Annotated in this window: 53 protein-coding genes, 4 pseudogenes and 2 other annotated features (1 of these 59 running past the window's edge); of the genes and pseudogenes, 7 read left to right on the top strand and 50 right to left on the bottom strand. The window is 39.4% G+C overall.

Annotated features, from left to right (window positions below; genetic code table 11):
- The 3 genes in view from secDF to ACVIJU_RS14435 are tightly spaced (at most 45 nt apart) and all read right to left on the bottom strand, a layout consistent with a single transcriptional unit that may run on beyond the window.
- A protein-coding gene (gene secDF / locus ACVIJU_RS14425; protein WP_117016753.1) for a protein translocase subunit SecDF crosses the window boundary here: on the bottom strand, positions 1-1,936 show its 5' portion. Its footprint begins 287 nt before the window's first position; only the first 1,936 of its 2,223 coding nucleotides appear in the window; its start codon is at positions 1,934-1,936; the stop codon falls past the left edge of the window.
- A 45-nt stretch (positions 1,937-1,981) separates the two neighbouring features.
- Positions 1,982-2,092 (bottom strand): hypothetical protein, encoded by a 111-nt coding sequence (locus tag ACVIJU_RS14430; RefSeq protein ID WP_456687707.1) that lies wholly within the window; start codon positions 2,090-2,092, stop codon positions 1,982-1,984.
- A gap of 34 nt (positions 2,093-2,126) precedes the next feature.
- On the bottom strand, positions 2,127-2,276 hold the full coding sequence (locus tag ACVIJU_RS14435; RefSeq protein ID WP_456687708.1) for a post-transcriptional regulator: 150 nt from the start codon (positions 2,274-2,276) through the stop codon (positions 2,127-2,129).
- Positions 2,277-2,375: 99 nt separating this feature from the next.
- On the opposite strand from ACVIJU_RS14435, the gene spoVB reads away from it, so the two are divergent.
- Complete coding sequence (gene spoVB, locus ACVIJU_RS14440; protein WP_456687709.1) at positions 2,376-3,956, top strand: stage V sporulation protein B; 1,581 nt, start codon at positions 2,376-2,378, stop codon at positions 3,954-3,956.
- A 123-nt stretch (positions 3,957-4,079) separates the two neighbouring features.
- Complete coding sequence (locus tag ACVIJU_RS14445; RefSeq protein WP_066249537.1) at positions 4,080-4,469, top strand: TIGR04086 family membrane protein; 390 nt, start codon at positions 4,080-4,082, stop codon at positions 4,467-4,469.
- A gap of 44 nt (positions 4,470-4,513) precedes the next feature.
- Here ACVIJU_RS14445 and yajC read toward each other — a convergent pair whose 3' ends face one another.
- The 14 genes and pseudogenes from yajC to nadB form a co-directional block, all read right to left on the bottom strand.
- A complete protein-coding gene (yajC, locus tag ACVIJU_RS14450; RefSeq protein WP_063387973.1) occupies positions 4,514-4,783 on the bottom strand; it encodes a preprotein translocase subunit YajC in 270 nt (89 codons plus the stop codon).
- Between the two features lie 21 nt (positions 4,784-4,804).
- Positions 4,805-5,950 (bottom strand): tRNA guanosine(34) transglycosylase Tgt, encoded by a 1,146-nt coding sequence (tgt, locus tag ACVIJU_RS14455; RefSeq protein ID WP_117016755.1) that lies wholly within the window; start codon positions 5,948-5,950, stop codon positions 4,805-4,807.
- 39 nt (positions 5,951-5,989) lie between these two features.
- Entirely contained in the window at positions 5,990-7,018 is a 1,029-nt protein-coding gene (gene queA / locus ACVIJU_RS14460; protein ID WP_063387971.1) for a tRNA preQ1(34) S-adenosylmethionine ribosyltransferase-isomerase QueA, read from the bottom strand.
- Positions 7,019-7,041: 23 nt separating this feature from the next.
- Positions 7,042-7,242 carry a DUF2905 domain-containing protein gene (locus tag ACVIJU_RS14465; RefSeq protein WP_063387970.1) on the bottom strand — a complete coding sequence of 67 codons (201 nt, stop codon included), beginning with the start codon at positions 7,240-7,242 and terminating at the stop codon, positions 7,042-7,044.
- Positions 7,239-8,240: a Holliday junction branch migration DNA helicase RuvB gene (gene ruvB, locus ACVIJU_RS14470; protein WP_117016756.1), complete on the bottom strand. Its 1,002-nt coding sequence runs from the start codon at positions 8,238-8,240 to the stop codon at positions 7,239-7,241. Before ruvB ends, ACVIJU_RS14465 begins: the two co-directional genes overlap by 4 nt.
- 10 nt (positions 8,241-8,250) lie before the next feature.
- Complete coding sequence (gene ruvA / locus ACVIJU_RS14475; RefSeq protein WP_063387968.1) at positions 8,251-8,859, bottom strand: Holliday junction branch migration protein RuvA; 609 nt, start codon at positions 8,857-8,859, stop codon at positions 8,251-8,253.
- A 100-nt stretch (positions 8,860-8,959) separates the two neighbouring features.
- Entirely contained in the window at positions 8,960-9,469 is a 510-nt protein-coding gene (locus tag ACVIJU_RS14480) for a BofC C-terminal domain-containing protein (RefSeq protein WP_240326725.1), read from the bottom strand.
- A gap of 237 nt (positions 9,470-9,706) precedes the next feature.
- Entirely contained in the window at positions 9,707-10,432 is a 726-nt protein-coding gene (locus ACVIJU_RS14485) for a YebC/PmpR family DNA-binding transcriptional regulator (protein WP_117016757.1), read from the bottom strand.
- 110 nt (positions 10,433-10,542) lie between these two features.
- Complete coding sequence (locus ACVIJU_RS14490) at positions 10,543-11,211, bottom strand: YhcN/YlaJ family sporulation lipoprotein (RefSeq protein WP_066249549.1); 669 nt, start codon at positions 11,209-11,211, stop codon at positions 10,543-10,545.
- 95 nt (positions 11,212-11,306) lie between these two features.
- Positions 11,307-12,047 carry an NAD(+) synthase gene (gene nadE, locus ACVIJU_RS14495; RefSeq protein ID WP_094246278.1) on the bottom strand — a complete coding sequence of 247 codons (741 nt, stop codon included), beginning with the start codon at positions 12,045-12,047 and terminating at the stop codon, positions 11,307-11,309.
- Between the two features lie 1,161 nt (positions 12,048-13,208).
- Positions 13,209-13,356, bottom strand: a pseudogene (gene safA, locus ACVIJU_RS14500) (SafA/ExsA family spore coat assembly protein); the annotation flags it as partial.
- Positions 13,357-13,654: 298 nt separating this feature from the next.
- Positions 13,655-14,768, bottom strand: a pseudogene (gene nadA, locus ACVIJU_RS14505) (quinolinate synthase NadA).
- Positions 14,765-15,610, bottom strand: a complete 846-nt coding sequence (nadC, locus tag ACVIJU_RS14510; RefSeq protein ID WP_117016761.1) for a carboxylating nicotinate-nucleotide diphosphorylase — start codon at positions 15,608-15,610, stop codon at positions 14,765-14,767. The pseudogene nadA and the gene nadC overlap by 4 nt, the downstream one beginning before the upstream one ends.
- 3 nt (positions 15,611-15,613) lie before the next feature.
- Positions 15,614-17,140, bottom strand: a complete 1,527-nt coding sequence (nadB, locus tag ACVIJU_RS14515; RefSeq protein ID WP_456687710.1) for an L-aspartate oxidase — start codon at positions 17,138-17,140, stop codon at positions 15,614-15,616.
- 154 nt (positions 17,141-17,294) lie between these two features.
- Between nadB and ACVIJU_RS14520 the strand changes: the two genes are divergently transcribed.
- Both ACVIJU_RS14520 and ACVIJU_RS14525 read left to right on the top strand, forming a co-directional pair.
- Positions 17,295-18,383 (top strand): IscS subfamily cysteine desulfurase, encoded by a 1,089-nt coding sequence (locus ACVIJU_RS14520; protein WP_240326727.1) that lies wholly within the window; start codon positions 17,295-17,297, stop codon positions 18,381-18,383.
- A 22-nt stretch (positions 18,384-18,405) separates the two neighbouring features.
- Positions 18,406-18,945, top strand: coding sequence for a transcription repressor NadR (locus tag ACVIJU_RS14525; protein ID WP_162876994.1), 540 nt, complete (start codon positions 18,406-18,408; stop codon positions 18,943-18,945).
- 41 nt (positions 18,946-18,986) lie between these two features.
- Here the strand turns inward: ACVIJU_RS14525 and pheA are convergent, their stop codons facing one another.
- The 11 genes from pheA to ACVIJU_RS14580 form a co-directional block, all read right to left on the bottom strand.
- On the bottom strand, positions 18,987-19,841 hold the full coding sequence (gene pheA, locus ACVIJU_RS14530) for a prephenate dehydratase (RefSeq protein ID WP_063387959.1): 855 nt from the start codon (positions 19,839-19,841) through the stop codon (positions 18,987-18,989).
- 22 nt (positions 19,842-19,863) lie between these two features.
- A complete protein-coding gene (locus tag ACVIJU_RS14535) occupies positions 19,864-20,307 on the bottom strand; it encodes an ACT domain-containing protein (protein ID WP_063387958.1) in 444 nt (147 codons plus the stop codon).
- Between the two features lie 67 nt (positions 20,308-20,374).
- Positions 20,375-21,670 carry a GTPase ObgE gene (gene obgE / locus ACVIJU_RS14540; protein ID WP_063387957.1) on the bottom strand — a complete coding sequence of 432 codons (1,296 nt, stop codon included), beginning with the start codon at positions 21,668-21,670 and terminating at the stop codon, positions 20,375-20,377.
- Between the two features lie 28 nt (positions 21,671-21,698).
- Entirely contained in the window at positions 21,699-22,247 is a 549-nt protein-coding gene (locus ACVIJU_RS14545; protein ID WP_066249564.1) for a Spo0B C-terminal domain-containing protein, read from the bottom strand.
- 120 nt (positions 22,248-22,367) lie between these two features.
- Complete coding sequence (gene rpmA, locus ACVIJU_RS14550) at positions 22,368-22,658, bottom strand: 50S ribosomal protein L27 (RefSeq protein WP_063387955.1); 291 nt, start codon at positions 22,656-22,658, stop codon at positions 22,368-22,370.
- Between the two features lie 12 nt (positions 22,659-22,670).
- Positions 22,671-23,009, bottom strand: a complete 339-nt coding sequence (locus tag ACVIJU_RS14555) for a ribosomal-processing cysteine protease Prp (protein WP_063387954.1) — start codon at positions 23,007-23,009, stop codon at positions 22,671-22,673.
- A gap of 15 nt (positions 23,010-23,024) precedes the next feature.
- The gene (rplU, locus tag ACVIJU_RS14560; protein ID WP_063387953.1) at positions 23,025-23,333 is read right to left on the bottom strand and encodes a 50S ribosomal protein L21; all 309 of its coding nucleotides are present in this window, start codon (positions 23,331-23,333) and stop codon (positions 23,025-23,027) included.
- Between the two features lie 13 nt (positions 23,334-23,346).
- Positions 23,347-23,422 (bottom strand) — a sequence feature (ribosomal protein L21 leader region).
- 51 nt (positions 23,423-23,473) lie between these two features.
- A complete protein-coding gene (locus ACVIJU_RS14565) occupies positions 23,474-24,940 on the bottom strand; it encodes an Rne/Rng family ribonuclease (RefSeq protein WP_117016765.1) in 1,467 nt (488 codons plus the stop codon).
- A gap of 59 nt (positions 24,941-24,999) precedes the next feature.
- Positions 25,000-25,866, bottom strand: a complete 867-nt coding sequence (locus ACVIJU_RS14570) for a M50 family metallopeptidase (protein WP_117016766.1) — start codon at positions 25,864-25,866, stop codon at positions 25,000-25,002.
- The gene (locus tag ACVIJU_RS14575) at positions 25,859-26,653 is read right to left on the bottom strand and encodes a M23 family metallopeptidase (RefSeq protein ID WP_117016767.1); all 795 of its coding nucleotides are present in this window, start codon (positions 26,651-26,653) and stop codon (positions 25,859-25,861) included. The genes ACVIJU_RS14570 and ACVIJU_RS14575 overlap by 8 nt, the downstream gene beginning before the upstream one ends.
- Positions 26,654-26,985: 332 nt before the next feature.
- Positions 26,986-28,221: an Nramp family divalent metal transporter gene (locus ACVIJU_RS14580; RefSeq protein ID WP_063387949.1), complete on the bottom strand. Its 1,236-nt coding sequence runs from the start codon at positions 28,219-28,221 to the stop codon at positions 26,986-26,988.
- A 413-nt stretch (positions 28,222-28,634) separates the two neighbouring features.
- Between ACVIJU_RS14580 and ACVIJU_RS14585 the strand changes: the two genes are divergently transcribed.
- On the top strand, positions 28,635-29,186 hold the full coding sequence (locus ACVIJU_RS14585) for a nitroreductase family protein (RefSeq protein WP_063387948.1): 552 nt from the start codon (positions 28,635-28,637) through the stop codon (positions 29,184-29,186).
- A gap of 184 nt (positions 29,187-29,370) precedes the next feature.
- On the opposite strand, the gene minD is transcribed toward ACVIJU_RS14585, so the two are convergent.
- The 10 genes from minD to ACVIJU_RS14635 all read right to left on the bottom strand — a co-directional run bounded on the left by minD (position 29,371) and on the right by ACVIJU_RS14635 (position 41,441).
- A complete protein-coding gene (gene minD, locus ACVIJU_RS14590) occupies positions 29,371-30,174 on the bottom strand; it encodes a septum site-determining protein MinD (protein ID WP_063387946.1) in 804 nt (267 codons plus the stop codon).
- Entirely contained in the window at positions 30,167-30,871 is a 705-nt protein-coding gene (gene minC / locus ACVIJU_RS14595) for a septum site-determining protein MinC (RefSeq protein ID WP_082829524.1), read from the bottom strand. The genes minD and minC overlap by 8 nt, the downstream gene beginning before the upstream one ends.
- Before the next feature lie 58 nt (positions 30,872-30,929).
- Positions 30,930-31,448 carry a rod shape-determining protein MreD gene (mreD, locus tag ACVIJU_RS14600; protein ID WP_063387944.1) on the bottom strand — a complete coding sequence of 173 codons (519 nt, stop codon included), beginning with the start codon at positions 31,446-31,448 and terminating at the stop codon, positions 30,930-30,932.
- On the bottom strand, positions 31,445-32,329 hold the full coding sequence (gene mreC / locus ACVIJU_RS14605) for a rod shape-determining protein MreC (RefSeq protein WP_063387943.1): 885 nt from the start codon (positions 32,327-32,329) through the stop codon (positions 31,445-31,447). Before mreC ends, mreD begins: the two co-directional genes overlap by 4 nt.
- Positions 32,330-32,345: 16 nt before the next feature.
- The gene (locus tag ACVIJU_RS14610; RefSeq protein ID WP_063387942.1) at positions 32,346-33,368 is read right to left on the bottom strand and encodes a rod shape-determining protein; all 1,023 of its coding nucleotides are present in this window, start codon (positions 33,366-33,368) and stop codon (positions 32,346-32,348) included.
- 1,517 nt (positions 33,369-34,885) lie between these two features.
- Positions 34,886-35,563 (bottom strand): RadC family protein, encoded by a 678-nt coding sequence (gene radC / locus ACVIJU_RS14615; protein WP_130156096.1) that lies wholly within the window; start codon positions 35,561-35,563, stop codon positions 34,886-34,888.
- Between the two features lie 18 nt (positions 35,564-35,581).
- Positions 35,582-36,148, bottom strand: a complete 567-nt coding sequence (locus tag ACVIJU_RS14620) for a Maf family protein (protein WP_094246292.1) — start codon at positions 36,146-36,148, stop codon at positions 35,582-35,584.
- Between the two features lie 199 nt (positions 36,149-36,347).
- Complete coding sequence (locus tag ACVIJU_RS14625; protein ID WP_161939813.1) at positions 36,348-37,283, bottom strand: SPOR domain-containing protein; 936 nt, start codon at positions 37,281-37,283, stop codon at positions 36,348-36,350.
- 125 nt (positions 37,284-37,408) lie between these two features.
- On the bottom strand, positions 37,409-38,692 hold the full coding sequence (locus ACVIJU_RS14630) for a bifunctional folylpolyglutamate synthase/dihydrofolate synthase (RefSeq protein ID WP_063387845.1): 1,284 nt from the start codon (positions 38,690-38,692) through the stop codon (positions 37,409-37,411).
- Between the two features lie 106 nt (positions 38,693-38,798).
- Positions 38,799-41,441 (bottom strand): valine--tRNA ligase, encoded by a 2,643-nt coding sequence (locus tag ACVIJU_RS14635; RefSeq protein ID WP_066249741.1) that lies wholly within the window; start codon positions 41,439-41,441, stop codon positions 38,799-38,801.
- A 53-nt stretch (positions 41,442-41,494) separates the two neighbouring features.
- Positions 41,495-41,718 (bottom strand) — a binding site (T-box leader).
- 146 nt (positions 41,719-41,864) lie between these two features.
- Here ACVIJU_RS14635 and ACVIJU_RS14640 point away from each other — a divergent pair.
- Positions 41,865-42,056, top strand: coding sequence for a hypothetical protein (locus tag ACVIJU_RS14640; protein WP_063387843.1), 192 nt, complete (start codon positions 41,865-41,867; stop codon positions 42,054-42,056).
- 18 nt (positions 42,057-42,074) lie between these two features.
- On the opposite strand, the gene ysxE is transcribed toward ACVIJU_RS14640, so the two are convergent.
- The 8 genes from ysxE to hemA all read right to left on the bottom strand — a co-directional run bounded on the left by ysxE (position 42,075) and on the right by hemA (position 50,663).
- Complete coding sequence (gene ysxE / locus ACVIJU_RS14645; RefSeq protein WP_456687711.1) at positions 42,075-43,088, bottom strand: spore coat protein YsxE; 1,014 nt, start codon at positions 43,086-43,088, stop codon at positions 42,075-42,077.
- A gap of 73 nt (positions 43,089-43,161) precedes the next feature.
- The gene (gene spoVID / locus ACVIJU_RS14650) at positions 43,162-44,304 is read right to left on the bottom strand and encodes a stage VI sporulation protein D (RefSeq protein WP_327847813.1); all 1,143 of its coding nucleotides are present in this window, start codon (positions 44,302-44,304) and stop codon (positions 43,162-43,164) included.
- Between the two features lie 133 nt (positions 44,305-44,437).
- Complete coding sequence (gene hemL / locus ACVIJU_RS14655) at positions 44,438-45,721, bottom strand: glutamate-1-semialdehyde 2,1-aminomutase (protein ID WP_063387472.1); 1,284 nt, start codon at positions 45,719-45,721, stop codon at positions 44,438-44,440.
- Between the two features lie 16 nt (positions 45,722-45,737).
- Positions 45,738-46,721: a porphobilinogen synthase gene (hemB, locus tag ACVIJU_RS14660; RefSeq protein ID WP_456687712.1), complete on the bottom strand. Its 984-nt coding sequence runs from the start codon at positions 46,719-46,721 to the stop codon at positions 45,738-45,740.
- Between the two features lie 3 nt (positions 46,722-46,724).
- Complete coding sequence (locus tag ACVIJU_RS14665; protein ID WP_456687713.1) at positions 46,725-47,522, bottom strand: uroporphyrinogen-III synthase; 798 nt, start codon at positions 47,520-47,522, stop codon at positions 46,725-46,727.
- On the bottom strand, positions 47,519-48,460 hold the full coding sequence (gene hemC, locus ACVIJU_RS14670; protein ID WP_063387469.1) for a hydroxymethylbilane synthase: 942 nt from the start codon (positions 48,458-48,460) through the stop codon (positions 47,519-47,521). Before hemC ends, ACVIJU_RS14665 begins: the two co-directional genes overlap by 4 nt.
- A 23-nt stretch (positions 48,461-48,483) precedes the next feature.
- Positions 48,484-49,305, bottom strand: coding sequence for a cytochrome c biogenesis protein (locus ACVIJU_RS14675; protein WP_063387468.1), 822 nt, complete (start codon positions 49,303-49,305; stop codon positions 48,484-48,486).
- Between the two features lie 20 nt (positions 49,306-49,325).
- Positions 49,326-50,663 carry a glutamyl-tRNA reductase gene (hemA, locus tag ACVIJU_RS14680; protein WP_066249765.1) on the bottom strand — a complete coding sequence of 446 codons (1,338 nt, stop codon included), beginning with the start codon at positions 50,661-50,663 and terminating at the stop codon, positions 49,326-49,328.
- A 195-nt stretch (positions 50,664-50,858) separates the two neighbouring features.
- On the opposite strand from hemA, the gene ACVIJU_RS14685 reads away from it, so the two are divergent.
- Positions 50,859-51,332 carry a hypothetical protein gene (locus tag ACVIJU_RS14685; protein ID WP_063387466.1) on the top strand — a complete coding sequence of 158 codons (474 nt, stop codon included), beginning with the start codon at positions 50,859-50,861 and terminating at the stop codon, positions 51,330-51,332.
- A 70-nt stretch (positions 51,333-51,402) separates the two neighbouring features.
- Here the strand turns inward: ACVIJU_RS14685 and yihA are convergent.
- The 4 genes and pseudogenes from yihA to clpX all read right to left on the bottom strand — a co-directional run bounded on the left by yihA (position 51,403) and on the right by clpX (position 57,623).
- Positions 51,403-51,988, bottom strand: a pseudogene (gene yihA, locus ACVIJU_RS14690) (ribosome biogenesis GTP-binding protein YihA/YsxC).
- On the bottom strand, positions 51,985-54,309 hold the full coding sequence (gene lon / locus ACVIJU_RS14695; RefSeq protein ID WP_063387464.1) for an endopeptidase La: 2,325 nt from the start codon (positions 54,307-54,309) through the stop codon (positions 51,985-51,987). Before lon ends, yihA begins: the two are co-directional and overlap by 4 nt.
- Before the next feature lie 187 nt (positions 54,310-54,496).
- Positions 54,497-56,156: pseudogene (gene lonB / locus ACVIJU_RS14700) on the bottom strand (ATP-dependent protease LonB).
- A 201-nt stretch (positions 56,157-56,357) separates the two neighbouring features.
- Positions 56,358-57,623 (bottom strand): ATP-dependent protease ATP-binding subunit ClpX, encoded by a 1,266-nt coding sequence (gene clpX / locus ACVIJU_RS14705; protein ID WP_063387462.1) that lies wholly within the window; start codon positions 57,621-57,623, stop codon positions 56,358-56,360.
- Positions 57,624-57,671 lie beyond the last annotated feature (48 nt).

Here is a 57,671-nt window from a genome sequence, read left to right on the forward strand (position 1 = left end):
TTATACGGTCAAACGTAACAATCGTATCGTTGATCGAGTAACCAATAATCGTCAACACGGCCGCGATAAATGTAATGTCTACTTCAAGACGGGTGATGCTGAAAAAGGAAATGATAAAAAAGGCATCGTGCAATAGGGCAAGCACAGCTGCAAGCGCCATATAAAATTCAAAGCGGATGGATACATATATGATAATCCCAATGGAAGCAATTGCAACACCGATGAGAGCATTTCGCGCCAGCTCTTTTCCGACTGTTGGCGAAACCGTGCTTATATTTGGCTCTATCCCATACAGCTCTGTGAAATGTTCTTTTACATTTGAAATCGTTTCTTTATCAAATGCGCCTACAAATCGTACAACTGCTGTGCTTTTATCATTACCAGATAATACAATTTCATCCGGCTTAAGCCCGATTGATTTGAATTCTTTTTCGATTGTATCAGCCGATAGCAGCTCATTTGTCGCTAGCTCGACCCGCGTTCCGCTCGTAAAATCGATGCTTAGATTCAATTTAGCAACAAAGAGGATGATGATGCCTGCGACAATTAATACACTTGATAAAACGAAAAACTTTTTCCGATGTTTAACAAAATCAATATGATCAAAGCGAGTTGGGACATCGGTATCTTTATTCGTTTTCGTAATATCCAAAATATCGCTTTTCCTCACGCCAAACCAATGCGGCTTTTTGTCAAATGCCCGGCTCTCCACGAGCAATCCGAGCAGCAATCTGCTTAAATAAATCGCCGTAAGGAAGGATATAATAATGCTGACAATGAGCATTGTCGCAAAGCCTTTTACAGAGCTTGTTCCAAAAATAAACAAAACAACAGCTGCGAGTATTGTCGTAACATTGGCATCAAAAATGGTTAAAAGCGATCTTTTGTTTCCTGCTTTAAAAGCAGATCGGACACTTTTTCCAAGCTTTAATTCATCCTTTATTCGTTCGTCTGTAATAATGTTCGCGTCAACTGCCATCCCAACCCCTAAAATAAGGGCGGCGATCCCCGGCAATGTAAGCACCGCATGCATCCAATTGTACACAACTAAAATGAGGTATATGTATGAAACAAGCGTGATAGATGCGATCAATCCCGGCAAGCGATAGTAAAAGATCATGAACAGCATAATGAGGCCTACGCCGACGTAACCCGCATAAATGGTTGATTGCATCGCTTGTTCCCCATATTTTGCCCCGACAGAAGTTGAATAAATTTCGTGCAGCTTCACTGGCAATGCACCAGCATTCAGCAAACTTGCTAATTGCTGCGCTTCTTCTACCGTAAATTGTCCTTCAATCGTGACCGTAGTCGTATCAAACACTTCATTTACGTACGGATCGGACAAAAATTTCGGATTCGCTTTTGCTGCTTCTTTTTTATACGAGTCGCCTTCTTCCCAATCAAGCCATATGATCAGCTTATTTTCAGGCGCCATTTTTACTATTTTCTCTGTCACTTCTTTAAATTTTTTCGCATCCTTTAGCTCAACGACAACGTTCGGTTTACCGTTTTGGTCAAATGATTGCTTGGCACCGCCTTGCACTAAGTCTGAACCGTTTAGTAATTCTTTGTCATTGACATCACGAAAGGTCAGTTCTGCCTGCGTCGACAAAATTTTCCGAGCTTCAGTCTGATCCGTCACGCCTGCAAGCTGAACGCGAATTCGGTCATTCCCTTCTATTTGGATATTTGGTTCGCTCACTCCAAGTGCATTCGCCCTTTTGTCCAGCGCTTCAACTGCACTTAATAGGGCTTGACGGTCAATTTTATCTCCTTTATTTACCGGCTTCACTTCATATAAAACTTCAAAGCCGCCTTTTAAATCAAGACCAAGCGTAATGCCTTCTACGATTGGTTTTGTCGTTGCGCCAGTCAAACCTAAAAGGGCGAAAACAATGATAAAAAATGATATAATTCGGCCTTTTTTTGCCATGTTGATCCTCCTCAAGCTTATATGCGAAACATCGCCTTATCATCTTTAGGTTAATTCTTTTAATATTTCTTGTCCTTCTTTACTATCTAACCATTTTGCATCTTTCATAAACTCAATGGTCGTATAATTCATGAAATCGGACACTTTCACTGACATAATCCCTTCTACTAACCGATGTACTCTGACACCCTCAATTTTTTTCCATTTTTTTCTTTTCAAAAAAAGCCCACAATTCATCCTCTGTCATTTTATCGTATCCATACAGCCGGAATTCTTCGAGCTTGCTTTTCAAAAACGGCCTTAAATACTTGCGATAGGCATCTACCGAATAGTTCTCCACTTTTATGCTCCTTTCTTAAAAGGTTGTCATGCCTGTACTTCGAGTCTGCATATAGTAATTGTATATGATATCAAGTTTTTTGAGAAGGCAGGGAGAAAAATGCCGAAGCAAACCTTTTTAAAAGGAATGCTCATTTTAATGACGGCAGGCCTCATCACAAGAATTCTCGGTTTTATTAATCGAATTGTCATAGCCAGAATGATTGGAGAAGAAGGGGTTGGCCTCTACATGATGGCGATGCCTACGTTTGGCCTTGTCGCAGCAGCTACACAGCTCGGTTTGCCGGTTGCCATCTCCAAGCTGGTCGCGGAAGCGGATGCAAAAGGAGACAGCAAAAAGGTAAAAAAAATACTGGTTGTATCTTTAACAATTACGTGCAGTTTAAGCATTATCATCGCACCGCTTGTGTTGTTTTCCGCCTCATATATTTCTGAAACATTGCTTACAGACCCAAGAACATTCTTTCCTTTGATTTCCATCACTCCTGTAATTCCTATTATTGCTGTATCCTCTGTTTTGAGAGGATACTTTCAAGGAAAACAAAACATGACGCCTGCGGCATTCTCCCAGGTGCTTGAGCAAGCGGTCAGAATCGCCTTTATCGCCGTTTGTACAAAAGCTATGCTGCCTTACGGAATCGAATATGCAGCCGCTGGCGCCTTTGTTGCGGCAGCAATTGGAGAACTTGCTTCCTTACTTTACTTACTAATAGCGTTCTGTTTCAAAAAGCAAATTCGAGTGAGAAAATCGTTTTTCCGTTCGTTAAAAAAGGGAAAAGAAACATTCAGTCAGCTCATGAAAATTGCCCTGCCGACAACCGGCAGCCGATTTATCGGCAACATTTCATGGTTTCTCGAACCGATCGTTGTTTCACACAGTTTACTGATCGCCGGAGTTCATTCATCTTTAGCTACAAAACAATATGGGGAATTGACGGGGTATGCGCTTCCTTTATTAATGCTTCCCTCTTTCATCACTTTTTCGCTGTCAACATCATTAGTGCCCGCATTAAGCGAAGCGATTGCCCAAAAAAGGATTCGATTAGCAGAATATCGGCTGAGGCAAGCTTTAAGGCTCTCGCTTGTTACAGGCGGACTAGCAGTTGTTATTTTATACGTGTACGCTGAACCGATCATGATCTTTATGTATGGAAATGCTCAATCTGCCATCTATGTGAAAGTTATGGCTCCTTTTTTCATCTTTTATTATTTCCAAGGTCCACTGCAAGCAGCATTGCAAGCATTAAATTTAGCAAAAGCAGCGATGACCAACAGTTTAATTGGTTCCATTTTAAAAACAGCGCTCATTTTTGTTTTCGCAACTAGGCCGCAGCTCGGCATTATCGGCGCAGCTCTTGCCATTATAAGCGGGTTTATGATCGTTACTCTTCTTCATTATGCAACGGTGCTGAAAGTGTTTAAGTTCACAATTTATTTAAAAGACTATGTTCTATCTTTTGCAGCCATATTCTTAACAGGTTGGATCTCCTATCATATTTACGATATCTTATTGGAACAACTGCATTTGCTGCCAAAGTTAATGTATGCATGCATGATCACAACAGTTATTTACAGTCTGTTTCTTATCATCTTTCGACTAGTCGAAAAGGAAGAAGTAAAGCGAATTCCCCTAATCGGTCCGTATATAGCAATCTTTATTCCGATGCAGAAAAATCGTTAAAATCTATCCGTTTCATTCCTTTCACCCTGATCTGGCAATTTTAATTCTAAATCTTTTTTTTATGAATATGCTTGTATAAAAGTGATTACCCTTGTACGGGTGAACATGGGAGGAGATGAATGGATGATTGAAGCAAAGCGGTGGGGGAAAGCTGTATTTTACGGTGTTTTTACCATTTTGATCATTGCTTTGATTTCCAGTTTTCTTTTATCTATTTTATTACGATTTACTAGTTTAACAGAAGATTCGCTCTTTTGGGTCATCACATCTATAAGTTTTTTAGCCGTTTTTATCGGAGGTTTTATAGCTGGCGGAAAAGGTAAAGAAAAAGGGTGGCTTTTAGGCGGTGCGACAGCGGTTGCTTACACGGGAATTGTGTTATTGTTTCAATTTTTAGGTTACGGAAAAACGCTTTCGCTAGAATCGCTATTATATCACGGTGGATTTTTAATCACTTCAATAGTTGGAGGAATGCTGGGAGTCAATATTTCGTCGCCAAAACGGCAGGCTTAAAAAGAAAAAGGCTGACATTTAAGTCAGCCCTGTTTTTTGTAGAACTATGATTGTTCTACGACTTCTCTCACAGCATTTCGGTCAAAAGTTAAGCGGGAGCCGTCTCCCGTACGGATGACGATTTTATCTTCATCCAATGAATCAACCGTCCCATGCAAACCGCCAATCGTTACGATTTTATCACCCTTCTTCAAGTTTGCCTGCATGTCACGGATTTGCTTTTGCCTTTTTTGCTGAGGTCTGATCAACAAAAAGTAAAAAATAGCAATCATCAGCACAAAAGGCAGCACTGTTGCTACAAAATTCTCCGACATTTCTTCACCCCTTTCTAAGCATTAAAAGTTTTTCGCATTTGGTTTATTGAATCCGTACCGTTCAAAAAATTCTTCTCGGAAATCTCCTAAACGGTCTTCACGGATTGATTCCCTAATCTGCTCCATTAATTTTATCAAAAAATAGAGATTATGGTAAGATGTTAATCGAATCCCAAATGTTTCATTGCTTTTAATTAAATGTCTGATATAAGCACGTGAATAATTTCGGCAAACGTAGCAATCACAAGATTCATCCAATGGACCGAAATCGCGCGCATATTTCGCATTTTTTACGACAAGCCGACCTGTTGATGTCATTAAGGTGCCGTTGCGCGCAATTCTAGTAGGAAGCACGCAATCAAACATATCAATGCCCCGAATCGCTCCATCTATCAGTGAATCTGGAGAACCGACCCCCATCAAATAACGAGGTTTGTCGCTTGGCAATAAAGGCACGGTAAATTCTAGCACACGATTCATCACTTCTTTCGGTTCGCCGACAGAAAGACCGCCAACCGCATATCCCGAAAAATCAAGCGAGACAAGATCGCGTGCGCTTTGCTTCCGCAAGTTTTCATATTCGCCGCCTTGTACAATTCCAAACATCCCTTGTTCATTTTCTCTTTTGTGAGCTGCTAGACAGCGTTCAGCCCATCTGGAGGTTCGTTCTACAGATTGTTTCATATAATCAAATGATGCCGGGTAAGGCGGGCATTCGTCAAATGCCATTATAATATCTGATCCGAGAGCATTTTGGATTTCAGTTGCTTTTTCTGGAGATAAAAACAGCTTGTCCCCGTTTAAATGATTGCGAAAATATACTCCCTCTTCTTCAATTCGCCGGAATTCGCTTAAGCTGAACACTTGAAATCCGCCGGAGTCAGTTAAAATCGCTCCATCCCAATTCATAAAAGAATGGAGACCTCCTGCCTCCTTAACGATATCTTCCCCTGGTCTGATCCATAAATGGTATGTATTGCTCAAAATGATTTTTGCGCCAATTTCTTTTAATTCCTCCGGTGACATAGTTTTGACGGTCGCCAATGTTCCCACAGGCATAAACACCGGAGTTTCAAACGAACCGTGAGGTGTATGTACGATTCCAAGGCGGGCGCCTGTTTGTTTGCATGTTTTGATCAATTCATATCGAATAGGTGGCTTATTCAATGAAAGCCCCTCCTTTATTCAGTGTACCTCTATTCTGTTTCAAATAATCAGCATGGCATCTCCAAAGCTGAAAAAACGGTATTTTTCCTTTATAGCCTCCTCATACGCGCGAAGAATTGTTTCTCTTCCAGCCAGCGCACTGACAAGCATGATCAGAGAAGACTTAGGAAGATGAAAATTTGTAACGAGTCCGTCTATTCCTTTAAAATTGTAGCCCGGATAAATAAAAATGTCTGTCCAACCGCTTTCTTCGACAAATTTGCCTCCATGTTTTCCAGCAATTGTTTCCAGCGTTCTTGTTGAAGTCGTACCGACTGCGATAATACGTCCTCCCTTTTCTCTTACTTCATTTAATAAGCGAGCCGTTCCCTCTGTCATTTGATAAAATTCCGCATGCATTTTATGTTCTGTAATGTTTGTGCTGCTGACTGGACGAAATGTCCCAAGCCCGACATGCAGCGTTATAAAAGCGATATGAATCCCTTTATTTTTTATATTTTCGAGTATTTCATCTGTGAAATGCAAACCTGCAGTCGGTGCAGCTGCTGAACCAATTTCTCGGGAATAAACGGTTTGATATCGTTCTTTATTATCAAGCTGCTCTTTAATGTATGGGGGCAATGGCATTTCCCCAAGCTGATCCAAAATTTCCAAAAAAATGCCTTCGTATTGAAATTCAATGATTCTACCGCCGTGTTCAAGAGTTCCTACACATGTTCCTTTTAAAAGGCCGTTTCCGAAATTTAATGTTGTCCCTACTTTGACGCGCTTTGAAGGTTTTACAAGGGTTTCCCAAACATTCCCTTCTTTTTCTTTTAGCAATAAAACTTCCACTTTAGCCCCGGTTTCTTCTTTCACCCCGTACAATCTGGCCGGCATGACCCGCGTATCATTTAAAACAAGGCAATCACCCGGAGATACATACTCAATTAAGCTTTTAAATCTGCTGTGCGTAATATCTCCGCTTTTTTTATCAACAATCATTAATCTTGAAGCGTCCCTCTCCTTCAACGGAGTTTGGGCAATCAGTTCCTCTGGCAATTCGAAGTCAAATAATTCGATATTCATCCTGTTCACCTAGCTTCTGTCCATTATTTAAACCGTCCTAAAAAAGAAAAAATGAACGTTAAAAGCAAACTAATGACAATGCATGTGACAATCGGAAAGAAGAAGGTGAAATTTCCTTTTTTTACTACGATATCTCCTGGCAGTCTTCCGACAACTTGCATAAATAAGCCGATAAAAAGCAAAATACCGCCAAGCACCATCAATAGCTTTGGAAATTCCGTCATCTTTTCGGCACCTCCATTTGAAAATGTTTATACACAAGATCTGTTACTATTCTTCCCCTCGGTGTTCGCCGAATAAAACCGATTTGCAATAAATACGGTTCATAAACATCTTCAATTGTGTGCGCTTCTTCACCGATTGTCGCTGAAATGGTCTCAATTCCAACGGGACCTCCTTGGAATTTTTCAATGATCCCTAAAAGAAGTTTATGATCGATATGATCCAATCCAAGTTTATCCACTTGCAAACGCTCCAAGGCGTCTTCGGCAAGATGGGCGCTGATTTTTTCAAATCCGAGCACTTGCGCAAAATCCCTGACCCTTTTAAGAAGCCTGTTCGCAATTCTTGGCGTTCCCCGCGATCTTCTGGCTATTTCAACGGCTGCCTGCTCTTCAATCTCGATATTTAACAGGTTGGCCGTTCGTTTGACTATCTTTGAGAGCTCGTGCTCTTGATAGTATTCCAAGCGGCTTAACACACCAAATCGATCCCTTAAAGGAGCAGTTAATAAGCCGACTCTAGTTGTTGCACCAACAAGTGTAAACGGTGGCAGATCCAACCTGATCGTGCGGGCGCTTGATCCTTTTCCAATGACGATATCTATACAAAAATCTTCCATCGCTGGGTACAAGACTTCTTCGATAGAACGATTAAGCCGGTGAATTTCATCAATAAATAAAACATCCCCCGGTTCTAAAGAAGTGAGAATAGCCGCTAATTCTCCCGGCCGTTCAATCGCGGGCCCTGAAGTATGGCGGATATTCGTCCCCATCTCATTTGCGATAATCGTTGCAAGTGTTGTTTTCCCGAGCCCTGGAGGTCCATATAAAAGAACATGATCCAACGTTTCTTCTCTAAGCTTTGCCGCTTCAATAAATATTTTTAAGTTTTCCTTAATCTTTGATTGACCGATATATTGATCGAAAGATTGAGGACGAAGGCTGAATTCAAAATCTTTTTCTCCCGCTTCAGCTTCGCCTGCAACAATTCTTTCCTCCATTGCTATCACCTTATTTCAAAAGCAGTTTCAATGCTTTTTTCACATATTGATCAGTTGAGAGCGATTCACCTTCCAATGACGGCTTGATTTTTGCTATCTCTTTCTCACTGTATCCTAAAACTTTCAGTGCATCGATCGCTTCCATAAGCGAATGATTGCTATGTTTTTGGTTTGTTTGTACCTGATTAGCTAACATGTTGGAAGACGGTTCTGAAACGAATTCGACGAGCTTCCCTTTTAAATCTAAGATGATTTGCCTCGCTGTTTTCTTTCCGACACCAGGAAATTTTACTAAAAATGCTTCATCTTCATTTTCAATGGCCTCCACTACTTGCTTTGCATCGCCATAAGCCAGGATCGCCAGAGCACCCTTCGGACCGATTCCTGTTACGTTTAAAAGCTTGGAAAAGAGAGTCTTTTCTTCACGGCTTGAAAATCCGTACAGAGCGAGGAGATCCTCCCTTACATATTGATATGTATAAACCGTCACTTCTTTTTTGATATGTTTTTGATAGCTGAAAGGATTGGGAGTGAAAATTTGAAAGCCGATTCCGTTCCGATCGATCACAATTGAATCTATTGATATATGATCTACAACTCCGCGGATAAACTCAATCACTGCGTTCACCTCTCATCACTTAACCTATTTTAACATAAAGAACTCGCTCCGTCAGGGAAAGAACTGCAAAAATAAACCGATGCCAAAAGCATCGGTCCTTTTATTTGAATTCATCAGCAGAATAAGCTTTAAAGGTATTGATGACATTTAAATAATTCTCTTTATTTTTTACGGGAATTCCTCTTTTTAGTTGCAGGTGGCGATAGCTTTCCAGTTTTTTTATATCGATCTGGAAAAAAGACTGAATGACTTCATTGTCTGCGTGAGGCTTCCCGTTAAAAATCGACAAAGTCCCGTCTTCCATAATACCGAAAAAACCATTTGTTTTTAATAAAGGAGAGAGGTCATCAATTTGCTTTTGAAAGACAATTTCGTCGCCATCCTGACGAACAACCTGCCAATCTTGATATTTCGCAATTACATCTGCGATAGAATGATGATGTTCTGTTTTGACCTCTTCGCTCACTTCGCCATCAAGATAAACTCTTCTCAAGATGACTTCAACTGTCGAGGAATGATGATTCGCATTTGCGAAAGATGCTTCAGGATGGAAATGACAAAAAGCTAAGATCATCAAAGTATAACAAAAGAGGCAAAATACCTTTTTCACATGCCACCACTCCTGAACTTATAACACATTTGTTTTTATTTAGTGTAGCCATCATGAGAATTTTTAACCCTTAGTCCTGATTCTTCATCTTATTACATATTATGGTGACTACCTTGTATATCATGACATGCTTGTATATTAATACGTTTCAATTAGAAAAAGTAAAATGGATAACTTAACAATTTCATTTTTTTCGGCTGTTAGATTTTTTAATCGTTAATATCAATAAATTTTCAATCACTCATCTTCCTGCATATTATGGAAGACTTCTTGGACATCGTCGTCATCTTCAAGGACATCGATTAATTTGTACATTTTTTCAGCTGTTGTTTCATCTAGTTGCGTGTACGTTTGAGGAATCCATGTGATTTCCGCTGTTTCCAGTTTATATCCTTTTTCTTCTAAAGCGGTTTTTACATTATTCAAATTTTCAGGAGCGGTATAAATTTCAAACGCCTCGCCTGACGCTTCTAATTCTTCTGCTCCAGCGTCAATTGCTTCAAGAAACAAGTCATCCTCTTCAATTCCGTTACCTTCAATAACAATATATCCCTTTCGTTCGAACATATAGGATACACAACCAGTTTCTCCTAAGTTTCCTCCGTTTTTATTAAAGGCAGTGCGAACACTTGTTGCTGTACGGTTTTTATTGTCCGTCAGACATTTTACCATTACAGCGACACCACCGGGGCCATATCCTTCATATGTAATTTCTTCATAGTTGGCTCCATCTTGGCTGCCGGTCGCTTTTTTAATTGCTCGTTCTATATTATCGTTCGGCATGTTGGCAGCTTTAGCCTTGTCAATGGCAAGTCTGAGGCTCGGATTCGCGTCAGGATCTCCTCCGCCTTGTTTAGCCGCAACATAAATTTCTTTTGCCAATTTCATAAAAATTTTGCCCCGCTTCGCATCTTGGGCATTTTTTCTTCTTTGAATATTTTTCCATTTAGAATGTCCTGCCATTCTAAAAATCCCCTCTCATAAACAAATCTCGATTTTTAATATAACATATTTTATTTAGCGGGAAAAATTGTTCTTCACAAAAGAAACAGGGAGGAGTTCTCCCTGTCTCGTTAGCGGTTATTTCCGTCAAAAGGCTCTGTTACTGCTTCTCCAATATCATTGAATAGACGTTGGATATCTTCCCCTACATCCGTACCGTTATTCAAGTTATTATTAATGTTTCGCACACGAGTAAAAGTTTCCTCGTCTGTTACAATATGGATGCTTTTATTTCCAGCCAGTCTTGATACAACTCGTTTGGCTCGATTTTTTACGTTCTGTTCGTTTCGATCAGTTGTATTGATCGCTACTACAACCCTGTCATTTGTTACGAGCGTATCAACATCCTGCACGTTTTTCAGCCGGCTTACCTGATCAGAAATTCGTTCGGCTAATTGAGCATTATTCGAGCCCACATCCCGTAAATGATTATGATAATTGACATCGCTTCTTTGGAAGCCGTTGTTTCTTCTATCGTTCACTGTCAGCGAGCGGTCTCTATTGCGGTCATTTGCATCGCGGAGCATGTCATTGTCATCCATTCCGCCGTCAAACATTTCAGTGATCGGTCCATCATTATCAACGTAATCAAAATTACGATCCCGATCAGCTGAATAGTAGCCAATTGGTGCTGCACCATTTCGATCACGGTCATCCAATGCACCATTATTGTTGTTGCACGCCGCAAGACCAATTGTCATAAAAGAAAGGGCTATAGCTGCGGAAACTGATTTTCTCAATGAAAAAACCCCCTGAAAAACAATTTGAGCATAATAGCTCATCAATAGCTTGTTCTATCAGGGGAGGTTTATTGCTGTTAGTTCCCGGCAATTAATTAAAATTTTGGCGGTGCTGCCGCTAAATTTCGTTTATGCTCAGAACGTCTATGCAGCGCTTCAATGATTTCTTTATCTTTCTCAGGAATTTCCTCTCCCTTTAAAAATTTGTCAATCATATCATATGTTGTTCCCATTTCGTTTTCATCCGTTTGTCCTTCCCACAAACCGGCGCTTGGAGCTTTATTAATAATTTCATCCGGAACTCCTAAAATTTTTGCCATTTCCCTTACTTCGCCTTTTGTAAAATGTACAAGAGGAACAAGGTCTACACCGCCGTCTCCGTATTTCGTAAAATAGCCCGTATACCATTCAGCTGCATTATCTGTGCCAACAACCATGTAACGATAATTGTTTGCCACAGCGTATAATGTTGTCATTCTGAGCCGCGCGCGCGTATTCGCGTCGCCTAATCTTGCTGCTTCTTCATTCCAATCGTTTTTAGCTTGAATATTTTTTTGAATGGCGTGAAAAAGCGTTTCATGAGTTTCGGTCAAGTCGATCACCATATAATCAATGTTGCAGCTTTTCACTACTTTTAAAGCATCTTCTTGATCTTTCGGATTGCTTTTACATGGCATGATTAGGCCAAGCGAATGCTCAGGAAACGCTCGCTTAATGAGATGAGCAACTACGGCGGAATCAATTCCCCCGCTTATTCCAACAATTGCACCGTTTAATCCTGCGTTTTTTACTTGATTTTGAAGCCATTCGATTAGTTTTGCAATTTTTTCCTGCATTATGTCATGCACCTTCCTTAGCATCATTTCTTTTTATTATCCATTGTATCATATTGTGTTTTACGAAAAATAAATCATGTCATGAAATTTTCAAAGAAAAAAGAGACGATTTTTATCATCGTCTCCAATAAAATTAATCTTCATCTTCTTCATCTTGCGGTGCAACGAACTGGTTATAATCATAGTAAGGCACAGCATAAGGGTAATGCGGTATTCCATATGGTACAAATGGAGCCGCTCGATATCCATAAGGTACAGGACCTCCGCAGCCGCAGTCATCCTGATGACTCGGAAAAGCTCCAGTATGAGGTATATTCTCTGCAAATTCTTGATTTTCCGCCGCCTCCGGGCTTACCCATTGACCGTGCGGTATTCCATAAGGTGCAGCATAAGGTGTCGGCGCCAATCCTGATCCTGGATATACAGGAGATACCGGATGGCATCCTAAGAATGGAAACGGTGGACAAAGAACAGGATATGGTACATATGGAACTACGGGTTGCGGACTGTATTGTATTGGTGAAACGTTTGGCAGAATGTTAGGTGCAACATTAGGCGGAATATTGGGCGGAATATTAGGTGCAACGTTTTCGTAACCATACGCTTCATCATATTCATCATCATCATCAAAATCTTCGTCATATTGTTGTGGGCTTACAAATTGATTCGGGGCAGGGTTCGGAATATTTGGCCAGACAGGCGCGTAATAAGGCTGCCATTGGGCTCCATAATATGGATTGACATTCGAAAATTGCGAATTCGTCATATCTTTGTTGTCCTCCTCTTTATTTTCTTCTCCTTTACCCAAAACTTCATGAAACACATTTTCAGGCTTTTTCGGAAGCTGCGGTTTGGAATCTTTTGAAGCATAGGGATGCGTTGGAGCCTTTTCCGCTTCTTCATGGATATTCATCATCGGCATATTGAGCATAAAATAATTGCTTACATCAGTTTTTTTCGGATAGTAAGGCTGATAAACTTTTGGAACGGGAGGCACATATGGCTTAGACGGCTTTTCCTTTGCTTCCGGTTCCTCCGTCTCAATAGGAGCAACAGGTTTTTCCTCTGCAAAAGGATGTTCCTTTGCTTCCTTTTTAAAAGCTACTTTTGGCACTTCTTTCTTTAATTCATGTTTCACTTCCTTTTTAATTGGCACATCGCCAGTTGGAATTTTTATTTTCATTCCTGGCATAATAAGATCAGGATTGCTCAATTGGGAATTCAACTTTTTTAACTCTTGGAAATCGACTCCATATTTTTGAGCAATTTTCCATAGTGTATCGCCTTTTTGAACAATGTGGATTTTCACTGTTTCCCCCTCCTGTGAAAACGTACTGCCTATACAACTTTCGAATCAAAACATTCATAAATCTTCTTCATCACAACTTATGCAAATTTTAGTGGGATTATGATTTAAAAATGAAGGCTAAGAAAAACGATCCTCTTTTTTAAAAGCCAATTGATATCGATATCAGTACACAGCTGCTGATTTATGCTGCAAAAATACAAAAATAAAAATACCCGGGGAGGGACCCCAGGCATTCAAATTGTTCTTCGTACTTTTGCTATCCCGTATGCATATGGGCAATTGCAATATTTTTCCTTTTTTATGAGCTATGATCCAGCATGCGATTTAATGCAAGAACTGCATACTCTTTAATTGATTCATCCACAATGATTTGATTAATTATTTTTCCTTTATCGATTGATTCCAGCGCCCAAACTAAGTGGGGCAGATCAATTCGATTCATTGTTAAACACGGACACATATATGGATTTAAAGAAAGAATCTCTTTGTCGGGATTATTTTGTATTAACCGATTCACTAGATTCATTTCTGTTCCGATTGCCCACTTGCTTCCTTTCGGGGAGTTTTGAATCGTATCAATAATATATTTCGTGGATCCCGAATAATCGGCCATCTGAACAACCTCAAATGTACATTCAGGATGAACGATAATTTTCATATCGGGATATTTGCTGCGAATATGTTCAATATTTTTTACTGTAAATTTCTCATGCACTGAGCAATGGCCTTTCCATAAGATGATGGCGACATCTTCCCTTGTTCCATCATAATGCAGCTTTTGTTCAATCGGATCCCAGACAGCCATCTTATTAAGGGGAATACCCAGTTTAAAGGCAGTATTTCTCCCTAAGTGCTGATCAGGTAAAAACAAAATTCTCTTTTTTTGCTTCAGCGCCCAAGCCAGCATCGTTTCAGCATTTGAGGAGGTTACCGTTGCTCCGCCATTTTTACCGACAAAAGCTTTAATCTCTGCTGATGAATTGACATATGTTAATGGCAAAATCGTGTCGTCAAAAAGCTCTTGCAGCTTGCTCCAAGCGGCTTCTGTTTGTTTGATATTTGCCATATCCGCCATCGAACAGCCAGCTCTCATATCCGGAAGAATCACCTTTTGATAAGGCGATGTCAGCATGTCTGCTGTTTCTGCCATAAAATGAACACCACAAAAGACAATATATTCGGCATCTTTTGTTTCTTGCGCTATTTGTGCCAGCTTTAACGAATCTCCTGTTACATCTGCAAATTGGATCACTTCGTCTTTTTGATAATGATGACCTGGGATCATCAGTCTTGTTCCGAATTTTCTTTTTAATTTCTATCACACGGTTTTCCAATTCTTCCACAGATCGATGTTTATAATCTTCAGGCATCATTTCTGTTTTTGAAGCATCCAACAATTCAAAAAGATTCATAGCTCATTCCTCCCCGAAAAAGATAAACTAATGTCTATTGAAGGTGCTGAATGGGTAATAAACCCAAGCGATATAAAATCAACATTTGTATCTTTGTAATCCGCTAAATTTTTTAACGTAATTCCGCCTGAAGCTTCTGTAATAATATCAGGCGGAGTCATATCAACAAATTTTTTCACTTGTTCAGGCGGGCAATTGTCAAACATGATAATATCGGGATGTACTGAAATTGCTTCTTTCAATTGCTCTTCCGTTTCAACCTCCACCTCAATTTTTACCATGTGACCGACCCGATTTCTTACCCTTTCAACTGCTTTTGTAATCGAACCGCAAAAGGCAATATGGTTGTCTTTAATCATCACCCCGTCATATAAACCAAATCTGTGATTATATCCTCCCCCTATGCGGACAGCATACTTTTCAAACATTCTCAGCCCAGGTGTTGTTTTTCTTGTATCACAAATTTTTGTATGCGTTGAATTTAACGTCAGCACCGCTTGTTTTGTCAAAGTTGCGATCCCGCTCATTCGCTGCAGCAGATTTAACACTACGCGCTCTCCTTGTAAGATGGAACGAATAGAACCTTTTATGACGGCAATCTCTTCCCCCGCTGTCAGCTCATGTCCATCTTTTACAAACATGTGAACTTCAAGGTTGGGGTTTAACATCGAAAAAGCGGTTTTCACCACGTTTTCTCCACAAAAAACTCCGCTTTGTTTTGCTTTTATGACGCCCGATCCTCGGTCGTTTTCTGAGAAAATCGCATCGCTGGACAAATCATTGTCTCCTATGTCCTCCATAAAAAATTGCTTCAATGCCTGCTCGAGTTTTATTTGATTCATGTTTCAACCGCCCCTATCCTTTGTTTGTACAATTCGTTTTTCCAGCCATTCAGGTTTTTCCCCTGGATAATCGATCCTGAAATGGCCGCCGCGGCTTTCCTTTCGTAAAAGAGCTCCTTTAGCTATTAAATATCCGGCTGTGATCATGTTAATCCGTTCGATTTCTTCAATTGAATAATTTATAGCATTTAATGGAAAATATTTGACATATCGCTTCAGCCATGAAACAGCCCATGCCAGTTCTCCATGTGTCCGTTCGATTCCAACCCATTTTGTCAATATTTTGCGTATTTCTCCTTTTTCTGGAACCTCTGTTTTTTCATGTTCGTTCCAATGGAAATCCCCAAAACTCTCCTGTGAAGACAGCCGCTGATCCAGTATAAATTTTGCAATCCTTTTTCCGAATACAAGACCTTCTAAAAGAGAATTTGATGCTAGACGATTTGCCCCGTGGACACCGGTACACGCCAATTCGCCTACAGCATAAAGCCGATCGATATTCGTTCTGCCGACTAAATCGGTTTCAATTCCGCCCATTAAAAAATGCATGCCAGGCACTACAGGAATTTTCTTCTCGCTCAAATTTACCCGATTTTGCCGACACATCTCAGCAATCGTCGGAAAACGTTCGGAAAAAAATTGAATTTCTGAAATATCCAAATACACTTGATGTCCATCCCGATATTTACGATAAATTGCGCGGACAACAACATCTCGAGGAGCCAAATCACCTAATGGGTGAATTTCGCTCATAAATCTTTGCCCCGTTTCATCGATCAATACAGCGCCTTCACCCCTGACCGCTTCAGAAATCAATCCTCTGCATGTCCCGTTTATATAAAGCATTGTTGGATGAAACTGTGTAAACTCCATATCGATCAGCCTGCATCCAGCCCGAAAAGCAATGGCAAGTCCGTCTCCCGTTGCGTTCGGATGATTGGATGTCCATTCATAAGCTTGACCGCAGCCGCCGGTTGCCAAAATAATATGGGAGGCTGTATAGACATGTATATTTTCATCTGCTGTTTTGGTAATAATGCCAACTGCCCTTCCGTCCTTTACAACGACATCACAAACAAACTGATATTCATTGATTGTTATCCGGTTTGTTATTTTTTTCAAAAAATGCTCTACCATTTTCCTTCCCGTCGCATCTCCTCCTGCATGGAGAATGCGGCGAAAGGAGTGCGCCCCTTCATTTCCTAAATCCACATTTCCTTGCTCGTCCTTGTCAAATGGAAAGCCCTCATCCATAAGGGATGAAATAATTTCCTTTCCTTCTTGTACGAGCAGCTCAACTGCTTCCTTTTTATTGTGGTAGCGCCCAGCATATAATGTATCTTCATAATGAAGGCAGCTATGATCATTTTCATGTATGGCACATGCAATTCCACCTTGAGCCAAATGAGAATTAGAACTAGTTTTCATCGTTTTTGTAATCATTAATATGTTCATTTTTTCACATAATTCGCTTGCAACCGTTAATGCGGCAATACCGCTTCCGACGATGATGACATCATAATGGGTCATCAACAACCCCCCTTATAAATTTACACATGTCTTGACACATATATTTACACAAAAATACAATATTGACAAGAGGAATTTTTCACAAAATTTTTAAGGCTTGAATAGAGAGGGGCGAAAACAATTGATATACTTTGATTTTGCAGCAACGACCCCCATGAGTGAAAAAGCGATTGCTTCATACACCGAAGCGGCAAAATTTGCTTACGGAAACTCAAGCAGTCTGCATGATATCGGCGGCAAAGCGTATGAACTATTGACAGCGTCAAGGAAAGCATTTGCAGCGTTATTAGGAGGAGATCCAAACGGTGTTTATTTTACTAGCGGCGGTTCTGAAGGCAACATACTGGCCATCCAATCATTATTAAATAGCACGCCAAACAAAAAGCATATTATTGCTTCTTCACTTGAACATGCATCCATTGACCATTATTTGTCTTTATTGCGTGCGAAAGGATATGACATTACATTTTTAAAGCATGATCAAAATGGAAATATTTTAATGGAGCATCTTGAAGAAGAAATCCGTGAAGATACGGCCCTTGTCACCATCCAGCACGGCAATTCCGAAATCGGAACAATTCAAAATATAAAGGAAATTGGCTTGTTTTTAAAAAAGAGGAAAATATACTTTCATACTGATTGTGTGCAAACGTTTGGAAAACTGTTGATTCCCGTCGATGAGATGAATGCTGATGCCTATACATTTTCTTCACATAAAATTTACGGTCCAAAGGGCGTAGGAGCAGTGTATATTCATCCAGCAGCAAGCTGGTCGCCAGTGATTCCCGGAACAACACATGAGGACGGATTTCGTCCAGGCACTGTCAACGTTCCAGGCATTTTTTCCTTTGTCACTGCCGCAAATGAGTTTTATAATCAAAGAGAGAAGCATTTTAACCAATTCATCAAGCTCAAGCAGCATTTGATCAGCCAATTAAAGAAACAGCTGCCCACGATAACGATTGTCAATGAAACGAAAAAAGAGGTTCTCCCAAATATTGTTGGTGTTGTCACAAACAGTTTAGAAGGTCAATTTGTAATGCTCGAATTGAACCGAAAAGGATTTGCGGTCTCAACTGGAAGCGCCTGTCAAGCTGGAAATAGTCATCCTTCTAAAACCCTTCTTTCAATCGGCTTTGACAAAGATTCCGCTCATCAATTTATTCGTATTTCCTTTGGAATTACAAATACAATCTCGGAAGTCGATGAGCTTATCAATGCGATTCTATCCATCGTTCGATAAGAGTTTTGAAAGGTTGGTGTTTATGGAAAAAATATTAGGGGACAAGCGGAGGGAAGTGATTCTCGAATGGTTGAAAAATGAAAATCGGCCGATCACGGGAGGGGAATTGGCCTCACGGACGAATGTCAGCCGTCAAGTCATCGTTCAAGATATTTCTCTTTTAAAAGCACTCGGAGAACCGATTTTAGCCACAAGTCAGGGATATATGTATTTAAAAGAAAGAACGAATGAGACAAAAAAAGCGAAACGTCTTATTGCCTGCAAGCACGCTCCGGAAAAAACAAAGGAGGAATTGAACATTATTGTTGATTACGGAGCGACTGTAAAAGATGTGATCGTTGAACATCCAGTGTACGGGGACTTGACCGCATCGATTATGGTAAGCAATCGAAAAGAAGTAGATGAGTTCATAAAAAAAATCGAAACAACAAACGCCTCTTATTTGTCGGAATTAACGAACGGCATTCATTTGCACACCATTCTTGCCGACAATGAAAAAACTTTAAATGATGTTTGTGCAGCTCTTGATCAAGCAGGATTTTTAATTCGTGACGATCATTGATTAATCAAGCCAGGCATCCTGCAATGGATGCTCGGCTTTTTTTATAGTTTATAAGCCGGAAAGCTTCCGAGAATCTTGACGCCGCAGCCTAAAGCCTCCAGTTCTTGGATTGCCCCGGGTATTAAAACATCATCCATTTTTGATTCTATATCTATAATAAACAAGTAATCTCCTAATCCCGTTTTCATTGGACGAGATTCAATTTTTGATAAATTCAGTTTTCTCCATGCAAATGCAGACAATACTTGATGCAGGGCGCCTACATGGTCTGTCGGCAACGTTACAACTAATGTCGTCTTTTCACCGACTTTATTATGGTGGTTATTTTCTATTTGAAAATCTTGATCCGGATGTAAAATAACAAATCGTGTATGGTTGTAATCATAATCGTGAATATTATATTTGACAATAGCTAAATCATACTCTTTTGCCGCCAACTCATTGGCAATGACAGCCATATTTTCTTCCGGATGTTGATGAATATATTCTGCAGCGGCTCCTGTCGATGTGGCATATTCGATCGAAACATCCGGCATATGCTCATGTAAAAATTTATGGCATTGTGCAATAGCATGTGAATGAGAAAATACTTTTTCGATTTTTTTCCAATCATCCTTCCTGCAAGGATGAACCATTAAATGCTGCTTGATTGGAACAACAATTTCACCGACAATATGCAGTGTATTTTCATGAATTAAATAATCAATTGTAAGATTGACCGACCCCTCAAGCGCGTTTTCAAGCGGAACAACAGCAATGTTTGTTTCTTGCTTGACGACTGCATCCATGACATGTGGAATCGTTCGGTAAGGGACTAGTTTTACATCGTTTTCAAAAAATTTTGAGACGGCCAAATGAGTAAATGTTGCTTTCGGTCCCAAATAGCTGATTTTCATCTGTATATCTTCCTTCCTAATTCTATGCACCTGAACTTAATAGTTCGACCTTTTCTACAAATTCTAGCTTCCGCAATTTTAATAATAAAACGTTCATATCCTCTTTCATTCCGTTCGTATTTAATGATAAAGTCACATTGGCTCTTCCTTGAATCGGAATGGTTTGGTGAATTGTCAGCACATTGCAGCCTGCTTCAGCCACAACTTTAAGCAAATGCGACAGCGTTCCGGAACGATCTTCTAAATGGAAAAACAACGTAATGATTTTTTCTTTGACAACAGTATGAAAAGGAAAAACCGCGTCTCTGTATTTATAAAACGCACTTCGGCTCAAGTCAACGAGCTGCACAGCTTCTTGAACGGACGAGACTTTGCCTCGTTCAAGAAGCTTTTTCACTTCGAGCGTTTTTTTCATTGCTTCCGGCAGCACATCTTCCCTTACCAAATAAAAAATTTCGTCTTTCATCTACCGTCTCCTTTCCCACCCATATGCGATGAAGCATGAAGGACACAGATTTTATGTGCAAAATGTTTTATTCAATGAATTCAAATTCAAATTCCAGCAGCCTGACTGTATCCCCGTCTTTTGCACCGCGCTCTCTTAATGCGTCGTCTACCCCCATTTTGCGAAGCTGTCTTGCAAAACGGCGAACGGATTCGTCTCTTGAAAAATCGGTCATTTTAAACAGCTTTTCAACTTTTTCACCTGATAAAATAAACGCTCCATCGCTGTCACGGCTGATGGTAAAGCTCGGCTTTTCATCCTTTAATGTATACACGACGCGATTCGGAGCAGATGTTTCCGTTTCGTCAAAGTAAAGAGGGAATTCCGGTGTTTTTTCCAGTAAATCGGCAATAGCAAATAACAGCTCGCGAATTCCTTGGCGTGTAACGGCTGATATTGGAAAAATGCTGACATTTTTGTCTTGCAGCTTTCTTTTAAATTGTGAAAGATTTTCAGCAGCATTTGGCATATCCATTTTGTTGGCGACAACAATTTGCGGCCGCTCCGTCAGCCTTAAATTATATTGTTTTAATTCTTCATTGATCGTCAGGTAATCCTCATACGGATCACGGCCTTCCATTGCGGACATATCAATGACATGAACGATGACTCTTGTTCTTTCAATATGACGCAAAAATTGATGTCCAAGACCTACTCCTTGATGAGCGCCTTCAATAAGACCCGGTAAATCTGCCATCACAAAACTGCGTCCGTCTTCGGTCTCAACAACACCTAAATTCGGCACAATCGTTGTAAAATGGTAGGCAGCGATTTTTGGTTTAGCACTTGATACAACTGATAAAAGAGTGGACTTCCCAACGCTCGGAAATCCGACAAGCCCGACATCAGCCAAAAGCTTTAATTCCAATGTTACATATCGTTCTTCGCCCGGCTCCCCTTTTTCGCATATTTCAGGCGCCGGATTCGTTGGCGAGGCAAATCGGGTGTTTCCTCTGCCGCCCCGTCCTCCTTTGGCAATCACGCTTCTTTGCCCGTGCTCGGTTAAATCTGCGATCACTTCTTTTGTATCATCATCTATTACAACAGTACCGGGAGGAACTTTCACAACAAGGGGTTCGGCATTTTTCCCGTGCTGATTTTTAGACATCCCGTTTTCGCCTTTTGGAGCTTTAAAATGTTTTTTATAGCGAAAATCCATTAACGTCCGGAGACCTTCATCCACTTCAAAAATCACATCTCCGCCCTTTCCGCCGTCTCCCCCTGCAGGGCCTCCTTTCGGAACATATTTTTCACGGCGGAAAGCAACCATGCCGTTCCCGCCATCTCCGCCCTTCACATATACCTTCACTTGATCGACAAACATTGAACTTCAGCCTCCTTTCATTGTTTCATCACGACTTACTGACCATCAATGTAAATTCATATGTATCAAAATGTATTTGTTGAATGGTGATTGCATCTGATTGGTACTGCTCTAAAAATGTTAAAAGAGTCTTATCATCCGTTAGTATACCATTAAAATCATAAAAGAACCGGACATTGTTTTCTGTTTTAAAGAGTTCTAATGTTACGGTTATATGATTTTCTTGTTTTTTATCAATATTTTGATTAAGGATTTGAAAAAGATCTGTTGTAAAATGGAACATTTCCTCATCTAGACCAGAACAATCCATCGCTTCCCCTAACACTTCATAATCCAAAATGAGAAGGTGTCCTTTCCAGTTATATGTTAAAAGCAGCTCTGCAAAACTGGGCATGTTTAAATTGCAAAGTTTTGATTCTTGCTTTGCTTCCACGACAATTTCATCAATAATTTCCTTCACCCGATCGTATTTTTTTAATGATAAATGGCCTTTAATTAATTGCAATTTATTCATCCAATCATGTCTGGAGTGGCTTAATGCGTCAACAATACTCCATCTCTCTCTTTGATCAGCCATGGTTCCACTCCCATCAAGCTATCTTTTTAAACATGTACAAAAATTATATCAACTTTCCATTAAAAAAACACCGAAAAAGAAAACTCTAACCAAAAAGGCTAGAGTTTTTCAAGTGTTTGCTTATGCTTCTTTTGCTATCGGATACACGCTGACTTTTTTCTTGTCGCGTCCATATCGTTCAAAACGGACGATGCCGTCTACTTTCGCATAAAGCGTATCATCCCCGCCGCGGCCAACATTCAAACCAGGATAAACTTTTGTACCTCTTTGACGATAAAGAATGGAGCCGCCTGTAACAAATTGACCGTCCGCACGTTTTGCACCTAATCGTTTTGCGATGGAATCACGTCCGTTTTTCGTGGACCCAACTCCTTTTTTCGATGCGAAAAATTGAAGATCCAATTTTAGCATGAGTGCCACCTCCTAATCTTTTTTTGTAACGATTCGAATAAACTTTCCATACCCTCGCTCGATCGTTTGTAATGAAACAAGCATTCCTTCAAGCAATAATTGGATTTTTTCAAATGAATCCGTGTCAACTTGATCAGGAACCTGTACGTGCAAAAATCCGCCTTCTTCCGATTGTTCAACATTCATATCGACATTGGCTAAAGCTTTGATCGCATTTACTGCTCCAAAAGAAACAGCTGAAGCGCCTGCACATACGATGTCCTTCCCGTGCTCTGCGAAGTCCGCATGCCCTTTCATTGTAAACGACCGGATGAATCCTTCTTTCGAACGATGGATGGTCACATGTATCATATGAAACAGCCTTTATTATGCATTAATTTTTTCAATGACAACTTTTGTGTACGGTTGGCGATGACCTTGTTTTCTACGGTAATTTTTTTTCGGTTTATATTTAAAAACGATAATTTTCTTACCTCGGCCATGCTTTTCAACTTTTGCCGTAACCGTAGCTCCTTCTACCAGCGGGTTACCTACCTTTACGTTGTCTCCTCCAACGAAAAGCACCTTGTCAAAAGTAACTGTTTCACCTTCTTGAGCGTCTAATTTTTCCACATAAATGGCTTGACCCTCTTCAACTTTCACTTGTTTCCCGCCAGTTTCAATGATTGCGTACATATTCTGCACCTCCTATTTAACTAAGACTCGCCAGATTAGGGTGTCGGATAACCGAGCTTCAAACCCAAACTGAGCGGTTGTAGCACGGGTGCTACAAAAAACAATAACAAATTGATCTTAACAAAATATGAATGTATATGTCAATACATTTTGGAGATCCGTAAAGCCACTTCCTCTTCTGTTCCCCATTGGCGAATTTCGAATCCTTTTACATGATCGGAAGGACTGAAGAAAATCTTCATGCCTATTAGTTCTTCAAGCTTTTTTAAATGTTTCTCATATTCACATGTAAAAAAATCGCAAACTTCTGGGGCCGCTTCTACAAGGACGGCTTCGTCATCTGATCCAGCATGTTCAAGAAGGGTTCTTTCAAGTTCAAAAGCAATGCTTTCAACCGTCCTTTTTCTTCCTGTTCCGCCGCATGCTGGACATGGTTCGAGCAAAAGCTCGGAAAGAGATTTTCGAGTTTTTTTCCTTGTTAATTGCAATATATTTAATTCGGTAAAACCGATGACTTTTGTGAAAATGCGGTCCTTTTCCAATTCTTTTTGAAACAATCTCAAAATCCGGCTTCTATCTTTTTTCTCCATATCAATAAAATCGATCAAAATGATGCCGCTCAAATTTCTTAATCTTAACTGCCGGGCAATTTCTTTTGCCGCCTCCTCATTGGTTTTTAAAACCGTATCTCGGTACGTATTTTTCCCCGAAAATTTCCCTGTATTAACATCAATGACAATCATTGCTTCCGTTTCTTCAATTACGATAAACGCGCCGTTTTTTAACCAAACAATTTTTTTCAGCGCCTTTTCGATTTCATGTTCGATTGCATAATAAGAAAAAATATTTTCGTTTTCGGAATAAAAATCAATGGAAAATGGGAACAAATCTCCGTAATTTTTTTTCAATTCTTTTACAGTGCTTATGTCATCAATGACAATTTCATCCAATACATGCGGTGAAATTTCAGCGATAATTTGCTCTACAAAACTTTCTGAACCGAATAATAAGCTTGGCACTTTTTTGCTTTTCAGCTGTTGTTCAAAACTGCTCAGCATGTCATCGAACCATTTTTTTATTGTTTGGTCATCCGCTCTTTCCGCAGCAGTTCGGAAAACGATGCCCCCTTTGTTTGAGCATAACGTTTCCCCGAGAAGCTGCAATCTTTTTCTTTCTTCCTGGGAAATAATTTTTTTGGAAATTGCTACCGTGCGGCCAAAGGGCTGATATACAAAAAAAGGGGATCGCAATTCAATATTCATTGTGACTTTAGGGCCTTTAAATTCTCCTGATTCTTTTACAACTTGAACGATTACCTCTTCACCTTGAGAAATAAAATGCCGGACATTTTTATTTTTTAATGCCTCATTCGTTCGGGACGTCTCAAAATATGACATAATGTCATTCCGGTGAAGATAGCCGTTTCTTCCCTGACCTAAATCAACAAAAACAGCCTCCATACCAGGAAGGACTTTTGTTACTTTTCCTTTATAAATGTTGCCGACAATCGTGTTTTTTTCTTTTATCCATACTTCCGCCAGTCGTCCGTTTTCCAATAATGCAATGCGTTCATCATCCGTTTTTTTATTTATAATTAATTGCCGCAACCCAACAACCTCTTTTCATGTATTGTTTCCTATTTCAATATCATGTTTTCCTGCAGGCGTCAATAAACGTACTGTAAATCGCCCATTTTTCTGTCCGTCTTTTTTTCCGAAAAAAAACTGTGCAGCAGCTCATTTTCATCAAGCTGAAAAAGTTTTTTTCCATCGTCCTCCACTATAATAGGGTGCTTGCAACCCCGCTGAAATTTCAGCAGCACGTGGTAAATCAAATCATCGCGATCAACAATGATCGGCTTTAACACCGTGAACGCTTGATGATTTCCATAATACCTTTCCATCAAGAAGCGAATATATACAAATTGTCTTTGTTTATATTCCGTATAAATGGAGTGGACGATAAAGGCTGCGATAATCCACCCGCTTAAAAGAGTAGGGTTAAAAAAAAGCAAAAAAAGGAACAAACATGAAAAAACAACTGCAGATATGCGAAGCATTTCCTTATGAGCAACTGAAAAAGGTTTTTGTTTGCTCAGCAAAATAAAAAGAAGCTTTCCTCCATCAAGGGGCCAAATGGGAACAAGATTAAAAAGGAAAATAGACATATTAAAAAAAATAAACATTTCATATGTAGAGTCGTTTATGAAATTCGCTTCCCAAAAAATCCATGCAGCTATTTGCATCCATAAATGCTGAATCGGTCCAGATATAACAACAAACAGATCTTCTTTCAAGGGACGATTTCCATGCTCCTCCATTTCCACTACACCGCCAAAAGGAAGAAGCTGAATGGACTTGATCCTCCATGAAAAAAAACTGGCGCAAACAGCATGCCCCATTTCATGAATAAAAACTATTGAGAAAAGGATGCAAAGAGCTTTAAATTGCGCTGTCATTGCTCCGATTGCAATCAACACCCAAAAGATAGGATGAATATGTATTTTCGACAATAAGGAAAAATATTTATTCAAATGAGATCACCTGACTCGGGTCAATAAATGTGTCGCCCTTTTTTATGGCAAAATAGTATGTTCCGTGCTGGTTTTGGCTTTGCTTTACTTTGCCTACAGGTTTTCCCGTTTCGACAAAGTCATACAGCGCTACATTTAGCTCTTCCAGGTTCCCATACCAGGTTTCTATTCCATCAGCATGTTGAATCACCACAGTCAGACCAGTATCCTCCTTCTTTCCAGCTTCAATAACAATTCCTTCATTCATGGCCTCTACCGTTTTATTATTTGTTTCGATCATCACGCCTTGCCCGGTATCTTTAAAGCTCTGAAGCACCTTTCCTGATGCCGGAACCGCATATTGACTTTCTTTAGATCCACTTTCTTCTTTCGATTGTTTTTTCAAAAACGCTAATGGATTCCCAAATTGTTCTTCGTACCATTTGGAAACATATGCAAAGTTAAACTCCTTTTCCATCATATGGCTGACGAAATCTCTAGCTTTCAGAAATTCTGCCCGGTCATTTTTAAAAATAATACCGATCATCAGGACGATGCAGGCAGAGATTAGCAATTTTGTTATAAAAACGTCCGAACGGAACAATGGATGAAAATTTTTACTTCCTTCTGCCTCTACATAAAGAGGGGAGTCCGCGTCAACTTGCACGTTTTCTTGTGTGATTTGATTGATAAATGGAACAGATATATCATCACTGCTGCTTGAACTGCTCGAAAGCATGCTGTTCATTCTTTTTCGTTTACGCTTTGCTATTCGTTTTTTTATTTCTTTTGCTCGACGATTCATCATCCATCATCCTTTTGCAATTTTGTACAAGTTTATGCCCTGTCCTTACCGTTTATGACAATAAAGCCATTTTGCATTTCTTAAAGCGATATCTAGGAAAATGTTTATCTTTGACCTTGATAAAGAACTTTTACCTACAAGCCAAAATTCTCCTAGTAAGCAGGTTCTTCACTCTTTTCTGATTCAAAGGAAAAATAAAATATGGCGCTATCCACTGAAAAGCAAAATTTTGAAATCAAAAAGAAGACCACAAAATGCTTTTGTCGTCTTCTTTTTGAAATAGTAGTATATGGTGAATTAACACAAAAGCTAGACTGCCTCTTATTTGAAGCCGCTTAACGAAATAGGTTGACTAGTTCATTGATCGATAAAATGAAAAATAAAACAATATTTAAACTCAAAAGTACGTTGAAAAACCATTTATTTCGATCTTCCTTATGAGGAAGATGCTTTTTACTATTAAGCAAATAGATAAGGGTCAGCGCCAGAAAGGGCATAAATAGCGCACCAAGGGCACCATACAAAATAATGAGGCTCACAGGTTTTCCTATAAAATGCAAGAGCATTGGCGGGAATGTTAACCAAAAAACAAAAAATTTATAAGCTTTTGTCTTACTTAATTGTTCTTTATTCACATCATGTTTTTTAACAGTATAGACAAAATCAGCAAATAAATAAGAGACGCCATTCCAAACACCTAATACTGATGTAAAGGAAGCTGACCAAAAACCGATGAGAAATAAGATGCGTACAGTTGGGGACAGCTCGTTTCCTAAAATGGTAGCAAATGATACGAGACCTTGCTCACCGTTAATGTTTGTATTCGTTCCATATAGTAATGCAGCCCCTAAAATTAATAAAGAAATTGTAAAAACTGCTGTAGTAATATAGGCAATCATGGAGTCAAATCTAACGTAGCGGAGATAGGATCGATCCTTCCAATTGTTTTCCTGCAGCCAATAGCCATAAGACGCCATGGTAATGGATCCGCCAACTCCCCCAATTAATCCGAGTGCGTAAAGCAGTGACCCTTTCGGCAACGCCGGAACAGCAGTGTCCATGATATCAGAAAGTTCCGGCAGAACAATAACAGCTGAGCCGACAACCGAAATAAACATAAGTAGAATTAAAAGATTCATAACTTTTTCAAATAGCTTATATTGCCCCATCCATGTTAATAAAAAACCTAACAAACCGCTTATAACCGCCCATACCCATAAAGGCAAGACAGGAAATAATGCAGACAGAGCCAATGCACAAGATGAAGTCGCAGCCGCTCCATAAACAAATCCCCAAATAACCGAATAAACGCCAAAATAGCTTGTTGCCCATAATCCCATAGAATGCCAGCCTTCTAAAATAGTTTTTCCAGTCAGCAAATGATATCGGCCAACACCCTCATTTAAGGCAAATTTTAAAATAGCCCCGATAATGATTGCCCATAAAAAGACAAGCCCAAAATTTGTACCGGCAACTAAGGCAGCAACTAGATCACCGGCTCCGACGCCCGTTGCTGCGACAATTAACCCCGGACCAACGGCCGGCCATTTTTTTTTTTGTTGATTTGCCATGTTCCATCACTGTCACCTTCCATCTGAGATTTGAACGTAGAAATGAGTCATCTAACATTTCTTATGAATGATCTTTCTCACTAGGGAATATAAATGTGCATGAATCAATTGCTGGATGAACATATTTTCGCATCATGCTGTTATATCTAGTTTTAGCAATTGTTCATCCATGCGAAACTTTCTCATTTATAGTTCTTATGTAAAGAATTCATATTTTATTAATTGAATATTCTGTATTTTTAAGTCGATCGTTTTCATTGCTCTTGTATCAGCTGTTTGAAATGATTTCTCGCACCTGTCTCCTTCCCTTTGTAAACGATTACGACTGTAGAAATAAACATTTACATATCACTTCAATTTTGAAATAATTCTAATTGAAAATCATTATTATTAAGGAGGCATCAGAAATACCAATGGAAACATACAAAGTAGCCAATATAATTAAAGAGCGTCGATCGATTAAAGAATTTAAGAAAGATCCAATCCCTAAAGAAGTAATATGTGAATTATTAAATACGGCTGTTTGGGCTCCTAATCATGGATTAAGAGAGCCATGGCGGTTCGTGCTGTTTATGAATGAAGGAAAAGAAAAATTAGTTGCTGCTATTGCACAAGAAACGAACAATGGAAAAAATATCGATCGATTACGAGAAAAGCTGCTGCCGATTCCAGCACATTTATTGGTAATCATGAAAGAGGATCCGCGTCAAAAGCAGTGGGAGGAGGATTTAAAAGCGACAAGTGCATTAATCCAAAATTTTCAACTAGCTGCATGGGAAAAAGGTATTGGCGTTATATGGAAAACAGGTGCTTATATTTATTCACCATCTTTCCGACAAAAAGTTGGAGTAGAACCAGGAGAAAAAATTGTCGGCCTTCTACATATTGGCTATCCTGCCTCAATCCCAGAACCAAAACAGCGGACAAACGCAGAAGAAAAATTGACGATTATTGAATCATATTGAAAGGGAAAAGATTCAAGAGGAAATATTTTGTACAGCCTTCAAAAAATCTCCCACCTCAAGAGATAGAAGAAAAAAACGATCAGCAGGTGGGAGATATATCAGTGTGATGGCAGTGATTCTAATGTGTGCAAAGAAAAAAGCTAATGCTTTATTCAAGGAAGTGTGATTTTTAAATTGATTAGGATTAAGCACGTACTCCAAAAAATTTTTTGATTTTTGCGATAACACCTTTTTCAGGCTCATCTAATGATTGAAGCGGAACCGCTTCACCTAAAATTCTTCTCGCAATATTGCGGTAGGCAATGGAAGCACGATTGTCAGGGTTCATTACAATCGGTTCACCATTATTAGACGCTTTTATTACCTCATCATCATCAATTACAATCCCCAACAAATCAATAGAAAGATGGCTGACAATTTCATCGACATCCAGCATATCACCGTTTTTCATTAAATGATTTCGGATCCGATTAATAATTAATCGTGGCGGCTCAATATCTTCCTTCTCCAGCAAACCGATAATTCGATCCGCATCTCTCACAGCGGAAACTTCTGGTGTTGTCACGACAATCGCTTGATCCGCACCGGATACGGCATTTTTATATCCTTGTTCAATCCCGGCAGGACAGTCGATAATAATATAATCAAAATCTTGTTTTAGCTGATCAATTAATTTTTTCATCTGCTCAGGTGTTACGGCAGTTTTATCGCTAGTTTGCGCTGCAGGCAGCAAATAAAGAAAATCATTAAAGCGTTTATCTTTTACGAGAGCTTGATGAATTTTGCATCGTTCTTGGACAACATCAACTAAATCATAAATAATCCTGTTTTCCAATCCCATGACAACATCGAGGTTCCGCAAGCCGATATCTGTATCAACTAGACAAACTTTCTTTCCCATAATGGCAAGGGCTGTACCAACATTTGCAGAAGTTGTTGTTTTGCCGACCCCGCCCTTGCCAGAAGTGACCACAATTGCCTCACCCATTCATTATTCCCCCTTCAAGCCTAGTTAAATTGGGTCTCAGATGAGCTAATTGTTGAATCCGTTCAATAATGATTGTCCCATTTTCATCAATATATGCGCATTCCATATCATTTCGAAATGATGGCTCCTTCTGATCGGGTGGCCTACTTAAAATATCGGAGATCCTCAGCTGTGTCGGCTTCATCAAGGAGGCGGCAATCACTGCATTTCGATTCCCTTCAAAACCAGCATGAGCTATGCCTTTTAAAGCCCCCATGACAAAAATATTGCCCGTTGCCATGACTGTCCCGCCAGGATTGACATCTCCTATCAGCAACAAATCCCCTCTAATTTTCAACACTTGCCCAGAACGGACGACTTTAGCAACTGAGATAACATCTGCTTCCTCTTTCCACTTCAACGCCTCTTCCTTTGAGATGACATTTGAATCAATTGCATCGACAATTAAATTTCTTTTTTTTCTTATTACGTCTTTTATTTTCTCCTCTTGTTCCTCCGTCAAAAAACGATTTCCAGCCTTTATCGTCACCCTGATCATCGGTTCATTTTCCTGAACATACTGCCTTTTGGAGAGCATCGAATCCAGTTCATTCACAATATCATGAAACGAACAGGAATCATCTAAATATAATGTCAATCCATCCTTTGTGCCTTTAATCGTTACATAATATGGTCTTTGAGCTTTCACGAAGTTCACCCCAACAAAAATCTATTTCGACAGCAATAACAAAAACTCCTCTATCAAACTTTAAAACTTAATCGTTGTGTTCACCTATTTTCAAGCCCAAAACGAATTTCTTTAAAGGATAGATTAACACACAAGCTAATACAAAATTCAGAGCAAGTGTCGGTAGCAGGCGATCAATTGTAAACAATTGCAGAGGAACAGCTGTCATCCCGATTAGTAAATAAATACCGTATGTGAAAAATTCAAGCAATGCAACGGAAAGCTCAGTTAAAAAAATTAAAACAAAAATATTGGGATTGAGCACCCGCAAAGCTTGCATCACTAAATATGCCAAGGTCGGAAATGCGAAAGCATATATGCCGATAACTTGCGTGTAAACAACATCGAACAATAAACCGAAAACAATTCCATAAATGACGGCAATTTTCCGAGAGCCGTACGCCGCCAAGATGACAATCATCAATAGTAAAAGATGGGGAACTGCCACTTGATGATCTGAAAGAAAAGGGATCGGAACAAGATCAACGATGATGCTTTCCAATACGAAAATAAACATAACCATTACGGGGAGGAAAAACGTTCTCAAGAGTCTTCCTCCTCTTCCAATTGATTGATATCAACTGTTGGAAGAACCCGCTCGATGATCATGACACGATCTATATCATAAAAGTCAGCTGATGGGGTTATATAAGCTATCTTTGTTAATCCGTACGAATCAAGTTCGACTTTTTTTACTTTTCCGATCACCAAACCTTCAGGAAACACTCCGCCAAGGCCAGAAGTCGCTACAATTTGATTTTCTTTGATTTGAGCATTTGATTCAATGATGTTCATTTCAAGAGCATTTTCCTGCTCACTGTAGCCGACAATGAGGCCGAATACCTTTCCGTTATTCGTATGAACCATTGCTGAAATCCGGTTTTTTCTGTCGGAAGCACTTAAAAGCTGAACGGTGGACGTAAATTCAGAAGTATTTTTCACTTTCCCGATCAATCCTTTTGCCGTTATAACCGCCATGTCTTTTTTGATTCCGTGCTGTTCGCCTTTATCAATTTTGATATAATCATGCCAACGATCAGGATTTCTTGCGATGACTGTCCCTTGGATCGACTTATATTTTCTTATATCGTTATCAGCAGATAATTTTAATTCTTCTTTTAATTGTTTGTTTTCCTGTTCTAATTCCTGCAGCTTTTCCTCCAATTGAATATAATTATTCAGTTGTTTGCGAAGCAGCTCGTTTTCTTCGTATGTATTTTTTAAATGATTCAAATTCTCAAAGAAGCCCGCAATATATTGTGCGGGCTGATGAAATACCTTCTGGACTAGTCCAACCGAATCTTGAATAAACTTCTCCTGCCACGAAAGATTGCGGTCTTCCTTTAGGGAAAAACCAATCAATGCCACCAAAATAATGATCCCGACAAGGAGCACAATTAATCGTTTATTTAGAAAAAATTGTGGCATGATTTACACCTCTAACTTATCTGTGGTCTTTTGTACGATTTTTGAATAGGTGGATATGTTCAAGAGCTTTTCCTGTTCCGACCGCTACACAATCAAGAGGATTTTCCGCAATGATTACAGGCATTTTCGTTTCGTCGCTTATAACTTTGTCTAAATTGCGAAGAAGGGCGCCCCCACCCGTTAAAACAATTCCTCGATCCATAATATCCGCCGCAAGTTCAGGCGGAGTTTTTTCCAAAGTAATTTTTACAGCATCTACGATCGCATAGACAGTATCGCGTAATGCCTCTGAAATTTCTGTCGCAGTAATTTCAATCGTTTTCGGAAGGCCTGTTAACAAATCTCTTCCGCGAATTTCCATGTTTTCAACACCTTCCGGAGCGCTTGCAGAACCGATTTCAAGCTTCACCGCTTCCGCTGTCCGATCACCAATCATTAAGTTGTAGGTTTTACGGATATAGTTAATGATGGCTTCATCCATTTCATCACCGGCAACACGGATAGATTGGCTTGTCACAATTCCGCCGAGAGAAATGATGGCAACTTCCGTTGTTCCCCCGCCGATGTCTACAACCATGCTTCCGGTCGGTTCCCAAACTGGAAGGTTGGCTCCAATAGCAGCCGCAAATGGCTCTTCGATCGTATACGCATCTCTAGCGCCTGCTTGTCTCGTTGCATCAATGACCGCACGTTCTTCAACCGCAGTTATTCCCGAAGGAACACAAACCATCACATAAGGTTTTCGCGAAAAAATACCTGCATTTTTTGTTGCCTGTTTTATGTAGTATTTCATCATCGTAGCAGTCGTTTCATAATCAGCAATCACTCCGTCTTTCATTGGTCGAAGTGCTACAACATTTCCAGGCGTACGCCCGATCATATTTTTTGCATCATTACCAACTGCAACAATTTGCTTTGTATCAGTTTGCAAAGCAACAACAGATGGTTCACGCACTACAATACCTTTTCCCTTCACAAACACTAACGTATTGGCTGTCCCTAAATCTATTCCAAGGTCTCTCGTACCAATTCCAAACATAGCTGTTGTATCTCCCTTTCTTCCAAAATAAATACGTTTTTATATTCATGTAAATGTCTAATCATTATTGAAAAAACCCATAAATTATATTATAACGTAATTTTTCAAAAAAAAAAGTGCTATCAATACCCTGCGTAAAATAAAAATTTGCGAGGTATTTTTCATGAAACTTGATGAAAAGCTGATCATTGTGTTGGATATCTCAAAAATTTTTACTAAAAAATTTTCCTAGTGGAGAATAGAGGATGAAAAATAGATGTCACAGCATATACCGCCCGTATGAAAACCTTGATTTAATTTATCCATTGAGAATAATAACTTAAAAATATTACAAGTCCATACAAAAAATATTATTTTATGTTTACAAATCCCCCCTTTGCACTCTTTATTAGCGATGGTTTAGAATGTCATAAAAAATAATGGTTTTTTCAGTTGATTGTGTTTCAATTCAAATGACTCCAATAAAGTATTACATAACAATTCTGCCGAAGTTTCAAGTTCATCTATTATTGAAAATCACTAAAATATGAGCTTTTTCTCCAACTTTGGCTCTTCTTATGTCGCAAACCCTTTGTAAATGCGGACATCATTTGGAGCCCGCGAGGCCGTGCAAATGTTTTTTGAAATTCCTTCTATCATGCACTTACGCGTTGTAATAACGTTAATGCCCAGCTTCAAGCAGCTTTTTATCGTGCTTTGCGCGGCTGGTCAGTATGTTATATACCGTTGATGTCTCCCATCTGTCCCCCTGCAAATTCAGCAAGACGGTGGTTGTTCGCATTACGTGTCTAGAAGCGCAAAAATCTGTCCGAAAAAGCGCTAGCAGTTCAGAATCCAAAGCTATTAACTGTAATACGTGTTAGGATTGATTTTAAATGAAGGCATACTTTTTCACCCATTTATAACTCGGGAAAATAAGTTTTTTAACCATATAAAGTGTGTAAAAATAACTCCTTTTTCGCAATGACAAAATTTTGGGTGAAATGTAAGATTATACATATAAGTGGTTTTCATAAAAACTTTGTTGCTGGAACTGAGGTAGAATGACTAGAGTAAAATGAATTGTTTTTCAATAATAAGTTAGCTGGTCTGATGCGGTTGCCAAAAAAAGAACATCAAAACAAATTCAAGTGCACAATCACATAGGCAGCAGTGCGACGAGGATCTTAACTTCAGAAGTCTGTAACTAAACAGGTAATCTTAAATGAAAACATGCTTCCTCACAATTCATTATAAAAGACTGGAGCATCATATGAGTAATATAAAAATAGAACTTATATATGGAAGTTTTCCAATAAAGTAAAGGGATGCTATTGATTATATATCAATCCATTCTCCATCAGCAATAGATTTTCAAAGATAAAAATTCATAAAACTGCGAATGTCATTTTTAAGCTTAAAAAATTGAAATTCATTTATCAATAATTTCATAGATCTAATCTTCACACATCATAAAAAGAGGTGCACTTCATATCCAGTGCACCTCAACAATTGACATAAAACCTTTTAAAAAAACGTTATAAATATCCCTTTTCTTTTAAACTGACGTATTTACGCTCTCCGATTATGATATGATCTAAAAGTTCAATCCCGATCAGCTTTCCGCATTCGGACAAGCGCCTCGTGACTTCGATATCCTCTTTGCTTGGGGAGGGATCTCCTGATGGATGATTATGGATACAAATAAAAGATGCAGCTGAACATTTCAATGCCTCCTTGAAGACTTCTCTTGGGTGAACAATTGATGTATTTAAACTGCCGATGAAAATCGTTTGCTTATGCAGCACTTGGTTTTTTGTGTTTAAATATAAACCTACGAAATGCTCTTGTTTTAAAAAGCGCATTTCTTCCATGACATAATTGGAGGCATCTTGTGGAGAACGAATGACATACCGATCTTCGTATGCGAGCTGATGAATTCTTTTTCCCAATTCTAATGCTGCTATAATTTGCACCGCTTTTGCTTTTCCAATGCCGGGTATGCCCATAATTTCCTGAACTGACGCCTCTTTTAACATTCTAAGACCCCCGAAAGTTTTTAAAAGCTTATTCGCCAGTTCAAGCACTGATTCTCCCTTTGTCCCTGTTCTCAATAAAATTGCCAGCAGCTCATGGTTGGAAAGGCCTTTTGGTCCGTTGTGTATCAATCGTTCCCTTGGTCTTTCTTCTTCTGGAAAATCTCGAATAGCGAGCATATCTTTCCCCCTTGTTTGTTACCAGTGAAATCCAAAATTTTTTAATTCTCTGTACAGTCTTGAAACAGGAAGACCGACAACTGTAAAATAATCGCCATCAATTTTTTTCACTAGCAATGAGCCGAAATGTTGAATTCCATAAGCACCCGCCTTGTCCATTGGTTCGTTTGTCTCAATGTATTCCAGGATTTCATCGTCTGAAAGCGGCCAAAAAGTAACTTTTGTTGATTCAGAAAATGTCGTATGCTTTTCACCATGAATAATCGAAACTGCTGTTAAAACAGTATGTGTTTTCCCAGAAAGTGATTTTAACATGTAATAGGCGTCACGGCGGTCTTTCGGCTTTCCTAGTATTCGATTTTCGAGGATCACCGCCGTATCTGCTCCGATGACATATGCATCTTTATACCTTTCAGCTACATGAAAGGCTTTTTGAAAGGCAAGTTTTTGAATGGCTTTTTCGGGTTCAGCTTCTTCGTCCAGCCTCTCTTCCAAATTGCTTTCAATCACAGCAAATGGTATTCCTAACAGCTTGAGGAGTTCTTTTCTTCGCGGAGAGCTTGATGCAAGTATGAGGCGTTCCATTTTTATTTCATCCTTTCAACCAATACTATCCGTATGTTATCAAAAAAGGCTTTTGCAAACAATTTTTCAAAAAAGAATTATCTAATCGCCATTAATAAAAACATTTATTCAATTTACAGAAAAAACTACATTATCTAAGGAAAACTGCTTGTGAAAATAAAAAAAGAAAACGTATGCTCGAGCAAACGCTTTCCCGTTATCAAGAAAGTTTTTCAAAAAAATCTAGCAGCGACTGCTGCAGACTCCATAGCTGTTCATTTGCCGATTTTTCTGTTTGCAGTTTTTTTACTGCTGCCAAAATTGAATCGTCTTTTATTTGACCAGCCTCATTTAATAATGACTCTACTTTCTCTTGTTCCGGGGCGGTTCCATTCACAAAAGACGAAGACAGCTTCAGCATCTCCTCAACGACCGTTTTAGTTTTTTCGTTTTCCACCTTTCCTTCCCATTTCATCTTTTTCACAAACGTTTCAATTTGATGTGATTCAGCCATGTTTTTCAACTCTTCTGCTGTCTTTTTATCCAACGCTGCCCCAACGAATACGTAATGATCGCCGCCTTGTGGAACGATAACAGAAGGCAATCCTTTAGCCTTTATCTGCCCGCTGACGGTTTCCGCCCCTTCTTTTTTTGTAAATTTTCCGGCTTGTACCATATAAACTTCAAAAACGATGTTTTCCGCACCGCTTGGCGCTGAAGCATTGCTAACATTCTGTCTTTGAGGAGACTTTGACACATCCCTCAATTCAGATGATACAGGCATTGAATCGTTTGAAATAAATTGCAGGGCTAAAACACCAAAACTCAGTCCAAGAATAACAGCAAATATGATCGATATCACATAGTTTTTTATTTTAGGAGGCAGCGTTCTGCTATTGTTCTTTGAGAAGGCTATTTTCGGGTTTTCTTTCTTATCCTCCTCATCATCCGGCAAAATCCAAGGAAAAGATGTCTCCTCTTCGTTCTTATCCTCTGATGCTGCCATTTCTTTTTCAGCCTTCACCTTCTCCTCCCAGCTGGATACTTTTAATTGTTTGCCAGTTTCACTTGGTTCAGCAGAAACATCCGTATCGTTGGAAAAATTGTTTTCCTGACCGTTGATTTTAATGGTTATTTTCGATGATGGCTTGTCCAAAATGATCACCGCCCTTTTTATGCTGGACAAACTTTTTTTTATGCTAACATATGTAAAATAAAAAAGAACGAGACATTTGTCGCCTCGTTCATAATTGTTGTCGTTATTTTTCGACATCCTCGTACTCATGAGCTATGTTTTATATGTTTTCTCACTTCACCGATAAAATAAAGGGAACCTGTAATAATGAGAACCGTTTCGTCATCCATTGTGTTGATAATCTTTTCATAGGCAAGCTCCCAATTGTCTTCATACTCTTTATCCTTCATGTCGCAAGCCTCGTATAATTCTTTCGCATCAGCTGCTTTCGGGAAATGAAAGGTTGTAAAAATGATTCGATTTGCTATTTGTGCAGCCTGCTCGATCATTTCTTTATATTGCTTGTCCTTCACACAAGAAAATAACATGATGATTTTCTTATCAGGGTAAAACTTTTGTACAGTTTCTTTCAACGCTGCCATTCCTTCCGGATTATGTGCTCCGTCCAAAATGACTCTCGGTTTTTCCTTTACTTCTTCAAACCGCCCTTTCCAAAAAGTTCGCTTCAATCCTTCCTGTATATGCTCCTCCTCTATGATAAACGAATAATAAACTCTTAAATAATCAAGCGTCATGACACTCAGTGCAGCATTGATCGCTTGATGGTTTCCTTTCATCTGTAATGAAAGGCTGTTATATCGTTTAAAGGGGGTTTGTACAAAAAATTCATCAAAATCTCCTGCGTGAAAATCCCTAGTGAGCCAATAATGCTTTGCTTTTTTTTCTTTTGCAACACGCTCAATGACATCAAGGGCTTCCTTTTGTTCCACAGCTGTAATGACAGGAACTCCGTTTTTAATAATGCCTGCCTTTTGCTCTGCAATCTCTTCTATCGTTGAGCCAAGGATGTTTAAATGATCATGTCCAATCATTGTAATCACTGAAAGAATAGGATTCGCAATATTCGTAGAATCCCATTTTCCCCCGAGTCCTGTTTCTAATAAAACAACATCCGGCACGTTGATTTTACCAAAATAATAAAACATCATCGCAGTAATGACTTCAAACTCTGTCGGTGCTCCAAGCTCCGTTTTCTCAAGCTCGTCAACAACCGGTTTGATCACATTGGATAGCTGCAATATTTCCTCTTCAGAAATGGGATTGCCATCTATCGTAATTCGTTCATTGAATGATTCCAAATAAGGCGAGGTGAAAGCACCTACTTTATATTCAGCGGCTTTTAACACCTCTTGCATAAAAGCAATCGTTGATCCTTTCCCGTTTGTTCCGGCTACATGAATGAAGCGGCATCTTCTTTCCGGATGATCAAGCTTTTCCATCATCCATTCCATTCGCTGGAGACCAGGCTTTATTCCAAAGGTTAGGCGGGAATGTATCCACTTGAGTGCTTCTTCATATGTTTGAAACATATAAATTCCCCTCCTTGAACTCTCGAACATTTTCAATGAATTTGAATGGCCGGATGTATCATAAACGTTTTGATGGAAGAAAATCCGGGGCATACCCGGATTTGTTTTAGCCTTTCAGCTCCTGAAGTCGTTTTAACACCGCCTGCTGTTTTTCTAAATAGTCCTTTTCTTTTGCCCGCTCTTCTTCTACGACTTCTTTCGGTGCTTTTTTAATAAATCCTTCATTGGCAAGCTTTTTCTGAACGCGCTCGACTTCTTTATTCCATTTCTCTAATTCTTTTTCAAGCCGTTTGATTTCTTCTTCCACATTAATGAGTCCTTCAAGAGGAAGAAATACTTCTGCCCCGCTCACAACAGCTGTCATAGCCTTGTCAGGAGCTTCAATGTTTGTATCAATTGTTAATGAGCTAGGATTGCAAAATCTCTCTAAATAGCTGCGGTTTTTCTCCAACTGGTTTTTAACTTCTTCACTATGAGCATGAATGATCATATCCACCTGCTTCTTCATCGGCGTGTTCACTTCAGCGCGAATATTACGGACTGAGCGAATCACATCAACTAGAAGCTTCATTTCGTTTGCAGCTTTTTCATCAGAAAGCTCCTGACGTACAACCGGCCATGAAGCAATTGTAATCGATTCTCCCTGATGAGGAAGGTGCTGCCAAATTTCTTCTGTTATAAACGGCATAAAAGGATGAAGGAGTCGCAATGTTTGATCTAACACATATGCCAAAATGGAACGAGTTGTCTTTTTCGCTTCCTCATCATTTCCGTACAGCGGAATTTTTGCCATTTCAATATACCAGTCGCAAAAATCATCCCAAATAAAATTGTACAGCACCCGACCGGCTTCGCCAAATTCATATTTTTCCGCAAGTCTTGTGACAAGCTCAATCGTTTCATTTAACCGTGTGAGAATCCATTTATCTACCACTGATTTTTTTCCGTTTAAATCAATTTCTTCATATGTTAAACCGTTCAAATTCATCAGTACAAAGCGGGAGGCGTTCCATATTTTATTGGCAAAATTCCACACGGCTTCTACTTTTTCAAAGCTAAATCTTAAATCCTGTCCTGGGCTTGAGCCGGTAGCTAAAAAGTAGCGCAAAGAGTCCGCACCGTATTTGTCAATAACATCCATCGGATCGACGCCATTGCCTAATGATTTGCTCATTTTTCTTCCTTCTGAATCGCGCACAAGTCCATGAATCAAAACATCTTTAAACGGTCTTTTCCCAGTAAACTCCAATCCTTGGAAAATCATCCGCGAAACCCAAAAGAAAATAATGTCATACCCGGTAACAAGGACATCTGTCGGATAATAGCGTTTATAATCTTTTGCCTCTTTATCAGGCCAGCCCATTGTTGAAAACGGCCATAAAGCAGAGCTGAACCATGTATCTAACACATCTGGATCCTGCTCCCAATTTTCAATATCTTTAGGCGGCTCATGATCAACATAAACTTCGCCTGTTTCCTTATGATACCAAGCTGGAATGCGATGTCCCCACCATAACTGACGGGAAATACACCAGTCGCGAATGTTTTCCAGCCAATGCAAATACGTTTTTTCAAATCGTTCAGGAATAAAATGAACTTTCCCTTCTGTTTTCTGAAGGTTCAAAGCAGCTTCGGCCAAAGGCTTCATTTTCACAAACCATTGAGTTGATAAATACGGCTCGATAACTGCTCCGCTTCGTTCACTATGGCCTACGGAATGGATATGCTCTTCAATTTTAAATAAAATTCCTTCCTCCTGCAGGTCTTTCACCAACTGCTTCCGGCATTCAAAGCGATCCATTCCTTCATATTTTCCCGCTTTTTCATTCATTGTCCCGTCTTCATTCATGACTAATATTCTTTCTAAATTGTGGCGGTTTCCGATTTCAAAGTCGTTCGGATCGTGTGCAGGAGTTATTTTTACTGCTCCTGAACCGAATTCCATATCGACATATTCATCTGCGACGATCGGAATTTCCCGTCCTGTTATTGGCAGCTTCACTGTTTTTCCGATTAAATGCTTATACCTATCATCATCAGGATGAACTGCCACTGCTGTATCCCCAAGCATCGTTTCCGGGCGAGTGGTCGCGACTTCAATATATCCGGATCCATCAGCCAGCGGATATTTTAAATGATAAAGTGCCCCTTTCACTTCTTTATAAATGACTTCGATATCGGAAAGGGCTGTTTTTGTCACCGGATCCCAGTTAATAATGTACTCTCCTCGGTAAATAAGACCTTTTTTATAAAGCGATACAAAAACCTCTCTTACAGCTTTTGAAAGACCTTCATCAAGGGTGAACCTCTCTCTTGTGTAGTCAAGACCTAGGCCTAATTTTGCCCATTGTTTGCGAATATGGTCTGCATATTCTTCCTTCCATTTCCATGTTTCTTCTACAAATTTTTCCCGCCCGAGATCATACCGACTTTTCCCTTCTTCGCGCAGCTTTGCTTCCACCTTGGCTTGTGTGGCGATTCCCGCATGATCCATCCCTGGCAGCCACAAAACATCGTACCCTTGCATTCGCTTCATTCGGGTAATAATATCTTGAAGAGTTGTATCCCATGCATGTCCAAGGTGAAGCTTACCGGTGACGTTTGGCGGAGGAATAACGATCGTGAAAGGAGTTTTCCCCTCATCATCTTTTGCTTCAAAAAATTTTCCCTCGAGCCAAAATGCATACCGATCCTCTTCAACCGTTTTCGGATCGTATTTTGGGGAAAGAGTGATTTCTGAATTCGACATATTTATGAAAACCTCCTTATTTTCATTCTAAAATATAAAAACTCCTTCCATCCTAAAAGGACGAAAGGAGATGTTTTCGCGGTACCACCTTTTTTCACAGATACGTCTGTGCACTTCTTTCAGGTAACGGCTAATGCCGGCTCCCTTTACTAAAAAGCTTTCAAGGAAGCTGCTCCAGGGCGACTTTCCAACGGGATCTCCTAGGAAATCTTCCAGCCTGCGATTTCCCTCTCTGGAAGGAGTCGTTCGTTGTACTACTCCCCTTCAACACATTTTCACAAACTATATAAATTTCTATATTTAATAGTACTAAAAAATTGTTTTTTTCGTCAATATTTTCCCCATCTTCCTTAACCTTTAAACAAAAATCACAAAATGTTCTTTATTTCATAATATAAATTAACAAAGTTGAAGGTGATCAGCATGAGAAAAAAAATAAAACCATACTATATTCAATCGTTTATTAAACAATTCCGATCTACTCTTGAACAGTTCATCGTTCCTTTAACGATTTTTCAGGGAATTCGAACAATCCTTTTACCAACTATGTTTGATATTATTTTATTAGCCATTTTACTATTTCTAGCAGCCGCGTTGTATATGGAACGGGGCTAAAGCTGCCAGATCCCCCATTCATTCTGATGCCAATGAATCGTTTTCTAGTTTTTCATTCCATTTTAAAGCAATGTACCCGGTATTTTTCATTTGCCAGTATGCTCTTAACAGCTGTTTGCAATATTCTAATTCTCCCTTTTCGCTTTTCTTTTTTTGATATTGCCGGACAAGCTTTAATAATTTAGCTGGATAGGATAAATAGCTTACCAACAGCAATCTCTCAGTTTTTGTTAAAGGAAGCACTTTTTCGTAATCTGATATATATTGCACATTTTGATCACTAACGGTTGGTTCCGCTTCGGAGAGGTTCATAAACATTAAGAAAAGGTCGTAAATTGGAGTAGCAAATGCTGCATCTTCCATATTAATAAAATAAATTTTCCCTTTTGGATCTAACAGAAAATGAGATAAGGAGACATTTACTTTGTTCAGTGCAATTCGCATGTGAGAGGATTGCTTTATTTCGTTATACCACTCATCAAGCTTTGCTTCAGCAAATAAGATGGCTTGCCTCGTTTCAAAATAATAACTGAAGACCGCCAATTCAAAAGGCGACATATACCATTTTTTTTCGATTTGTTCCATAAATGCTTCCAGCAGGTTGAAATTTCTCTTCCACTTGTTCTGAATCTGTTGATACACATTTTCGAGCTGAACTAGAGGTATGTTGATTTCCTGTTTTGTTTTTTTATGGAGTTTCGCTAAGTGGAAAAAAAGGATTGAGGCATTTTTTTCATCAACGATTGAACCTTCCATCCAAGGCATTAAATAAAACGATTGCGTTGAGTCATTAACAAACACATTTCCGTTCGTTGTCCTATAAATCGGCACGATTCCTAAAGATGGAAAGTCGTGAAAAATTGAATATAATTTTAGAATGTTTCTTTGCTTTTTAATCGTTGTTCGTTTTAAAGCATATGTTCTTTTTTCACAATGAATTTTTAAGACATTTTTTGTTTTTTTCTCTAAATAAATCGGTTTGATTGGATAATGCTGCAAAATCCTCATGGCCGTTTTCAGATCATCGCTCATCTTCCCACACGCCTTTAAAGAAAATAAAGAAAAGCTTGAGGTGGTTGGATCCCTCTCAAGCCGCTTGCAAAAATTACGTTTGTTGTGTTTCAAGAACCGGGATATATAAAATGTCTCCTTCACTAATCTCTTTATCATGGTGAAATTGATTTACTCGATTGAGCTGCTGGAGCGTAATGTTGTAGCGTTCGCAAATATTTTCGAGCGAGTCTCCCTGCTGGACAATGTACATTCTTAATTTAGAAAATTCTTCTTCCTCATTTTTCGTAAACAATTTTGTTAAATATAAGGTGTTATCATTTTTCCTTACAGATTCTTTTTCTTCATCGTCTTTTTCGACATAATTGGAAATTTTATTGATCACTGGCTTTTCTTCTTCTATGCGGCCTTTCTCTTCCAAACTGACTTGATTTTTCTTCGCTTCAACAGTGAATGTATCGTAATCCGTTTCCGTTTCTTCTTCTCTCTTTAATGGCATCATAAAAACAATGTCTGCCGTCTCTTCATTGTCATCCTTTTGAACAGCATCACGATCATGTTCGATTTGCTCATTTTGATCGCGTTCGGCTGTATCGAATTCGAAATATTCATTAAGACTTTTCTGTTCATTGTCTTTTTCAATATTTTCCGCTTTGTTGATTGGTTCATCGTTGAAACGATTTTCTTTGATCGTTGATTCGGTTTCATCTTCTTCCCTTTCATCAGACTGTCGAACGGATGAGATTTCCGCTTCAGCATCTATGATCTCGTCCACTTCATTTGCAGCAGTTTCTTCCGCCTGCTCTTCTCGAATTCCGTAAATGGATAGATCAGCTATAAGCTTTAAACCATTTGCTTCCGGAAAATCATAATCAAATGATTCAATCGCCACAAACACCTCTTCTAAATTGGCAATTCTTTTTTTCGGTATTGTAATATCGACCGGAAGCTCGTGTCTAAATTCCATTACACCGTCATTTCTCGCTTCTACATTTTGTATATAACGGGCGATGGAGGAGGTTTGAAGAAGTTTATCATTCTGTTGCTCCTCTCCATCGAATTTGTATTCTCCGGAAAGCTCTAGAGCACCTTTTATCGTTACATATCCATCATGTTCTTCAATTGAGATGTCAGGTTCCAGTGAAATGGACAATAGTTCAGAAGGTTGAAAATGATGGCGAAACAAGACCGATTCCTCTACCGAAAATCGTAAAACGGACGTTTCTTCAATGGACATGCGGACTTCCTCCTTTCTCCAATCAATCTAATTTATCGTGCCATTAAAGATGTATGAAGGAGGATGGCAAAATATGCACGGGAAACAAAAATAAAAGGACCAGCTTCAATCAGAAGCTAGTCCTTTTAGCTCGTTATCTCAAAACCGAAAAAGCTTTTTCACATGCTTCTATTGTTTTTTCAATATCTTCATCCGAATGCTCTGTTGACAGAAACATTCCTTCAAATTGGGAAGGAGGCAAGTAAATGCCTTCATCCGCCATAACACGATAATACTTTGCAAAAAAATCAAGGTTTGATGTTTTTGCTTTTTCGTAATTGACAACATCTTCATTTGTAAAGAAAAATCCGATCATTGATCCCGCTCTATTAATTGTATGAGGGATTTCATATTTTTGAGCAGCTTTGCGCAAGCCTTCCTCTAATTTATCCGCTTTTCTTTTAAATTCTTTATATGTGTCTGGTGTAAGCTGAATGAGTGTTTCATATCCGGCTGTCATCGCAAGCGGATTTCCTGAAAGTGTCCCCGCTTGATAAATAGGACCGACAGGAGCGATTTTTTCCATGATATCCGCCCGTCCGCCATAGGCTCCGACTGGAAGTCCTCCTCCAATGACTTTTCCTAAACATGTCAAATCCGGAGTCACTCCAAAGTATCCTTGGGCGCAATGATAGTCAACGCGAAAACCGGTCATCACTTCGTCAAAAATCAGAAGCGATTCGTATTGTTTGGTGATCTCGCGCAAGCCTTCTAAAAAGCCTTCTTTAGGCGGTACAACACCCATATTTCCGGCTACTGGCTCGACGATCACGGCAGCTATGTCTTCGCCAAATTTTTCAAAAGCAAAGCGGACGCTCTCTAAATCATTATATGGAACAGTAATCGTATGCTGGGCAATTCCTTCCGGCACCCCTGGACTATCCGGAAGCCCTAATGTGGCAACTCCTGATCCAGCCTTAATGAGCAGCGAATCTCCATGGCCATGATAACATCCTTCAAATTTTAAAATTTTATTTCTTCCCGTATATCCGCGGGCAAGGCGCAATGCGCTCATTGTCGCTTCCGTACCAGAGTTCACCATCCGCACAATTTCAACGGAAGGAACCCTCTCCACAACGAGCTCCGCCAGCTTATTTTCAATTAAGGTCGGCGCCCCAAAGCTCGTTCCTTGCTCCGCTATTTTCTTTAATGCTTCAACAACTCTGTCATTGGCATGTCCTAAAATTAACGGTCCCCATGAAAGAACATAATCAATATATTCGTTGCCATCAATGTCATACACTTTAGAACCTTTTCCGCGCTCAATAAAGATCGGATTCATTTGAACGGATTTAAACGCGCGCACAGGGCTGTTGACCCCGCCGGGCATCAACGTCTTCGCTTTTTCAAATGCTTTTTTCGAACGTTCATATTTCATGAAATGAGCCCCCTTTTCAATAATCAGACTGTTCATCTAACCAACGGGCAACATCTTTTGCATGGTACGTAATTATTAAATCCGCGCCGGCTCTTTTCATGCTTGTAAGCATTTCAAGGACAGTGCCTTTTTCATCAATCCATCCATTTTCAGCTGCCGCTTTAATCATTGAGTACTCGCCGCTTACATTATAAGCAACGACAGGAAGGTTAAAATGATTTTTAACATCACGGACAATGTCTAAATAAGAAAGCGCCGGTTTCACAATTAAAAAATCGCATCCTTGTTCAACATCTGCTTCTGCTTCCCTTAATGCCTCCAGCCTGTTAGCCGGATCCATCTGGTACGTCTTCCGATCACCGAATTTCGGCGTGCTTTCAGCTGCTTCCCGGAACGGTCCGTAAAAAGCACTGGCATATTTGACCGCATATGACATAATTGGAATATGAACAAATCCTTCTTCATCAAGCGCTTCCCGAATGGCTGCGACAAATCCATCCATCATATTGGATGGAGCAATTATATCCGCCCCGGCTTTTGCCTGGCTGACAGCTGTTTTGGCTAATAATTTTAACGAAGCATCATTTACAATTTGCCCGTTTTCCACAACTCCGCAATGACCGTGATCAGTATATTCGCATAGACAAGTATCTGCGATAACGACAAGATCAGAATGCCGCTGTTTAATTTGAGCGATAGCCCGCTGCACGATGCCGTGATCATGGTATGCTCCTGAACCGACTTCATCCTTTTCATGAGGAATGCCGAATAAAATAACTGATTTAATTCCCAGCTTGACAACTTCTTCAATTTCTTCATTTAACAGGTCCAATGAAACTTGAAAAACTCCCGGCATCGATTGCACTGGATTTTTTTGATTTTCTCCTTCGACAACAAAAATCGGATATATTAAATCTTCTTTATGAAGGCGGGTTTCCCTGACCATAGCCCGCAGATTAGCTGTATGCCGCAATCGTCTGTGCCGTGCAAAATTCAGCATGATCTATTCCTCCCTTTTTTCTGCGTATGCACACATTTTTTCCAGCATTCCATCAATTGTATATTTTTCCGGCATAATGCAAGTACACTTTATTTTATAAGACAGCAATTTATCTCTTGTTATCGGTCCGATGCAAACAAACACAATATCCCGAACCCTGTTTTCCAGCCCGTTTCTTTTGACAATTTGCATAAATGCAGAAGCTGTGGAAGAACTCGTCAGCGTAATAAAATCAATCGTTTTATTTTCAAGCAAATGCAACACTTCTTTTTCATTTTCCAACAATTGTATTGTTTCATAAACAACAAAATCAAAGAAAAAAATCTTTTTTTCTGTTAATACTTCACGTAAATAAGTGCGTGCCAAATTCCCGCGGGCAATTACTATTTTGCTGTCTTGCCGAACATGATCGATTAATTCTTCCGCTAAGCTTTCGGCACGAAACTCTTCAGGACATAAAGAAACCTTCCATCCTATTTTCTCCGCAGCGTTTTTTGTCTTTATACCGACACAAGCAACGTTGACGTTTTTCAGATCTTCTAATTCCAATGACAAGTCTTTTACATGTTCGGAAAAATATTGAACGCCGTTTGCACTAGTAAAAACAATCCAGTCTTTAGATGTTAACTGTTTTAAAACGGGGAGGGCATTGAAATCCGTTTCTGTTTTCCTCGTTGCAATTAACGGAACTTCTATAGGACAGCCTCCTGCCGCTTGAATTTTCTTTGAGAATTCGGCAGCCTGGCTGTTCGCTCTCGTCACTAACACATTAAAACCATTCAATGGTTTTTTAGCACTCATTCATGGTTTAGCTCCTTTCTCACTTGTTCGACCAGCTCTTTGGCGCCTTGAGACGATAGAAGTGCTGCCATATCCTTTCCAAGTAAATTCGGATCTTTTCCAGTTTTCGTCTCTTTATATACCGTTTTTCCATTCGGAGATGCAACAAGTGCTGTTAACACAATTTCTTCATTTTCATCAACTTGAGCTAAACCGGCAATAGGCACTTGACAGCTTCCTTCCATATCATGCAAAAAAGCCCGCTCTGTCAAAACGGCTTTCTCCGTCCGTTCGTCATTTAGTTTTCTTAAAGCTGCAAGCAGTTCATGATCATCTTCTCGGCATTCTATCGCCAAAGCTCCCTGACCGACTGCCGGAACGCACATATCAGGCGGTAAAAAGTACGCTTTTTCCAATTCGTCTTTCCAGCCCATTCGTTTAAGACCTGCTGCTGCTAAAATGATTGCATCATAATCGTTGCCTTCCCGCAGCTTCTTTAGACGCGTATCAATATTTCCGCGAATCCAACGGACGGTTACATCGGGGCGGACGGCTAAAATTTGGGCGCTCCTTCTTAAGCTGCTCGTTCCAACAACAGCGCCAGCTTTCAAATCTCTTAAAGTTTGGCAATCCTTCGAAATCAAAACATCGCGGTAATCTTCTCGTTTAGGAATGCAGCCGATCGTCAAGCCATTCGGCAAGACAGACGGCACATCCTTCATGCTGTGCACGGCCATATCAATATCACCGTTTAGCATAGCCTGCTCAATTTCTTTTACAAAAAGGCCTTTCCCGCCTACTTTTGAAAGAGTGACATCAACTATTTTATCACCTTTTGTGACAATTTCTTTTATTTCGAATTCAAATGGGGCTCCAAGCTCTTTTAATCTCTCGATCACCCAATTTGTTTGGGCGATTGCTAACCGACTTCGCCTTGACCCGACAATAATTTTTCGCATAAACATCCTCCTGAGCACATGCATTAATGGAAATTCGATAAGCTTCCAAATAAAAAGAAATTAACTAACAGCACTAAAAATGAGGCAACGTTTAAAAAGGCAATTCTTTTCCATTGCCACTCTTTTACTACTCTGGCATACAAATAAAAACTGTATATGCCTAAAACAGAAAATGAGCCGATCACTTTTGCATCATACCAGTTCAAATTTGGCACCTTTAAATAAGCCCATATCATTCCTAAAATGAGAGCTAATAGCAATATAGGTACACCGATCATATTTAAAACATATGTCATATAATCCAGTTTTGCCAAATCTTGAATGCGATGAAGCCTTTTCCCCCATTTTTTCTTTTTTAATAAGTTGTGCTGTATCAAATAAAGAATGGAAAAAACAAATGAAAGCGAAAACGCTCCGTATGATAGTATCGCCATCGTGATATGGATCAATAACAGTTCTGAAATTAACCTGCTGGATACTTCAGTCGATACTGCCTCTGAAGGAGCAAACGTCCGGATGGCCATAATGATAAAACCAATGACATTCGTAAAGAAGACAATAAAATCGACTCGAAGCAGCCGGTTGATCACAAGGGAAAGAGTGACCAATACCCATGCATAAAAATAAAGACCTTCCGCTATGTTTAAAACCGGAAATCTGCCCGTTTGCGCCATTTGCGAAAATAAAAAAAAGGATTGTAAAACCCAGACAATAGAAAGTAACCAGAAGGCTATTTTGTTTGCCTTCCGGTTATGATGCAAAAAATCTATAAAATATAAGAAAACGCTCAATGCATATAAAACAATCATCAATTCGTTTAATCTAATGATATTCCAATCAAACATATAGTAGTTTTTCCTTTCACTTACATTTCAAGTGAAACATTTTTTGAATGCGTTTTTAATTGAACGGAAGGAGTTTGTTCTATTAATTCTTCATCTAAATCTAAATTAAAAATCTCTTTAAATAATTCCAAAGATTGTTCGCCATTTGGAAGAGCAGCCAGCTCTTTCACTTTTAAAATCGGATCTCTCAACATTTGATTGACAATGCTTTTCGTATGTTTATTTAATATTTTTCTTTCGCGTTCTGTCAAATTCGGCAGCTTCCGTTCAATACTTTTCATTGTTTCCGATTGGATAAGAAGAGCTTTTTCCCTCAATGCAGCAATAACCGGAACAACCCCTAATGTATTCAGCCATTTCGAAAACTCCAAGACCTCTCGCTCGATCATGATTTCAATTTGTTCAGCCGCTTCTTTTCTTTCCTGCAAATTCGCTTCGACAATTCCTTCCAAATCATCAATATCATATAAAAAAATGCTGTCTATTTCACTCAATGCAGGATCTAAATCGCGTGGAACCGCAATATCCACCATCAGAAACGGGCGGCCTTTTCTTAACTTTTCAACATCTAACATCATGTCTTTCGAAATCACAAAACTCTTTGCACCTGTTGAACTAATTAAAATATCTGCCTCAATAAGCGCACACTGAAGCTCAGACATCATTTTTGCTTGTCCGGAAAAACGCTTCGCCAATTCACTCGCCTTTTCAAATGTACGGTTCATAACCGTAATTTGTTTGACTCCGCTGCCATGTAAATTTTGTACGGCAAGCTCTCCCATTTTTCCTGCGCCTAAAATAAGCACATGCTTGCTGGATAGGTCGCCGAAAATTTTTTTTGCCAATTCTACGGCAGCATAGCTGACGGAAACAGCGTTTGAACCGATTTCCGTTTCCGAATGGGCTTCTTTAGCCAATGTTACTGCCTGTTTAAACAGTTGATTAAAAATCGTTCCGATCGTGTTATGTTCTTGAGCTAATAAAAAGCTTGAACGGACTTGTCCTAAAATTTGCGTTTCGCCTAAAATCATAGAATCCAGGCCGCATGCCACCCGAAACAAGTGCTGAACAGCCTGTTCATTTTCAAAGTATTTTAGATACGAATCGAACTCCTCAATGTCCATATTGAACCATTCAGCTAAAAATGCTTTTATATAATAACGCCCTGTATGAAGCTGATCAACAACTGCATAGATTTCTGTCCGGTTGCAGGTGGAAACGATCACGTTTTCCAAAATGCTTTTTTCATTCTTCAACCGTTTCATTGCAGAAGCTAAATCATTGCTGCTAAAACTCAACCTTTCGCGAATTTCAACAGGGGCTGTTTTATAATTTAACCCAACAGCTAAAATATGCATCTCCGACCCCCCAAAAGCAAATACATACTGACTTTATTATAACAAAATATCGACAAAAAAATGTGAACAGTATATGAAACTGTATGATATGATGATAAAGTAAGAAACAGATATAAATTATATTAATTATTACATTAAAAATATTATCAAAAAAGAGAGCCGGAATCAAGTCATCAAAACAGAGGTGATCGTTAAGTGCGTTGGACGTTTGTTGCTATGATTATGCTGGAGATCGGGCTTTATTTCTTGTTGAAAAATTTCGATCTCTTTTTCAATATGAACATGAACACTTTGCCTTTCTTTTTTATCATGTTTGGCATCGCCTTTATGGTTCAGGCAAAAGCGGAAAAGGATGACCAAGCAATCGTTCCTGCCGTTCTGCTGCTTGGCCTTGGCATCCATTTTTTATGGGGAAAATCATTCCCGTTCTGGCCTGATGATTTAACCGCAATGATCTGGATCATTGCCCTTGCTTTCATTATTCGGTCTGCTCAAGCAAAAAGCGGGTTTGCACAAGGATTTATCCTTCTTTTGATCGGAAGTTTCCTTTACTATTTTCCTTCCGCTTTGACATCTTTTATTCAAAAGAGCGTTTCCAATTGGCAAGCCTTTTGGCCGATTCTTTTTGTTATTGCAGGTTTGTATTTATTGTTTTTCAGAAAAAAATAAAAGGAAACAGCTCGAAGCGGTTAAGCTTCTCGAGCTTTTCCTTCTGTATCCAGCCTAAAGCAATTTCATTTTATGATAGGAATGGATAAATGGCTGACCATGCATCCTCTTTTCCGTAACCAGTTTCTGCTGAAAAAAGAATAAGCGGATCATTTTTTTCCATTTTTAGCGTTTCTTTCACTACTTTTAAGTGTTTTTGCCATTTTCCTTTAGGAATTTTATCCGCCTTTGTGGCGACAATTACAGCAGGAATTCCATGATATTTTAAAAATTCGTACATCATGACATCATCAGATGTAGGTGCATGGCGGATGTCTATGATAAGAAATACATGCTTTAAGCTGTTCTCTTTTGAGCAAATACGCTTCGATCATTTTCCCCCATTTTTCCCGCTCCCTTTTCGACACTTTGGCAAATCCATATCCGGGAACATCAACGAAATAAAATTGATCGTTAATTAAATAAAAGTTTAACGTTTGCGTTTTCCCAGGCTTTGAAGAGGTTCTCGCCAAATTTTTTCTATTGATCATTTTATTAATAAACGAAGATTTCCCGACGTTAGACCTTCCTGCCAGAGCGATTTCTGGAAAATCGGTTGATGGATATTGATCAGATTTAACCGCACTTATGACAATTTCTGCTTTTGTTACCTTCATTCTTTTTCTCCTGCCAATGCATGTTTTAATACTTCATCCATATGTGAGACAAGAACAAAAGTCAATTCTTTTCTCACGCTTTCTGGTATATCATCTAAATCCTTTTCATTTTCCTTCGGCAAAATAATTTTCTTTAAACCGGCACGATGGGCGCTTAATGTTTTTTCTTTTAAACCGCCTATCGGCAGAACGCGGCCTCTTAAAGTAATTTCACCTGTCATTCCGACTTCTTTTCGAACCGGTCTTCCAGTTAATGCTGAAATAAGCGCCGTTGCCATCGTAATGCCTGCAGACGGTCCATCTTTTGGAACAGCTCCTTCAGGCACATGAATATGGATATCATATTGTTCGTGGAAATCTGGATCTATCTTTAGTTCTTTTGTTCTAGATCGAATATAGCTGAAAGCGGCTTGAGCCGATTCCTTCATGACATCTCCGAGCTTTCCGGTTAAAATCAACTTGCCTTTACCCGGAGAGATGGACACTTCAATGGACAGCGTATCGCCGCCGACCGTCGTATATGCGAGACCGGTCGCCACACCGATTTGATCCTGCAATTCTGCCTGACCGTATCGAAACAATTTTTTGCCCAAAAAGTCTTCAAGAGTTTTAGCGGTTACAACAATTCTTTTTCTTTCACCTGTTACAATCGTTTTCGCTGCTTTTCGACATATTGCTGCGATTTGGCGTTCTAACCCTCTTACCCCTGCTTCGCGCGTATAATAACGAATTATATTTAAAATTGCTTCTTCTCTTATTTGCAAGTGACCTTTTTTCAGTCCATGCTCTTTTAATTGTTTTGGAAGAAGATGATCTTTGGCGATATGAACTTTTTCTAATTCGGTATAACCGGCAATTGTGATAATTTCCATTCTGTCGCGCAGCGGACCTGGAATAGTTGCTAAATTATTAGCTGTCGCAATAAACATGACTTTTGATAAATCATACGGCTCTTCAATATAATGATCGCTGAAATTATGGTTTTGCTCCGGATCCAGCACTTCAAGAAGAGCAGCTGAAGGATCACCGCGAAAATCGCTGGACATTTTATCAATTTCATCCAGCAAAAATACCGGATTAATCGTTCCCGCTTTTTTCATCCCTTGAATGATCCGACCCGGCATCGCACCGACATATGTTCTTCTATGGCCTCTTATTTCCGATTCATCCCGAACGCCGCCAAGAGAAATTCGAACGAACTTTCTATTTAATGATTTTGCAACAGAACGGGCAAGAGATGTTTTCCCAACGCCAGGCGGTCCCACTAAACATAAAATAGGGCCTTTAAGCGAATTTGTTAATTTTTGCACTGCTAAATATTCAAGCACCCGTTCCTTTACTTTATCTAGTCCGTAATGCTCTTCATTTAAGATCACTTCCGCCAGCTTTATATCCAGTCTGTCCTCTGTTGCCTTGTTCCACGGCAAGGAAATGAGCCAGTCTAAATAATTGCGGATCACCGCACTTTCAGCGGATGTTGAAGGGATTTTTTCATATCGGCTGAGCTCTTTCATAGCCGTTTTATAAACATGTTCCGGCATTCCCGATTTTTCGATTTTTTCAGTCAAATCTTCTATTTCGCCCGTTTTCCCTTCCTTTTCTCCGAGCTCTTTTTGAATGGCCTTCATTTGTTCGCGCAAATAATATTCTTTTTGCGTCCGTTCCATTGATTGACGGACCCGCTGGCCTATTTTCTTTTCAAGCTGCAGAACTTCCTTCTCATTATGAAGCATTTGAATAATTTTATTTAATCTTTCTTTCACATCAAATGTTTCTAATATTTCTTGCTTATCTTTCAGCTTGATCGGCAAGTGGGAAGCAATAATATCGGCCAATCTTCCTGGTTCATCTATATCCAAAACGGTTGCAAACGTCTCACTTGAAATTTTTTTAGACATTTTTATGTATTGCTCAAAATATTCAAGCGCAGTTCGCATCAAAGCTTCTTCTTCAACATCTTTTTGAAGCGGTTCTTCATAAATATCAACTTGTACAGAAATATATGGTTCCTTGCTTTCAAAACTTTTGATTTCGCCTCTTTTTTGTCCCTCGACAAGCACGCGAATGGTGCCGTTCGGCAGTTTGAGCATTTGCTTAATTTTCGTCAGCGTTCCAATATGGTATAAATCATCCTCTTTTGGATCATCTATTGAAACTTCCTTTTGTGTTGTTAAAAATATCATATGATCATCCATCATCGCCTTCTCAAGCGCCTGTACAGATTTATCGCGTCCTACATCTAAATGTAGCACCATCGATGGATAAACTAACAAACCTCGAAGCGGTAGGAGGGGGACGATTCTATTCTCTTTTTTCGCCATATTTTTACACCTCCATCATGTGAAAAATAGATTATACAGCGTCCTTGTTCAATTCTATCCTATTCTTTCTGCACTGTCTATTTTCAAACTTATCTTTATTGAAAGGAATAAATAACTGCCTCAACAAAAATAAAGGTTCAGTGCCACGGCCTGAACCCTGTTAGGCATTTGGAATGAAGACGCTGCTTTAAACCGATTTTTTCTCTATGATTGTCTCTGGATAAATTTGCTCCGTTGGAGGATTGATAAGCGCACAATCTAACACTTCCTGAAAGCTTCGAACAGGAATAATTTCAATGTCTTCAATCGTTTTTAAAATTGACTGCATATTCTCCTCTGGTATGATCACTTTTTTTGCACCTGCCATCTTGGCAGCTTTTATTTTTGGAATAATTCCGCCAATCGGTTTTACATTCCCATGAATGCTGATCTCTCCAGTCATCGCAACGGTATTATCAACAGGAATTTTGTGGATGGCAGAAAAAATGCCGGTTGCCATCGCTATTCCTGCACTCGGTCCATCAACAGGTACCCCGCCGGGAAAGTTTACATGAATATCATAATCATGGGCATTAACTCCCATTGATCGTAACACTGTTATGACATTTTCAACGGAGCCTTTGGCCATGCTTTTTCTTTTGATGGATTTTCCGCGGTCGCCAATGTTTTCTTCTTCTACAATACCTGTAATGTTGATCGTTCCTTTTTCTTTTGCCGGAATAACCGTCACTTCCACCTCTAATAAAGAGCCGCTGTTTGGTCCGTAAACAGCAAGACCGTTCACCAGTCCAACTTTAGGTTCATTTCCAATTTTCTTTTCATATTTTGGTGTAAGCTGGCTGGAATGGACAATCCATTCAATATCTTCGACTTTCACTTCATTTCGGTCCTCGGTGATGGCAATTCCAGCAGCAATTTGCATCATATTGGCAATTTCTCTTCCATTGCGGGCATAAGAAGTTAAAATGGATATTCCTTTTTCTGAAATTTTTACATTTACTTTTTCAGCCGCTTTCCGAGCAACGACCGCGAGTTCATCGGCCGTTAAATCTCTAAAAAATACTTCAAGGCAGCGCGAGCGAATGGCGGGCGGTATTTCAGATGGTGTTCTTGTAGTTGCCCCGATCAAGCGAAAATCAGCCGGGAGACCGTTTTGGAAAATATCATGAATATGACTTGGAATTTGAGAATTTTCTTCACTATAATAGGCGCTTTCTAAAAAAACTTTTCGGTCTTCAAGTACTTTTAACAGTTTATTCATTTGAATGGGATGGAGTTCGCCAATTTCATCAATAAACAACACGCCGCCGTGTGCATGAGTCACTGCTCCTTGTTTCGGCTGTGGAATTACCGGCTTGTCCCATCGCCCCAGCACCTTGATAAATGGGATCATGAACAGAACCTATTAAAGGATCAGCTATTCCCCGTTCATCAAATCTCGCTGTTGTTGCATCCAATTCAACAAAAACAGCATTATGTTGAAAAGGAGACTTTTTATTTCTTTTCGCTTCTTCAAGAACGAGCCTTGCAGCAGCCGTTTTTCCTACACCAGGAGGTCCGTAAATAATAACATGCTGGGGATTCGGCCCGCATAAAGCTGCTTTTAATGCTTTGATGCCATCCTCCTGTCCGACGATGTCAGAAAAGCTTTTTGGACGAATTCGTTCTGAAAGCGGCTTTGATAATTGGATAGCTCTCATTTTTCTCAATTGTTCCATTTCTTTTTTCGACTCGCGGTCAATGGAAATTTTTTGCGTCCGCTGATTCCGCAATAAATTCCAAAAATAAAGACCGACAATGACTCCGAAAATTAATTGTATGAAAAGGGCAATCCCTGTCCAGTTCATCCTGAGTTTCCTCCTCAACAAATGTTTATCCCCTATTATCTCCTTTGCATATACGGATTAAACATATGTTGAGGACGGATTTTCATGAAAAGAAGGATCGAGTTGTATGAACTCGATCCTTCTTATTTTTATGAGAACAACTATCCTTTTACAAAACCAAACTGCTGCAAATTCAGACTAAAAAGCCCGTCAAAACGTGTCTTATGCGGAAGTTTTCGTATCTTCATTTATAATGGTTCCATCATTTGCAATCAGCTTCGGAGGAATTTTTTCTCTTACAGTGTTTGCCGTGATGACACATTTTGTAATATCATCACGAGACGGCAATTCAAACATCACATCAAGCATAATGCCTTCAATGATAGAACGAAGGCCGCGCGCACCTGTTTTTCGTTCAATTGCTTTTTTCGCAATTTCTGATAATGCTTCTTCTTCAAATTCCAGCTCAACGCCATCTAGCTCGAGCATTTTTTGATATTGTTTAACAAGCGCGTTTTTCGGTTTTGTTAATATTTCGACAAGTGCTGCTTCATCAAGCGGTTCAAGGCTGGCAATGACAGGCAAACGCCCGATAAATTCCGGAATTAACCCGAATTTTAATAAATCCTCAGGTAGCACCTTTGAAAGCAGCTGCTTTTGATCAAGCTCTTTGTTTCGGCTATCTGCTCCAAATCCAATGACCTTTTGCCCTAATCTGCGCTTGACGATTTGCTCTATGCCGTCAAATGCTCCGCCGCAAATAAATAATATATTAGTCGTATCGATTTGGATAAATTCTTGATGCGGATGTTTTCTTCCGCCTTGTGGAGGAACACTTGCTACAGTTCCTTCCAAAATTTTCAGAAGTGCTTGTTGGACGCCTTCACCAGACACATCTCTTGTAATGGATGGATTTTCTGATTTTCTAGCAATTTTGTCAATCTCATCGATGTAAATAATTCCTTTTTCCGCTTTTTCCACATCGTAATCAGCAGCTTGGATTAGCTTCAGCAAAATATTTTCAACATCTTCCCCAACGTATCCAGCTTCCGTTAACGACGTTGCGTCAGCAATTGCAAATGGAACATTCAAAATGCGTGCAAGCGTTTGTGCAAGCAGCGTTTTTCCGCTTCCTGTCGGCCCGATTAACACAATATTACTTTTGGACAGCTCAACATCATCAATTTTATTGTTTGAATTAATCCGCTTATAATGGTTGTAAACTGCAACCGCCAAAGATTTTTTTGCCTGCTCCTGCCCGATTACATATTCATCTAAGATGCTGAGAATTTCTTTCGGTTTCGGAACATCCTTAAATTCAGCCTCTTCTTCCGTGCCAAGCTCCTCTTCTACAATTTCTGTGCAAAGTTCAATACATTCATCGCATATATAGACGCCAGGACCAGCAACCAGCTTTCTCACTTGATCTTGAGTTTTTCCGCAAAACGAACATTTTAACTGTCCCTTTTCATCGTTAAACTTAAACATGATATCACCCCTTAATTTCCTTCATTGCCTCCCCACCCATATATAAAC

Source organism: Aeribacillus sp. SP014, from assembly GCF_054055575.1.

Coding starts and splice junctions, on each gene's coding strand:
- ACVIJU_RS14610 (WP_063387942.1), bottom strand. CDS start 33,368: ATGTTTGGAATTGGTACGAGAGACCTTGGAATAGATTTAGGGACAGCC.
- hemA (WP_066249765.1), bottom strand. CDS start 50,663: ATGCATATTTTAGCTGTTGGGTTAAATTATAAAACAGCCCCTGTTGAA.
- rplU (WP_063387953.1), bottom strand. CDS start 23,333: ATGTACGCAATCATTGAAACTGGCGGGAAACAAGTGAAAGTTGAAGAG.
- spoVB (WP_456687709.1), top strand. CDS start 2,376: ATGCCGAAGCAAACCTTTTTAAAAGGAATGCTCATTTTAATGACGGCA.
- ruvB (WP_117016756.1), bottom strand. CDS start 8,240: ATGGAGGAAAGAATTGTTGCAGGCGAAGCTGAAGCGGGAGAAAAAGAT.
- ACVIJU_RS14445 (WP_066249537.1), top strand. CDS start 4,080: ATGATTGAAGCAAAGCGGTGGGGGAAAGCTGTATTTTACGGTGTTTTT.
- hemB (WP_456687712.1), bottom strand. CDS start 46,721: ATGCTGAATTTTGCACGGCACAGACGATTGCGGCATACAGCTAATCTG.
- rpmA (WP_063387955.1), bottom strand. CDS start 22,658: ATGCTAAAATTGGATCTTCAATTTTTCGCATCGAAAAAAGGAGTTGGG.
- ACVIJU_RS14575 (WP_117016767.1), bottom strand. CDS start 26,653: ATGATGAATCGTCGAGCAAAAGAAATAAAAAAACGAATAGCAAAGCGT.
- ACVIJU_RS14555 (WP_063387954.1), bottom strand. CDS start 23,009: ATGATACATGTGACCATCCATCGTTCGAAAGAAGGATTCATCCGGTCG.
- ACVIJU_RS14430 (WP_456687707.1), bottom strand. CDS start 2,092: ATGTCAGTGAAAGTGTCCGATTTCATGAATTATACGACCATTGAGTTT.
- spoVID (WP_327847813.1), bottom strand. CDS start 44,304: ATGTCCATTGAAGAAACGTCCGTTTTACGATTTTCGGTAGAGGAATCG.
- lon (WP_063387464.1), bottom strand. CDS start 54,309: ATGGCGAAAAAAGAGAATAGAATCGTCCCCCTCCTACCGCTTCGAGGT.
- hemL (WP_063387472.1), bottom strand. CDS start 45,721: ATGAAATATGAACGTTCGAAAAAAGCATTTGAAAAAGCGAAGACGTTG.
- ACVIJU_RS14635 (WP_066249741.1), bottom strand. CDS start 41,441: ATGTCGAATTCAGAAATCACTCTTTCCCCAAAATACGATCCGAAAACG.
- ACVIJU_RS14465 (WP_063387970.1), bottom strand. CDS start 7,242: ATGACGGAATTTCCAAAGCTATTGATGGTGCTTGGCGGTATTTTGCTT.
- ACVIJU_RS14520 (WP_240326727.1), top strand. CDS start 17,295: ATGAGTGAAAAAGCGATTGCTTCATACACCGAAGCGGCAAAATTTGCT.
- ACVIJU_RS14620 (WP_094246292.1), bottom strand. CDS start 36,148: ATGGAACGCCTCATACTTGCATCAAGCTCTCCGCGAAGAAAAGAACTC.
- ACVIJU_RS14545 (WP_066249564.1), bottom strand. CDS start 22,247: ATGGCTGATCAAAGAGAGAGATGGAGTATTGTTGACGCATTAAGCCAC.
- ACVIJU_RS14485 (WP_117016757.1), bottom strand. CDS start 10,432: ATGGCAGGACATTCTAAATGGAAAAATATTCAAAGAAGAAAAAATGCC.
- ACVIJU_RS14585 (WP_063387948.1), top strand. CDS start 28,635: ATGGAAACATACAAAGTAGCCAATATAATTAAAGAGCGTCGATCGATT.
- ACVIJU_RS14630 (WP_063387845.1), bottom strand. CDS start 38,692: ATGTTTCAAACATATGAAGAAGCACTCAAGTGGATACATTCCCGCCTA.
- pheA (WP_063387959.1), bottom strand. CDS start 19,841: ATGAAAATCAGCTATTTGGGACCGAAAGCAACATTTACTCATTTGGCC.
- mreC (WP_063387943.1), bottom strand. CDS start 32,329: ATGCCACAATTTTTTCTAAATAAACGATTAATTGTGCTCCTTGTCGGG.
- ACVIJU_RS14525 (WP_162876994.1), top strand. CDS start 18,406: ATGGAAAAAATATTAGGGGACAAGCGGAGGGAAGTGATTCTCGAATGG.
- ACVIJU_RS14675 (WP_063387468.1), bottom strand. CDS start 49,305: ATGTTTGATTGGAATATCATTAGATTAAACGAATTGATGATTGTTTTA.
- ACVIJU_RS14535 (WP_063387958.1), bottom strand. CDS start 20,307: ATGAAAGACGAAATTTTTTATTTGGTAAGGGAAGATGTGCTGCCGGAA.
- radC (WP_130156096.1), bottom strand. CDS start 35,563: ATGCTCGCTATTCGAGATTTTCCAGAAGAAGAAAGACCAAGGGAACGA.
- ysxE (WP_456687711.1), bottom strand. CDS start 43,088: ATGAGCGATGATCTGAAAACGGCCATGAGGATTTTGCAGCATTATCCA.
- obgE (WP_063387957.1), bottom strand. CDS start 21,670: ATGTTTGTCGATCAAGTGAAGGTATATGTGAAGGGCGGAGATGGCGGG.
- queA (WP_063387971.1), bottom strand. CDS start 7,018: ATGAATATCGAATTATTTGACTTCGAATTGCCAGAGGAACTGATTGCC.
- ACVIJU_RS14580 (WP_063387949.1), bottom strand. CDS start 28,221: ATGGCAAATCAACAAAAAAAAAAATGGCCGGCCGTTGGTCCGGGGTTA.
- nadE (WP_094246278.1), bottom strand. CDS start 12,047: ATGCAGGAAAAAATTGCAAAACTAATCGAATGGCTTCAAAATCAAGTA.
- ACVIJU_RS14640 (WP_063387843.1), top strand. CDS start 41,865: ATGAGAAAAAAAATAAAACCATACTATATTCAATCGTTTATTAAACAA.
- nadB (WP_456687710.1), bottom strand. CDS start 17,140: ATGACCCATTATGATGTCATCATCGTCGGAAGCGGTATTGCCGCATTA.
- clpX (WP_063387462.1), bottom strand. CDS start 57,623: ATGTTTAAGTTTAACGATGAAAAGGGACAGTTAAAATGTTCGTTTTGC.
- yajC (WP_063387973.1), bottom strand. CDS start 4,783: ATGTCGGAGAATTTTGTAGCAACAGTGCTGCCTTTTGTGCTGATGATT.
- hemC (WP_063387469.1), bottom strand. CDS start 48,460: ATGCGAAAAATTATTGTCGGGTCAAGGCGAAGTCGGTTAGCAATCGCC.
- minD (WP_063387946.1), bottom strand. CDS start 30,174: ATGGGTGAGGCAATTGTGGTCACTTCTGGCAAGGGCGGGGTCGGCAAA.
- nadC (WP_117016761.1), bottom strand. CDS start 15,610: ATGAATCAAATAAAACTCGAGCAGGCATTGAAGCAATTTTTTATGGAG.
- ACVIJU_RS14665 (WP_456687713.1), bottom strand. CDS start 47,522: ATGAGTGCTAAAAAACCATTGAATGGTTTTAATGTGTTAGTGACGAGA.